The following is a 49,953-nucleotide window of genomic DNA, read 5'->3' on the forward strand; positions in this document are numbered from 1 at the left end:
CCAGCTGGGTGCCGCCCAGCCCGCGGGCCTTCAGCGAGCGCAGGAACGCCGTCCAGAACGCGCCGTCCTCGGAGTCGCCGACGGCGAAGCCGAGCACCTCGCGGTGCCCGTCGGCGGCCACGCCGGTGGCGATGACGATGGCTTGGGAGACCACCCGCCGGCCGACCCGGGCCTTGCAGTAGGTGGCATCCAGGAACACGTACGGGAAGGGCTGCTCGGCCAGGCTGCGGTCGCGGAAGGCGGCCACCTCGGCATCGAGGTCGGCGCAGATCCGGCTGACCTCGGACTTGGAGATGCCGGTGTCGGCGCCCAGCGCGCGGACCAGGTCATCGACCTTGCGGGTGGAGACGCCGTGCAGGTAGGCCTCCATCACCACCGCGAACAGCGCCTGGTCGATCCGCCGGCGGCGCTCGAGCAGCGAGGGGAAGAACGACCCGGCGCGCAGCTTGGGGATCCGCAGCTCCAGGTCGCCGGCGGTAGTCGTAAGAGTCCTGGGCCGCGAGCCGTTGCGCTGGGCGGTGCGCGCCTCGGTGCGCTGGTGCGGAGCGGCGCCGATCGTGGCGGTCAGCTCCGCCTCGATCAGCGCCTGATACAGCGTCTCGGTCGCCGCGCGGACGCGGTCATCGACGTCGGCGGCCTTCAGTGCCTCGAGCAGCTCGAGCAGGGCAGACTGGTCCAGGGCCATCGCGTGGCCTTTCTCCTGAGTGTTCCTTGGCGGGTTCACGCAGAAGATCCACGCGGTGGCCCCTCGCACGCCAGCACCTCGCCGACGAGCTCAGGACCTCCGACCAGCTACACCACTTCCTGGGACGTCACCCCCACCGCCTCCGGTCGGTGCACGGATCCCGGACAGGGCAGAGCCTCCCGGCACCGGAGCGGCAGGCAGCAGCTCCGGTGCCGGGAGGCTCAGACTCGCCCGGCCGGCCCCTACAGGGGTCCGCCGCGAGCCTGCGAGCGGGCGCTCCGCTCAGTCGCGCGTGTCCCGCGGGCGGCCGATGGCCTCCGCCCGGGACTGGCTCTGCGCACCGGCGGGCCCGGCTGCCTCCGGTGCCACGAAGTTGCCGTTGGGGCTGACCGACGGCTGGCCACCGGCCCCCGGGGACAGCCGCTCCGGCGCGGCCGCGTCGTCCGGCGCCCCCGAGCTAGGGGTCTTCTCCACGACGAGGACGAAGTCGTCGCCGTGGCGGCTGATGCCGTCGACGACGGCCTGCTCGATCGCCAGGGAGGCGTAGCTGCCGCGCAGGACGATCGGATCGCGGCGGAGGTCTTTGACCAGACTCACGGCCATCGCGACCATCACCAGCGCGAACGGCAGGGCCGCGATGATCGTCAGGTTCTGCAGCCCCGCCAGGGCCGCACCCTCCTCGCCCAGGAGCAGCATGATCGCTGCGACCGAGCCCATCACCACGCCCCAGAAGACGACGACCCAACGGCTGGGCTCCAGCGTGCCGCGCTGCGACAGCGACCCCATGACGATCGAGGCCGCGTCCGCACCGGACACGAAGAAGATCGCCACGAGAATCATCACGAGCACGGTCGCGGCGGTGGCCAGGGGATACTGCCCCAGGACGGCGAACAACTGCCCCTCCGTCGTGCCCTGGCCGGCGACGTCGGCGCCGTCGCGCTGCGCGGCGATCCCGGCCCCGCCGAACACGGCGAACCACAACAGACTGACCAGGCTGGGCACGAGCAGCACGCCCGTGACGAACTGCCGGATGGTCCGGCCGCGGCTGATCCGGGCGATGAACAACCCGACGAACGGCGTCCAGCTGATCCACCAGGCCCAGTAGAAGACCGTCCAGCCACGCAGCCAGGTGGCCATCGGGTCACCGCCGGTGGCCTCCGTGCGCGCGGCCATCTCACCGAGGTCGGAGAAGTAGCTGCCCAACGCGTCGGGCAGCAGGTTGAGGATGAAGATCGTCGGGCCGAGGACGAAGACGAACACCGCGAGCAGCAGAGCCAGGACCATGTTGGTGTTGGCCAGCCACTGGATCCCCCGCTCGATGCCGGAGACGGCCGAGGCGACGAACGCCGCGGTCAGCACCGCGATGATCGCGACCAGCAGGCCGTTGCCCAGGTCCCCGGCCCAACCGAGGATCTCGACCCCGCTGCCGATCTGCAGCGCACCGAGGCCGAGGGAGGCCGCCGACCCGAACAGCGTCGCGAAGATGGCCAGCACGTCGATGACCCGGCCGGCCGGACCGGCGGCCCGCCGCTCGCCCAGCAGCGGAACGAAGACGGAGCTGATCAGCTGACGGCGGCCCCGCCGGAAGGTGCCGTAGGCGATCGCCAGCCCGACGACGGCATACAACGCCCACGGGTGCAGCGTCCAGTGGAACAGCGTGGTCGCCATCGCCGTCTCGATGGCCTGGGACGACTCGGCCTCGACCGTCAGCGGCGGCGGGGAGACGTAGTGCGAGAGCGGCTCGGCGACCCCGAAGAACATCAGCCCGATGCCCATACCGGCGCTGAACATCATCGCGATCCACGAGATGGTGCGGAACTCCGGCCGCTCGTCGTCCCGCCCCAGCGGGATGCGCCCGTACTTGCCGGCCGCCAGCCAGATGACGAAGATCACGAACGCTGACGCCAACAGCACGAACAGCCAGCCGAGAGTGCCGGTGATCCAGCCGAGGACCGAACTACTCACGGTGCCCAGGCCCGTGGGTGTGACGAAGCCCCAGGCGACGAAACCCAGCGCCATGGCCGCGGCGACGGCGAACAGCACCCGGTCCACGGCCCAGTGCCGGTCCGCGATGCAGGCTGGCGGTTCCGCGATGGCCGGGTGGGTCCCGGTCACGGTCACGTCCGCAGCGGTGGAGGCGACGGGTCTCTCCCCTCCCCCCGGGGCCGCACCGACGGTTGTCGGATCGGCCCCGATGGCCTCCGACTGGCTGGGTTGGCGGGAGGGCGAGCCGTGCTCGCTGCGCCGTTGCTCCATGACACTCCCCTATCGTGTTGCGTCATCCGAGACGGACTTCGCATGAGGGAACCAGAGGCCCAGCTGTCAAACAAGGGTCGCACGTGACTCTTTACACAGTCTGTGCTCCGCCGGACGCTGCGTCACGCCCGCGTGACGAAGCGACGCTGGGCCGCTGCCCGGACACCAGCCGGCAGCCACGGTGGCCAGCAGGCGCGCGCAGGCAGCATCGCGTCAGCACGTCGACGTCGCCGGGGTGGTGAGCGCCGACGCGGAGCCCGACGCGGTCCGGTCACGCCGCCCGACGGCGTGCCGGTGACCAACGGGCCGCCGAGGAGCAGGATGGCGGCGTGCGAGATCGGCCGAGGGTGTCCTCGGCAGTGTCGACCCGTCACGGTGCGGCCGTGCCGGACGACCTCGCCGTCGACGGCCGGGTGACGGCCCCGACAGGCGTACCCGGAGCTCGCGGACCAGCCGTCCCGCGGTCCGCGCGACGGGCTCGACAGGAGAGGGGGAGGGATGGCGACCGACCGGCCGGACCCGGGCGAGTTCCTCGAGCTGGCACAGCGGATGCTGCGCGAGCTGTTCGGCGGCCCGGGGAGCGACGACGAGCCGTGGGCGGAGGCGACGCGTCGTCCGCGCGAGCGCTCCCAGATCGAGCAGGGCGACCGCGAACCCAGCGCCCACCGGCAGCGCGAGAACCTCACGTTCGCGCTCGCCACGCGCGCGGTCGAGGCGCTCGAGGACCTGGCGCTGAACGTCGCGGCGATCCGTCAGCGCCTGGAGCGCACCGACCCGCAGGCCTCGGCAGCCCGGCCCGACGACGCGGGCCGCGGCCCGGACGGGGCTGACGCCGCCGGGCAGTGACCCGGGCCCGTCAAGCCCGCGACCGCCGACCGTCGGCCGCGGACCTGCTGACGTCCGCCAGGCCGCGGACGTGCTCGACGACGCCCTCGACCGGCGGTCGGGTCCCGGTGGACGACCGACCCGGAGGGGGGCGCACGCTCAGCGAGGGCGCTCGCTGAAGTTGCCGTACAGGTCGTGCTCGGTGAACTCCCGGCCCAGCTGGCGGCGGAAGAACGCACTGGTCGAGTACCGGGTCGTGGAGCGGAAGAAGCGCTCCTCGTTGCGCCTGACCATGGCGAAGAAGGGATCCGCCGCGTCCGGGCCGAGGTCGAAGTTGTCGTAGTTGACGACGACGTGCACCCGCCGGTCGAGCGCGGAGAACCGGCGGTCGAGCTCCCGGGCCAGGTCGTCGGCGTCCTGCGCGGTCCCCAGCCGCAGCCCCTCGAAGTTGACGTAGACGGTGTCGGTGGCCGCGTCGAACCGGAAGCGCTCGTCCATGCCGACCGGGGGCCGGGCGCGCAGCCCCATCGGCCGGTCGCGGAAGATGACGTCCTCCATCGTGCAGAGGTCGTCGCTGACGACGGGAGCGACGTCCATGTGGGCCAGCACGTCCCGCTCCACGTCGACGCCGGGGGCGACCTCGACCAGCTCGAGGCCCCGCTCGGTCAGCCGCAGGACGCACCGCTCGGTGACGTAGTGGACGGCCTGCCCGCGCTTTGCGGCCAGGCGCCCGTTGAAGGTCACCTGCGCGACCCGGTCGCGGAACTTCGCGACCGCGCCGGTGTCGTCGACGACCAGCGCACCGTCGCGCACCGCCACCCTCGAGCGGGCGGTGAACGTACCGAGGAAGAAGACCGCCTTGGCGTTCTGGCTGATGTTGATGAAGCCGCCCGCACCGGCGAGCCTGCGACCGAACCTGCTGACGTTGACGTTCCCTTCCGCATCGGCCTCGGCCATGCCCAGGAACGCCTGGTCCAGCCCGCCGCCGTCGTAGAAGTCGAACTGGTACGGCTGGTCGATGATCGCCTGCGGGTTGGCGACGGCGCCGAAGCTCAACCCGCCGGCCGGGATGCCACCGACACCGCCGGGCTCGACGGTCAGCGTGATCAGGTCGAGGATCCGCTCCTCGGCGGCCACCGCCGCCACCCCCTCGGGGATGCCGATCCCGAGGTTCACCACCGCGTTGGTCGACAGGAACATCGCGGCGCGACGGGCGATCACCTTGCGCGCGTCGAGGGGCATCGGCGTCAGCCCGGTGCTGGGCGCCGTGATCTCCCCCGTGTAGGCGGGGTTGTGGGCCTCGGCGAACGTCTGACCGTGGTTGGCGGGCTGCGCGACCACGACCGCGTCGACCAGGATGCCGGGGACCTTGACCTCGCGCGGGCTCAGCGTCCGGTGCTCGGTCACGCGCTCGACCTGCACGATCACCACGCCGCCGGAGTTCTTGGCCGCCTGGGCCATCGACAGCACCTCGAGGGTGAGCGCCTCCCGCTCCATGGTGATGTTGCCCTCGGGGTCGGCGGTCGTCCCGCGCAGCAGGGCCACGTGCACCGGCTGCGCGGGGAAGAACAGGTGCTCCTCCCCGCGCAGCGTCACCAGCTCGACCAAGTCCTCCGTGGTGCACCGGTTCATCCGGCCGCCCCCGTGGCGCGGGTCGACGAACGTGCCGAGACCGACCGTGGTCACCACGCCCGGGCGCCCCCCGGCGATCTCCCGGAACAGGTGGCTGATCACACCCTGCGGCCAGCAGTACGCCTCGATGCGCTCGTCGAGAGCGAGCGCACCGAGGCTCGGCACGAGGCCCCAGTGCCCGCCGATGACCCGGCGCACCATGCCCTCGGCAGCGAAGTGGTTCAGCCCGCGCGTGCCGCCGTCGCCCTGGCCCGCCGCGTAGACCAGGGTGAGGTCCCGCGGCGAGCCGGTGGTCTCGAACCGCCGTTCCAGCGCGAGCGCCAGCTCCTCGGCGAACCCGACGCCGACGAATCCCCCGGTGGCGACGGTGTCGCCGTCGAGGACGATCTGCGCCGCGGCGTCGGCCGAGATGACCTTGTTGCGGTGCACCGGACGGCGGGGCTCAGCGCCGGCCGGCGCCGACCGCCGCCCGATCGGCGGCGGGGTCCCGCGTCAGGTCGCTGCGCGCGGTCTCCCGGCTGAGCACGACGGCGATCACCGTGAGCACCGCGGCACCGGCGAGGTACATCGAGATCGGCAGGGAACTGCCGTACTCGATCAACAACGCCGTGGCGATGATCGGCGCCAGGCTGCCGGCCACGATCGAGGACACCTGACCGGCCACCGACAGGCCGCTGTAGCGCACCTGGGTGGAGAACAGCTCGGAGAAGAACGACGCCTGGGGCCCATACATCGCTCCGTGGAAGACCAGGCCGATCGTGCCGGCGAGCGCCAGCAGCAGGAACGACTGCGAGTCGTACAAGGCGAAGAAGACGAAGCCCCACACCCCGACACCCACGGCCCCGACCAGGTACACCGGCCGGCGGCCGAACCGGTCGGACAACGCACCCATCGCGGGGATGGCACCGAAGTGGATCGCGGAGGCGATGAGCGCCGCGTTGAGCGCCGTGCTCTGCGAGACGCCCGCCTCACCAGTGGCGTAGGCCAGCGCGAACGCGGTGAAGATGTAGTAGCCGATGTTCTCCGCCAGGCGGGCGCCGATGGCCAGGATGATCTCCCGCGGGTACTCCTTGAGCACCTGGACAACGGGCAGCTTGGGAGCCTCCTCGGCCGTGGCGGACTGCTCCCGGGCGGCGCGGAAGACCGGCGACTCCTCGATCGAGACCCGGATCCAGAGACCCACGCCGACCAGCACCGCGCTGAGCAGGAAGGGGATGCGCCAGCCCCAGGACTCGAACTGCTGGTCGGTGGTCACCGCCGAGACGAGCGCGAGGACGGCGACGGCGAGGAGGTTGCCCGCCGGCGCGCCGGCCTGCGGCCAGGAGGCCCAGTACCCGCGTCGCTCCGGCGTGCCGTACTCGGCGGCCATCAGCACCGCGCCGCCCCACTCGCCACCGAGGGCGAAGCCCTGCACCAGCCGGAGGACGATCAGCAGGATCGGCGCCCAGATGCCGATCGTGGCGTAGGTCGGCAGCAGGCCGATCAGGAACGTCGCGCCGCCCATCAGCATGAGCGTGATGACCAGCATCTGCTTGCGGCCGATCTTGTCGCCGAAGTGCCCGAAGATCACCCCACCGATGGGGCGGGCCGCGAAGCCCACGGCGTACGTGGCGAACGCGAGCAGCGTGCCGACGAGCGGGTCGAAGTCGGGGAAGAACAGCTTGTTGAAGACCAGCGCGGCGGCCGAGCCGTAGAGGAAGAAGTCGTACCACTCCACGGTCGTCCCGACGAGGCTGGCGCCGACGACCTTGACGATGGACGTGCGGGACGCCGGCGGGACAGCGGCTTCCTGGTGAGACCTGGACAAGACTCATCCCCTCTGCGTGTGCAGGATCTGGTGAGGTTGCGGATGTCTCCGGCCGTGGGGCGGGAGCCCCCCGGCGATCGATCCGGCCGCCCGCTTCCGGGCGGCCGGATCGGCGTTGGTGACCGGTGCAGCGGCTGGGCAGTCGGCGACCCGACGACGGGCGGGTGCTCCTGCGCACGACACGGGGCACGACCCCCGCGAGGGCCGCCGTGCGGGCGGCCGTCGGCGGTCCGCGGCGCAGCGCCGCACGGGGACGAGCAGGGCCCACGGACGACGGTGCAGAGCCACGGTCACCCCCTCGCTGCCTGATCTCCGGCCACAGCATCCCGGGGTTGCGGCACATCGGCCAATTGCGGGGGTTCTCGATCCGGTGGGCGGCGCCGATCCTGGGAGCGGCGCGTCCGAGGACGAGGAACGCCCGCGCGGGACGATGCGCACCGGGAGCGATGAGTGGGCGGGCCCTGGGCGGTCCCCGCAGTGGGTCCGCGGACCGGCCGCGGAACGAGCTGAGCGAGGTCGCATGCGACGCGTTCTGGCCCAGCAGTGGGTTTCCGTCGACGGCATGGTCGCCGGCCGGAACGGCGAGACCGACGTCTTCGACGCCGTGCCCGACTTCTCCGCCTCGGACCGGCACAACACGGCGCTGCTCGACGCCGTCGACGAGGTGCTGCTGGGCAGACGCACCTACGAGGAGTTCGTCCGGTTCTGGCCCACGGCCGAGGACGAAGCGCTCGCCCCGCTCATCAACGCCCTGCCCAAGACCGTCGCGTCCAGCACGCTCGGCGCCGCGCCGTGGGGTGAGCACCCAGCGGCACGGATCGTGCCCGACGCCGTCGCGCACGTCCGGTCGCGCCGTGGGGCCGGCCCGACCGGGACCACGATCGTCTGGGGCAGCATCACCGTGATGCGCGCTCTGCTGCGCGCCGAGCTGGTGGACGAGCTCGAACTGTTCGTCGCGCCGGTGCTGCTCGGCACGGGCACGCCTTTGCTCGATCCGGCAGGGCCCACCGTGCGCCTGACGCTGCTGGACAGCGAGACCTGGCCGGGCGGCTCGCTCCGAGTGCGCTACGCGGTCCCGGCGGCCGACCCGGTGCCTCGGCCGTCGACCGGCGGCGCCGGCTGATCCAGGCGGGGGCGTCGTCGTCCGACGTCCTGTGACACGGCCGTCGCCGCCTGCACGCACCCCGCGGTCGGCCCGCCCTGCGCGATGAGCGCGACCGCCATGACCATCGGCAGCGAGACGACCGAGGCGACGGAGGTGACCATGGTCAAGGTCTTGAAGGTGCCCCGGGTCGACAGTCCCAGCAGCGACTTGTACATCCAGAAGGAGTTGCTGTTGACCTGGAGTGCGAACATCGCGCCCGAGGCGATGGCGAGGCCGATGACGATCGGTGAGACGTCGATCGACCCGTGCTGCACACCGCCATCGCCATCGCCGTCATTGTCCTGCTCATCATCAAGGTCAAGGTCGACCCGGTGATCTCGCTGATCATCGGGTCGCTCTACCTCGGCCTCGCCACCGGTGTCGGGTTCACGGCGACGCTGACGGCGATCGCCGACCATGACCTGCTCCTCCCGGTACGGGGATGGGCGAGGTCACCGCACCGTCGCCACGTCGACGCCACACCTTGGCACCGATCGGGCGCTGCGGGCGGTCCGGCTCGGGTCGACACGGTCGGTGCCCGGCCCGGTTCGCCACCGCCGGCCCGAGCCGGATGTCCACACCCGGGTCACGGAGCTCTGCGTCCAGCAAGTCCAGGTAGACGTCCCATTGCTGGCGTCCGCGCCGCAGACCCGCGGTGCGGGCACGCCCGCCCGACCTCGGTTGCTCCTCCAGGAGGGTCACCCCGGTTGCCCCGGCGAGCCGCACGGCGGGCAGCCTCGGCGCCGGCGTTCGCGCGTGATGCCCGCTCGGGCGTTGCCCTCCAGGACCCGTCGGCGACCGGCCGAGGCGCATCGAGTCGGTCCTGGCGCTGTCCGGTGGCGTCCGAAGGGATCAGGCGAAGGCGAACAGGCGGTGCGGGTCCGCGTCGCTGAGGTCCAGGACCTCGGCCAGCAGCTCGAGGGTGTCGGCATCCTGGCGGCTGATCGAGCGACCGAAGGGTCCTCGCGCCCGCGCGACGCCTTCGCCGACGGCGAGGAGAGCAGACCTCACCGCGCTCGCGACGTCAGGGCCGACCCTGGCCGACACCGTCGCGGCCGCGAGCAGGCCGGTGGTGACGGGGCGGCGGTCCCGCTCGTATGCCGCCACGATGTCGGGGTCGTCCAGCGTCGCCTGCAGCGCCTCGCTGCCCAGCGAGGTCGTCGTCGGCAGCGTGGCGCGAACGGCGTCCCAGATGGCATCCAGCTCCCAGGTCTCCAGCCGCGTCCGGCCGACCAGTGCGCTGAACACCCACAGCGGTGCCAGGCGCAGGGTCTGCTGATCCGATCGGGCGAGGGCTTCGTACAGGGCCACCGATGCCTCCTCGTGGGCGACGACGTCCGCAGTGTGCGCCCGCTGGTGTCCGCGATCAACGAGCGAACAGGCCGGACCGGTCCCGGCGAGTCCGGTGGGTCGCCGGACTCGCCGGGACCGTCCACTCAGCCGTCATCGACGGTTGCGACCACCACCGCAGCCGCGACCCGGGCCCTCACCCGCGCCCCAGCTCCTCGGTCGGTCGCATGCCGGCCGGACGTCGCTCGGATTGACCAGAGGTCATGAGCCAGGAGAGGCGAGGGTCCCGTCCGCGCCGGCCACCATGGACGTCGACGTCCGATCGGCTCACTGGAAGCGCACGGGCTGCCCGGTCGCCTCGAGCACCGACAACCACAGGTCACCCAGCGGGTCGACGTGGTTGCGACGGCTGACCGCCAGCGGCATGGGCATGTGCACGAAGCGCCGCCGCCTCCGCGCGACGATGACCTCCGTGCGTCCGGCCATCGCCGCGTGCACCGCCGCGTGCGCCAGCCGCAGGCAGTACGCGCTGTCGAAGGGGTTGGCCGGCACGCTGCGGATGGCGTAGCTGGGGTCGAAGTAGCGGACGTTGCACTCCGTGCCGTGCGCGTCGAAGTGCTCGGTGATCAGCCGGCGCAGCAGGCGACCGATGTCGCCGAAGCGGACGTTGCCTGAGGCGTCCGTGCCCGGCGCCTCGCCCTCGACGTGCTCCTGTCCGGCCCCCTCGGCCACGACCACAACCGCGTGCCCTCGCTCGGTCACCCGGCGGCGCAGGTGCTCCAGGAACCCCCGCTCGCCGTCCAGGGCGAAGGGCACCTCGGGGATGAGGACGTAGTCGGCGTCGTCCTTGGCCAGGGTGGAGTAGCAGGCGATGAAGCCGGAGTGGCGGCCCATGAGCTTGACCAGCCCGATCCCCCCGGGCGCGGAACGGGCCTCGACGCTGGCCGCGTGGATGGACTTCGTCGCTTCCGCCATCGCGGTCTGGAAGCCGAAGCTCTGGTCGATGTAGGGGATGTCGTTGTCGATCGTCTTGGGGATCCCCACCACGGCGACCTTCAGGCCCCGCTCCCCGACCACGCGGACGATCTCCATGGCCCCGCGGATGGTGCCGTCGCCGCCGATCACGAAGAGGATGTTGATGTTGAGCCGTTCGAGGGCGTCGACGACCTCCTCCGGATCCTGCTCCCCGCGAGAGGTGCCGAGGATCGTGCCGCCCTCGTCGTCGATGTGCTGGACGACCTCCGCGGTGAGGTCGACGACGTCCTCCCCGTACCGCGGGATGAACCCGCGGTAGCCGTTGCGGAACCCAACGATGCGCCGGACCCCGTAGTGCCGGGAGAGCTCGAGCACCAGCCCGCGGATGACGTCGTTGAGACCGGGACACAGGCCACCGCAGGTCACGATCCCGACCCGCGTCTTGGCCGGGTCGAAGTAGATCCGCTTCCGGGGGCCGCCGGGCTCCAGGCTGGGCAGCTGGTCGACCGGGAGGCCGCGGGCACCCGCCATGGAGATCGTGTCGTCGAAGAGGATCCGGTCCTCCTCCACGACCGAGTGCTGCGTCGTCTCCCGCTCGCCCAGCCGGGCTGCCAGAGGCGAGTCGATCCGGCAGGGTCCGAGCGTGCGCACGGCGAGGTCCTCGTGTCCGACCATGCCCGGAACGCTTTCACACGCCCCAGGAGCTCACCACGCCCGTCCCCGGACAAGGCCTCTGGCTCGGACGCCCGGACCGTCGTCGGGGACACACTGCGGACGACCGTGGACGCCGTCGTTCGGCCACCGTCGTGGCACCACGCCGAGGCTGCCCTGACGGACGCGCTGAGCCTCCCGGAGGTCCCGATCGTGCCCAGGGGGGTGTGGACGGCCGGCCGGGTCGGGACGTCCGGTGCCATGGATGCTGTCCGGGTGCCTGCCGTCGAGCGCTACCCCTCACGAGCGTTGCTGCTCACCGAGCCGCCGCGGGCGGGTCTGGACGTCGCCGCCCTGGCGGCTGCATGGCCGTTGCTCGCGGCTGCCCGCCGCGGTGACGGCCACCCGGTGCTGGTGCTGCCGGGCCTGATGACCGGCGACCCCGCCACCGTGGTGCTCCGGACCGCGCTCCGCGCCCTCGGCCACGACGTGTCCGGCTGGAGCCTGGGCATCAACCGGGGCCCGACGGGCCGCGTCGTCGACACGTTGCGCGCACGACTCGAGCGGTTGCACCGGACCTCGGGACGGCGGGTCAGCCTGGTCGGCTGGAGTCTCGGTGGGCTCTACGCGCAGGAACTGGCCCGAGCCGCGCCGGGCAGCGTCCGGGGACTGGTCACCCTCGGCACGCCGGTGGTGCGATCGGCGCCCTGGGTCCGCACGGCGTCGGGGATCGTCGACGGTGGCACCCGCCTGCTCCGCGGGGCGGCAGCGCTGCCCCGGCCCTGGGCCGAGCGCGGCTCCCTGCGCGTGCCCGCGACGTCGGTCTACACACGGGCCGACGGCATCGTGCCCTGGTCGTCGTGTCGGTACGAGGTCCGCTCCCGGCGGGAAAACGTGGAGGTACGCGGCAGCCACCTCGGCCTCGCCTGCAACCCGGCGGTGCTGTGGCTGCTGGCCGACCGGCTGGGGATGGCCGAGGGCGCCTGGACACCGTTCCGCGCTCCACTCGGACTGAGCCTGCTCTTCCCCCGCCGCCGGTGACCCAGGCAGGCCCACCTCGAGGTCGTCGCGGGGTGGGCCGTTCGCGACACCTGAGCCGGTCGAGCCGGTGCCGGCATGCGCCCGGTCACGGTCGAGGGTTCGCCACGGTTCCGGGCTGTGCGATCAGCGCAGCCAGGTGGCATCTGCCGTTCGCCGGCGTCCGGTCCGATGCGCCACTTCCCGGAGCGCGTCGCTGTACCGGTTGCTGCACTCCTCCCCCGCGCGTTCGCGGATGTCGAACACCCTGAAGGTCTGGTTCGTCGACGTGAGCCGGACACGATCATCGCGTTCCCGGCAGCGCGTTGCCGCCCGTCGGGGGCGGCTGCCGAGGTGCGCCCGGTGCCTCTGCGCCGGACAGCCCGTCGGCCACGGCCGGGTGCCACGATCCTGACGCGGCGTGGTCGACGGGCTCGTGGCGCTCACCGCTCGGCGTCCGCGGCGTCGTGACCCACCGGTCGAGTGGGACCGTGCTCGGTCATCGACGGGTTGCTGCGCCGGCGACCTCGGCACGCATCCCGTCGGCATCGACGAGGAGCCCGGAACAGGAGAGACGATGAGCCAGGACCCTGACAGCCAGGTCATCATCCGGCCCGACGAAGGCGCACGGGTGCCCCGGATGGACATGGTCCACAAGGTGGACGCACACCACCTCGGCGGTCGTCTCCTCGTCGTGGAAGGTCAGGTCGCTCCCGGTACGCTCATCCCGCCGCACACCCACACCCGTGAAGACGAGTGCTCCTACGTCATCTCCGGGCGAGTGGTGTTCCAGGTGGGTGAGGACGTCGTCACCGCCGATGCCGGCAGCTACGTGATCAAGCCTCGTGGCGTGTCACACGCCTTCTGGAACGCTGGCAGCGAGCCCGCGCGGGTGATGGAGCTGCACGTACCAGCGACCTTCGCTTCCTACTACGACGAGGTCGCCGCGATCTTCGCTGACTCCGCGATGACCGAGCCCGAGCGGCGTGAGGCACTGGAGGCGCACCACGCCCGCTACGGCGTGACCTTCCACTGGGACCGGGTTGCGGAACTCGCCGATCGCCATGGCGTCAAGCCGTGAGCCGATCCCCGCACTCCCAGGACGTCACGAGCGTGTTCAGGGCGGTGCACCGCCGTCCCCCAGGCCGCCTCCCCGGGTGGTGCGCGCGGCCGCGAACTCCCCAGCACGCCGTCGACTGCCACCACCCACAGGTCTCGTGCCGGCCCGCCAGACGCCTGGCTCCCACCCCGCCGAGGTCGTGGCCGGTTGGTCGACCGCGAGCAGCCGACCTGAGCCGCCCCGGCGCTGGTGCCAAGGTCTGGGTATGACCAGCCTCGACGACGTCGCGGCCATAGCCGCCGACGAGCACCACCTCGCGGTCATCTCCACCCTGCGGGCGGACTCGACCATCCAGGCCTCGGTGGTCAACGCGGGGATCCTCACCCACCCGGCGACCGGGCAGCCGGCGCTCGCCTTCGTCACCTACGGCCGGGTCAAGCTGGCCAACCTCCGCGCCCGCCCGCAGGTGACCGTCACCTTCCGGCACGGCTGGCAGTGGGCGACGGTGGAAGGACGCGCCCAGGTGGCCGGGCCCGACGACCCGCAGCCGTGGCTGCCCGACGCCGACCAGCTCCGCCTGCTGCTGCGCGCGGTGTTCGCCGCGGCCGGCGGCCAGCACGAGAACTGGGACGAATACGACCGCGTCATGGCCGAGCAACGGCGCACCGCCGTGCTGATCGATCCGCACCGGATCTACAGCAACGGATAGGTGACGCCGCAACCGTGCCACTGGGCCGGTGGGCCCCGGCGATCATCAGCAAGCTCCCTGCTGGCGGCCGGGACACACACCGACGTCGTCCAGGAGGACCTCGGTCACGACAGGCGGTGCCTTCGACAGGTCAAAGTCACGGTTAGGACGCGTCTACGAGCGACGGCGCGCTGCACCACTGCTTTGACGAAAGCGACCTGCGGTACCCCCCCACACGGTGCCTCCGCCGCCGCAGGCGCCGCTGGCCGACAGGGGCAGGCCGCCTTCTCAGGCGGCCCCTTTCAGCCAGCGGCCAGGCAGGACTCCAAGATCCCGAAGTCCCAGGCGACCTGCGCCACCGACGCCTCGCTCGTGCGTGCCACGGCGATCACGTCACGACGGACTCCGCGGGAGACGGCTTGGGCACGATGCTGATCCCTCCAGTGAGCCGGGCCTCACAGGCAAGGACTCAAGTGAACCGGGGGCAGTCCCTCAGCTACCGAAGCGCTCCTGGGGTCATGCGTTTGGCTGGGCTCCCGCAGCGGCAGCACGGTCTCTCTGCTCGTCGAATCGCACCACGACACCGTCGGCCATGTACTCCTGCAAGGCCTGCACGGCATCCAGGTGGTACGGGAGTCTGCGGTTGAGGTGGTGCCAGGCGCCGGGCACCGGAGAACGTGGTGTGCTGCGGCGCGAGTTCAGGCCACCGAACCAGTCCAACGAGCCCAGGAACTGATGCACGTGCTTGAACTGGTCCGGCACGTCGACGACGGCCCCGAATGTCACGACGTGCAATCTGTCATACAGCTCGTGGTCGTCTCCATCGAGCTCGCACACAAACTGCTCGAGCACGTAGTCGAGCAGGAGGCTGCCTTTGCTGTGGCCGACCAAGAGGACAAGTTCCTCGGGGCGTGCCTTGAGGATGTCGACGACGGTCTCGACATCAAAGCCGGGAGCGCCCCGGAGTTGCCGCACCGGCTCGATGTCCCGCCCCCCCAGCGCCGCCGGCAGTGCGCTCCCCAGCGCCGACCTCGAGGTCTCCACCAGCCGTTCGAAACGCATGCGGGCTCTGTCCAGAGCGCCGAAGAAGAACCAGCCGCCCAAGGCCTCCGTGATCAGGTCCGTGAACCCGTAGCCGGTCACCACGCCGGCGACATCGGAGCCGATCGCGTCGGCCACGTTACGCGCGAACGCGGCCGTGCCAATCACGGAGCTGCCGACCCCGGCGACGGCGAGGGCGCGGATCCGGTCACCTTCGGCGTTGACGTAGCGCGCGGCATTCCGATAGTGGCGCAACGGCCCCCTGCCGCTGGGCGGGACGACGACGATGGCCCCCTCGCGATCGGTCAACGGGGAGAGCTGCGCCTGCTCCTCGCCCGACAGGCTCCCGACGTCGTAGAAGAGGCTGTCCAACAGTGTGTTGCGCGCCTTGACCGGGATGAAGGGGACGTCAACTGCGAGATTGGTCAGGGAATCCTTCGTCGTCATCGTCAACTCCGTCTGTCTCGTGCGGCCATCTCGTCGCCCATGGGTAACCGCTCGATGCCGCCGCTGCTGCGCTCGCGTACCGCCGCCACTCCCCGGGCCGCCCACGGTCGGGCGACCCTGGCGTCGGCCCTCTCCTCAGCGAACGAGATGTGAGCAGTCGAGGAGCGTCGAGGAGCGCTGCTTCTGGGCTGCGGGTGGAGCAGACCGCCGAGGCCCCGCAAAGAGCGGGCGCGCACCGACCTGCCATCCCCTTCGATGGCCGGTTCCCGCGCGACGGTGGTTCCCCGTGGACGCGGTCCATGGTGGGACGTCCGTGTCACCGATCCGTCACCGCCACATATGAGGCGGCGTCATCGCCGGGCCCCGTCGACGCCGGCGCGCCAGCGGGCTCAGTGGCTCGCCACGGCCACCCGCACCCGAGAGCCACCAACATGCCCTGACCGCCTTCAGCCGACGCCGGGTGCGCCGACGCCGGAACCGGGACCCCGCCTGCGCGACCCCGGTGGTGAACACCGGCCCCTCGGCGGGTCACTGAGGTTTCTCACCAGCTTTGACGGCATGGTCGTCAAGCTGGTGGTAGCCGAGATTCAGGGGCGCTGACTTCGACGTGCACGGAATAGGTCAACCGTAGTGAACCCTTTCCAGGTTGCCGTAGCCGGCGTCGGCGGCCATCACCGGCGGGGTCAGCGTCGAATCGGTCAGCTCGGCGAGCATGTCCAGGGCCAGCGTCCACTTCGGCCGATGGCGCATGCCGTCGGGGATCGCGGCGCGGGGCCGGCGGCTCCGGATCGCCGCGGCCGCCTCGGGCGCTCACCGCTGCCTGGTCGCAGCGATGCTCAACTCGATGACCGTGAAGGCGGGTCGGGCGAAGCGCGCTCTGCCGCCGGAGCGTTCGATCTCCGCGACCGTCTGTTGCCCGGCGTCCTCGAGGATGTCGGCGACGACGTCGGCTGCCCCTTCCGAGGCCGGTGCAGCACATGCGGCACCGCCCGAAACCTCGCGCGCCGCCGGTGACGATGACGACCTTGTCCTCATCCGATCCATGGGATCTCCCTCTCATCAACCCCATTTCGATGACGATGTGCGTCGGTGCCCGTCCGGGGGGCCGGGGTGGCGCCGTGGCCGAGGCGCACGTTGACCTGCTCGGTCTGGGTGAAGCCGGTGAGCGTGCCCTCGACACCGCGTCCGCGAGGAAGGTCGACAGTCAGGAGCCGGCGGCGAGCGACGACGGCGCCCCGGGCGAGATCTCGCGGCCGGCACCCAGCACCCGATGAAAGTCGTCCGGCACGAGGAGGTGCTCCGGTCGCAGGTCGCGCACGGAGGCGACTCCCATGCCCAGCAGCGCTGAGTCGATGCCCATGCGCATGATGTCCAGCACGTTCTCCACCCCGGCCTGCCCGTTGGCGGCCAGGCCCCACAGGTACGCCCGCCCGATGAGCACTGCCCGAGCGCCCAGGCACAGCGCCTTGACCACGTCCGAGCCGCGGCGGATGCCACCGTCCATGACCACCTCGACCTGCTCACCCACGGCGTCGACGACCGGCTTGAGCATGCGGATGGCCGCCGGGGTGCCGTCGAGGTTGTTGCCACCGTGGTTGGACACCGAGATCGCAGTCACGCCGGCGTCGACGGCCCGCCGGGCGTCGTCGACGCGGCACACACCCTTGAGCATGAACGGGCCACCCCACTGCTGGCGCATCCATGCCACGTCGTCCCAGGTGGGCGGTGGCGTGTTCATCCACTCGTAGTAGGCGCCGAAGAACCCCGGCGCGGGCTGGCCCGGGCGAGCGAGGTTGGGCGCGGTCAGGTCGGGCAGGCGCCCGCTGCGGGCGAAGGTCGCCAGCCAACGCGGCTTGCGCGCGACCTCCGGCGCCATCCGCAGCATGGTGCGCAGATCCACCTTCTCCGGGATCTCGGGGCTGCCCCAGTCCCGGCCGATCGAGAAGGACCAGTCCAGCGTGGCGATGAGCCCGATGGCGCCGGCCGCCCGGGCGCGCTCCATGCGCTCAACCATCACGTCCCGGTCGCCGGTCCAGTACATCTGGAACAGCGTGCGCGGGTTCGCCGCGACGACCTCCTCGACCGGCTTGGAGGCGAAGTTGCTCAGCCCCATCAGCGTTCCCCGGGCGGCCGCGGCGCGGGCCACCGCCACCTCCCCCTGCGGATGGACGGCCTGCACCCCGGTCGGGGAGATCACCACCGGCAGCGCGATCTCCTGGCCCATGAGAGTGGTGGCCAGCTCCCGGACCGGCGGGTTGCCGGCCACGTGCGGGGCCAGGCCGAGCTCGCGGAACGCCAGTTCGTTCTCGGCCACCGTCTGGCCGCGTTCGGACCCGGCCAGCAGCGCCGCGTACACCGGCGCCGGCAGCCGCGTGCGGGCCCGCCGCTGGGCCACGGCCACCGACTCGAACCACGGGTTCTGCTTCCAGGGATTGGCCAGCCAGGTGGGCTTAGTCATCGAGAGGTGCCTCTTCGTCTCGGTCAGGGGGTCGGGGTGAAGCCGGCCAGCGGGTACTCGGCACACGCCGACACCGGGGGTGCCGCCGGGTGCTCGTCGCCGGCTCGATCTCCACAGGGCGGCGACGACATGATTGGAGTTCGGAGGCCGGGCCCCGGTCAGCGGCCCAGCACCGCTCCCATCGCCTGGGTGAGCGCGTCGGTGGCGTCCGGGACTTCTCCCATCGCGCGGTAGGCGACGTGGTTGTCGGGGCGGACGAGGATCGCGCCGCTCTCCCCGATCTCGCGGACTGTGCCCCAGGTGCCGTCCTCATCGGCCATGTCGGCGGCACCGCCGACCGCGACCACTCGAATGCGGACGCCGAACTTCTCCGCGACCGTGGCCACGGCGCCCGCCCATGCCGCGCCCGTGCTGCCCGTCAGCACGACGAAACCGTTGCGCTCGACGAGGTCATGGGTGCTCAGGCGCTGGTCCCCGCCGATGAGCCAGGCGTGCGGCAGGCGGTGGCCCGGCCGGGTCGTCGGTCGGTAGACGCCGCCCATCGGATCGGCAGGGGGCGGGCTGGTGCCATCCGGCACCAGGGCGCCGGCCGCGTAGGAGAACCCGATCTCCAGGTCGTGGGCCTGGAACTCGGTGCGTTGCGTGGCGATGACCTCCGCGGCCCGGGCGCGACGGGTTTCGCCCATCGGGGTGTCGGCGAAGAACGCCTCGAATGCGGCCCGGTTCGCCTCCGGCGGCTGACCTGGCAGCAGGCCGATGCCGGCGTCGATGACCAGGTGGTTGAGGAACGTGAACATCGCCCAGTCGACGTTCCGCATCCCGATCGCCTGTCGCTCCGGCTCGTAGGTGTCGAGCAGGGCCGGACCGGCCTGGCCACCGAGCACGGCAGCGAGCTTCCAGGCCAAGTTGTGCGCGTCCTGGATAGCGGTGTTCAACCCCAGACCGGTGGTCGGCGGGTGCCGGTGAGCGGCGTCGCCGGCCAGGAAGACCCGTCCGACCTGGTAGCGGTCGGCGAGGACGCCCTCCAGGATCCAGTGGCTGACCTTGTGCACGTGCACGTCGAGATCCGGCAGCTTGAGCAGGGCCTTAAGCCGCGGGACGATGGCCGCCTCGTCGAATCGATCCGGGTCGTCCGGGCCGAAGGTGAAGTGGACGACCCACTCCTCTGAGTGCTTCCCCCAGGTCGGGCCCATGGGGACCATCGCGCCGCTGCCCCACGAACCCGCGCCGTCCGGGTTGAAGAACCAGGTGATCAGGCAGGATTCGTCGACGTACTCGGACAGGTCTGCTGTGAAGTGCACGCTCACCATGTCGAGCAGCCCGCTGGGGCCCTGCATCGTGACACCGAGCTTCTCGCCGATCGTCTTCCCGCCGTCGGCGGCGATCACGTACTGGGCCCGGACCTCGTAGGTGGTGTCGGCGGTCCGATCCCTCACTGTCGCGGTGACCCCGTCGGCGTCCTGGACGAGGTCGACCAGCTCGTGGCCGAACCGGAGCTGGCCGGCCGTGTGCTGCTCGGCCTGCCGGCGCAGGAGGGGCTCGAGCCGGAGTTGGGGCAGGTTGCTCGACAGGCAGGGGCTGTCCTTGGCGTAGACGTCATACAGGGCGCCGCCGCCGAATCCGTCCATCTCGAAGAAGGTGCGCGCGTCCAGCGTGCCGTCGCCGCCCAGGGACGTCCGCCAGCGGACCCTGCCGAAGTTCGCCAACGGCGTGCCGACTGCGTAGACCGCGTCCGCCACACCGTGCTGGCGGAAGACCTCCATGGTGCGCTGGTTGAGGTAGTGGGCCTTCGGCAGGTGGGACGTCGATTCGTGCCGCTCGACGAGCAGGTGGTCCACGCCGAGGTTGGACAGGAAGATCGAGGAGGAGAGACCGCAGCCTCCCCCGCCGACGACGAGCACTGGGACCTGCAGGTCGGTCATCGAGTGATCCCTTCGTCCATGGGCCGACGAGCCGTCACGCGTCGTCTGTTGGAGATGTCGCGGCCATGTGGCTGTGGTGTGACCCAGACCATAGGGATCGCTATCTGATATAACAAGAAGTCCCGGCGCGAAGACAGGTCTATTGGCAGGACTGGCAACATCGGAACGGCAGTCGCTCGAGCAGGAGGTGCTCCTCCGCGCGAATCGTGGCTCGGCCTCGACGGCGCGGCCGTCCAACGGCATCGAGCGTGCCACGCCTCGCATGGCCAGAGTGCACTCGAACGGACCGCCGACGAAGTTGGAGGCCACTGACGCGCGAATCCGCGGTGCTCGGTGATGTGCAGGTAGTGCGAGGAGCGCAGGTGCCAGTCGCGGGGGACGAGACCCGTCCTGAGGCGATCCGCGGCGATCTCGCCGTCCCCGCTCCGGTCAGTGAGCCAGGGGCCGGCAGGATCCGTCGTCGAGCGGGCGGCCCAGGCGGCCCACGCCGCCACCGGGGCTGTCCCTCCACGACATCGACGTCTTCCAGCTCCACGACGCCAGCGCTTTCGCCGAGCTGGTGCAGTACGAGCAGGTTGGCATCGCCGCCAGAGGCGAAGCCATCGCCGCTGCACTCGACCGACGGACGGGCCCGAGGGGTGACAGGCCGGTCAACAGTGACGGTGGGCTACTGTCCCGCGGCCACGCTCTCGGCGCCACCGCCCTGGCACTGCTCAGCGAGTTGGTCCACCCGATGCGTGGCGAAGCCGGTGAGCGCCAGCCGCATCTGACATGTGAGAACACGGGTACCCGGCAGGCTCGACCCGATGTGTCTACATCGCCGCGATCGTGCCCCGCCGCTTGAACGGCTCGAAGACCGGCCGGCCGCCAGGACCCTGCGCCAGGCCTCCGTCTGTCAGTCGACGAAGAGTCCCCTGAGCGCTACGGCGACATCGCGGTGGTCCCGGACCGGCCGGACCCGGCCGTGGCTGAGCCGGGCGAGGTCCCGGGCCAGCTCGACGTCCTGCTCGCCGGAGGTGTCGAGCAGCACGTCCAGGCGCGGGAGCCGGGCCGCGGTCAGCCGCGGGTCAGGGCCGGCGTTGTGCACGCAGTCCGAGAGCAGCAGCACCCGCGCGTCCCGGGGCTGGACCCCGGCCAGCTGCCGAGCGGCGACCTCGAGGGCGAAGCCGACGTTGGTCAGCCCCTGGGCCGGAACCCTCAGCAGCAGGTCGAGGATGGCGAGCGGCTCCGCCGGCTCTCCCAACCGGACCAGCACCGCCGCGTCCGACCAGAAGGCCACGACGGCGAGCCGGTCACGGGCGAGCTCCCCGGCGAGCGCGCCAACCGCGGCAGCCGCCGTGCGCACGCGCTCGCCCTTCATCGACCCCGAGAGGTCGACGACGAGCACCACGGCCCGGGCCTGCCGGACCCGCTCACGGACGATCAGGTCGTCCCCCTCCGGGAACGGCTCACCGCCGATCACTTCGAGGGTGCGCTCCAGGTCCAGCTCGTCCGAGCCCCCCGTCCACGACCGGCTGGCCAACTCCCCCACACCCCGCCGCGCGCGCCGGTCCCACGGCGGCCGCGGTACCGAGAGCCGACGGGCGATCTGCCGGGCCCGCCGGCGGGTCTCGGCGTCGGCTGCGCTCTCGCGCGCAAGGTCGGCCAGCAGGATCAGGTCGGCCGGCTCCTCGGTCGTCCCCGCGGCCGTCCCGCCCGGCCGAGACGGGCCTCCCGGGCCGCGCCGCCGGTCCCCCGACGCCAGCGCCAGCCCGTTCCCGCCGCTGCTCGGCTGGTACAGCGACGGCTGCTCGGTGAGCTGCTTGGGCTTGCGCCGCAGGGGCCGCAGCCCCCGCGGCGACGTCCCGGACCGGGAGCGCCGGGTGACGGGCGAGTCGGCCTCGACCGCCCTTCAACCGGGCTCGGCCGCCGACGGCTGGAGCAGGAAGTGGTCCTGCCAGATCCCCCGGAGGACCGCCTCGGGCGTCGACTCCAGCGTCTCGACCAGGAAGATCCGCCCGGACAGCGCCAGCAAGACGGCGTCCAGCACCACCTCGGTGTACTCCGCGGGCAACCCACGCGGCGGCGCCACCGACGGCTCGTCCGGCAGCCGGACGCCGCGCATCGCGGCGAGCTGGGCGGCGACGAGGGCCACGTCGATCGCGCCGCGGACGCTGCTACCCTGCCGGACATCGTCGCACTCGCGGGTCGCCCGGGTGATCGCCACCGCGTCGGCGATCACCCGCGGCGACTCCACCCCGGTCCGCCGGCCGACGATGCCCCGCTCGGCATCGGCGTCCTGGTAGCCGATCGCCAGCCGGCACAGCCGGTCGTGCACCGAGGTCGACAGCCGAGTGGTTCCGATGTTGTCGTACGGGTTCATCGACGCCACGATCCGAAAGCTCGATGCCGCCTCGACGGTGCCCACCCGGGGCACTGTGATCCGCCGCTCGGCCATCGCGGTGAGCAGGGTGTTGAGCGTGTCCTCCGGCGCGCGGTTGAACTCCTCGACATAGAGGAAGCCGCCGGACCGCATGGCCTCGACCAGCGGGCCGGGCACGAAGTTCTCCGGGGTGTAGTCCTCGCGCAACACCCGCGCCGGGTCGTGGTGCCCGACCAACCGGGTGGGCGTGAGGTCGGCGTTGCCCTCGACGAAGACCAGCGGCACGTTCCACTCAGCGGTGATGGCGCGCAGCAGGGTGGACTTCGACGTCCCCGGCGGCCCCTCGAGCAGCACGTCCCGGCCGGCGGCGACCGCGGCCAGCAGCAAGTCGAGCTCCCGCTCGCGGCCCACCAGGTGGCGGGCCACCCGCGTCCGGACGGCGCGGACGGTGTCCCGGTCCTGACCGGTCACCCGGCTCCCTGCGGCGACCGGATCGCCCCCGAATGCCTCGTTCTCGCTCATGACACTCTCTTCGTCAGCTCGGTTTCAGGCCGGCGAGCGGGGGCTCGTCGCAGATCTTGGCAGGGATGGCCAGCATCCCCAGCAGCGTAAGCTGGCCCCGGACCGGGCCGCTGTGCGAGTCGTCGAGATGGCCATTGGGCATGACCGTCGAGCCGTCCCGCGCGACCAACGCCGCCTCCCCGAAGCCCTGCACGCACTCGGGGTCGGGCCCGTCGAGCGGCAGGCCGGTGAAGAACTTGGCCGCCATGCAGCCGCCGCGGCAGGCGTCGAAGTGGGCGCACTTCGTGCACGCGCCACCGGTCTGCGGGCTGCGCAGCTCGCTGGTCTGCCATACCCGCTGAAAGCCCGCCCTGATCACGGACGTTGCCGGCGAGGAAGCTCTCGTGGATGGCGACCGGGCAGGCGTAGACGTCGCCGACCGGGTGTTGCTCCAGCGGCCGGGTATGCCTTGCCGAACGGGGAGGCGACGCGCTTCCCCACGCCATGGAGACCCGTAATGGCCGCGCCACTCCGATCCAGGACGCGGCCATCGCGGTCTCTTCGCAGTCCACCCCGCTCCGGCTTGCCTTCTCGAGCGGGAGGTCGTCTGCGCCATGCTGACGCGCGGCGATGACCGCGGAGTATTCGGCCACGCTGGTGCCGACCACGACGGCGTCGACGGTGTCGCCGGACCACCGCCGGGTCGGTGGAGCCCTGCGGAGGACGCTGCTCACTCTCTCCTTCGGGACGGGAGCCTCGCCGCTGACCGGCATCAGATGATCTGGCGCTGGGCGGTCCAGAACGCTCGTGAGGTGGCGAAGTCGCAGAACTTGCCCTCGTCCTCGATGAGGCGTCGAGCAGCCTCCTCGCCGTCCGGTCCGGAGAAGCCGGCCCGCACGTCCTCCAACGAGTCCCACCAAGCCTCGGCGACCCCGCCCGGCGGCTCCTCGAAGGGGATCCCGCGGGCAGCGCAGAAGTCAGCGTTCAGCGGGGTGTCGAGCCTGTAGCTCTGAACGTATTGCTTGATCCGAATGGTGTCCTGCAGTTCCTTGACCAGTGGAGCGTGACGGTTGACCCAGTAGTCCTGGAACTGCTCCGGGGTGAGTTCCGGGCGTCGGCGGGCGACGAAGATCAGCTTGACCGGCACTGCCATTCCTTTCCGTGGGGATCCACAGTTCGGGCGCATTCGCGCCGCTGTCTGTCAACTACGGAGAAACACACCGAGATGGGTCATGACGCCGCGTCGGCGAGGTGCTGCCCGATGTAGGGAGTGATCCCGGGAGGCTGATTCGACATGCCGGCGTCGATCGGCAGTGCGATACCGGTGACGTACTTGGCCTCGTCCGATGCCAGGTACACCATGGCGTGCGAGACTGCCTCGGGCTCGATCCAGGGCACCGGCAACAGGTTCATGGCCTGCGCCGGGAACACGATGTCGGCGACCGTGGCATCCGGCTTGCCGCCGCTGAAGAGCGTCTGAATGGCCTGGTTGTGCAACATCGGTGTGGCGACGCAGGTGGGGCACACGGCGTTGACACGAATCCAGTACGGGGCGAGCTCTGCGGCCAACGCCTTCACCAGACCGATGAGCCCATGCTTGGCCGCTACGTAACCAGGCTGCCCCAAGAGGGGAACCAGGCCGCCGGCAGAGGCGGTGACGATGATGGCGCCACCTCGCTCCTTCATGTGCGGGATGGCCGCGCGCACCGTACGCCAGACGGCGGTCAGGTTGGTCTCGACGACGGCATCGAAGATCTCATCGGACGCCTCCTCCTCGACAGGATGGGGAAGACCGATACCGTGATTGACCACGAGGGTGTCCAGACGACCGAATTCGTTCACCGTCCGCGCGATGGCGTCGTGCATCTGCGCTGAGTCCCTCGCATCCGCGGTGATCGCGAGGCACCGGCGGTCTCGCTTCTCGACCTCGGCGAGGGTTTCGTCGAGCTCTTCTCGCGTGCCCATGGCGTACGGGACGAAGGGCAACTGTTCACACAGGTCGGTGACGACGATGTCGGCGCCTTCCTCCGCCATCCGTATCGCGTGCGCGCGCCCTTGGCCACGGGCCCCGCCCGTGATCAATGCGACCGTCCCTTCGAGACGTCCGGTCATGCTTTCCTCCTGTGTCTTCGTGCGGATTCGTGCTGGGGCGCAGCGTTCTCGCGGATCCCCGAGGGGCCCTGAGCCGGGCGATGGGCACGGGACCCATTCAGACTCAGCTGAGATGGTCGGCGCCCGTGACCTGGTAACCGTTATCGGTCGAACGCATGAGCGCCGTGGTTGCGTCAGCCATTGGGCTGCCTCGTCGCTCGGATGCTGAGGTCCAAGTGAACGAGGCGCGACACCCCCGCGATCGGAGACAGCATCGGGAAGGGGGTCCGGTCGAGCAGGAGGCGTCCGTCCACGCGCAGGACGCCCCTGGTGTACTCGACGGCGCCAATCTCGAACGCTGTGACACAGGAGACCCCACGCACGACCGCCGTGCACGGAATTGAGGCGGCCCCGACGGGGGCGTTGTCCACCGACACCCGGATGCGGGGGTGCTTCGCCGTGTGCAGATAGTGCGATGACCGCAGGTGCCAGTCGCGGGGCGCGAGACCCGTAGTGATTCGGTCGGCAGTCAACTCACCGGCTCCGCTCGCCCGGCCGTCGGCGACGCGGATCGTCCCGCCCGCAACGGGAATGGTCCCGCGGACCCATGACAGGGCGAACGCCTTCGCTCGGAACAGGAGCCGGGAGCCCTCGGGGTCGACCTCGTAGACCCCGTCCGGAGGGGTAGTGGCAATCCCGGACTCGGTCGACTCGGCGGTGTCGGGGTTGAGCATGATCAGCCTCCTGTAAGAAAGAGACACATCGGCGTTGCGCAGGGCCGGCTGCCTGGAAGAACGCCGGAGGGACGGAATGGCAGTGGCGCTGTCGACCTCAGCGCGATGCTGCTCGGACCGGACTCGGGTCCATGAAGATGAGGTACTCGGCGACCTTGCCGTCGCGCACGCGCGTCCGGGTCACGGCAGGCAGCGTGAACTCGGTGCCATTCTGCATGGTGTACGTGACCTCGACCCGGACGGCGGCGACGTCGTCCGCCGCCCACTCCTCGAGGATCACGTGTCGCATGCCGGCGACCGATCCGAGATACCGGGCAACCCAGGCCTGAATGGCGTCCCGCCCGCAGATGACCTCGCTGTTGGCCATGCGGAACCGGCAGTCGTCGGTGAAGAGGGCGAAGAACGCAGCGATGTCGGTGTCGGCAGCCGCCAGTAGCGCTCGGTTGGTGTCGAGGGCCGACGACGAGGGTGCGGTCGTGGTCACAGTGGCCTCCAGTCGAGGAATGGGTGAGGCACGAGATCGCGCCGCCAACCGCGACATCACGTGCGGGGTAGTGGCCGCGCCGGGCGCGAGTAGACATGTCAGGGGTTGAGACATGGGGCTGCACGCGACCGGGCGGGCTCGGCCCGACCATCCGCGACGTCACTCCGAGGACAGGCCCTCCTCCGGCTCCCGCGCCCGCACCCGTGCCATGCCAGGGAACGGCTGGGGCGCTGGACCGGTCGCGGGCCGACAGACGCGCCCGGCCCGCGACCGGTGAAGACCTCAGAGAGCAGCGGAGACGGACACCCGGCCAGTCACGCGCCGCAGAAGCGCACGCGGGTCGTCGGGCAGCACGTCCCCGCGCCAGGCAACGTGACCATCGGGACGCACGAGGACGAGGTCCCGCTCGTACAGCCGGCGCGCGTTCACGTCGTCCACGGCGAGAACCTCGAGCGGGACGTTCTCCGCTGCGGCAGCCGCGACCATGTCGGCGGCCGCCGCTGCGCCGGCGAAGCTCACCAGCGTGAACCCGTCCTGATAGGCGCCCAGCAGGGAGCTGCCGTCGGCCAGGCGGACGTGCGGGGCACGGGACCCGGGAATGGTCGTGGGCAGGTACACGCTGCCGTCGAACTCGGGCGCCTCCGTGCCGTCACTCACAACGACCGGTGAGCCGTCGTAGCGATACCCCATCTCCACGCCCCAGCTCCCGTGCTCTCCGGTGTTGGCGCTGAAGTACTCCGCGAGCTCGGCGCGGTGGGCGTCGGCCTCGGGGCCGTCTGCGTGCACCAGCGCCGGGTCCACAAGACCCTGCGCCTGGACATGGATACCCAGGTGACGAAAGGACCAGTCCCGACCCAGGATGGCGACCGGACGACGTTCGGCGTCGTAGCTGTCGAGGAGCTCGTCGCCGCCGTAACCCTTGATCACTGCCGCCAGCTTCCAGCCCAGGTTCACCGCGTCGGCGACACCGCTGTTGAGCCCGTACCCGCCGGTGGGGATCACTTCGTGCGCGGCATCGCCGGCGACGAACAGGCGGCCGACGCGGTACCGGTCGGCCACGAGGACGTTGGCCTTCCACACGCTGCTCTGCAGGACCTCGTCGATCTCGAGGTGACGTCCGCACACCTTGTCGAGAAGCTGCTGCTTGTCGATGTCGGCCGTGTCCACGCCGTCGGTGATGGCGCTCGTCTGCAAGGTCCAGGTGTCGACCTCGTCCTGCGCGATGATGGCGCCGACACCGCCGCCGACGAAGAAGGCGTGCCAGTACTGGCCGTGGGCATGCAGGGTCGCCAGGTCGCGGGACTTGAAGTGGACCTGGCAGAACGTGATGACGCCTCGCTCGCCTTCCATGGTCAGGCCCATCGCGCGGCGCACCACGGAGCCGGCACCGTCACACCCGACGAGATAGTCGGCGGTCAGCTCGTGGTCGGCGCCCCCGACGGGAGAGACGATCGTCGCGCGCACCCCGTCGCCGTCCTGCGCCACCGAGGTGACCTTCCACGGGCGCAGGACCTCGATGTTGGGGTCGGCGAGGCACCGCTTCATCAGCAGCTTCTCCACCTCGATCTGGGTGACGCGCTGCCACGGCTGCGCGGGCGCTGTGCCGTCGTTCGTCACCTCGATCCACTGCCGCATCTCGTCGACGCTTGGGTAGTGCCACCGGCCGACCTCGTAGCCGGCCATCGACGTGCAGAACACCACGTCGAAGGAGTGCTGGGGCGCTACCCCGACCCGACGGACCTCGTCCGCCAGGCCCAGCCGGTCCAGGAGCTCCATGCTCCGAGCGTTGGTGAGGTCCATCTTCGGGAAGGTGGTCGTCTGGGGCGCCTGCTCGACGAGGGTGCTGCGCACGCCGTGCAGGCTCAGCTCCAGGGCCAGGATCATGCCCACCGGCCCTGCGCCGGAGATGAGCACCTCACGTCGCACGGAGGGATCGAGGTGCACGCCGACATCGGCTGCGTCCGTGCCATCCGAACCCATCCCGGTCGCTGCTCGCGGATCTGTGCTCATGCCGTTCCTCTCCTGAGGTCCTGGGCGCGTGCCCGCAGCGGTGTGACACCGCTCACTCGCAGACGCTAGAGCTATATGTGATATCAGTCAACGCCGGGACCGATGTTTGCTGCACGCCAGAGACGGCGCTTCACGGTCGGCCTCATCGGACCGGGCGCCCGAATCGCAACACGCTCCCGCCCCTGACGAAGCGGCCAGGCAGACAGAGGCGGCGACGCGAGCCGCTCACTCCCTCACAGGCCGGCAGAGGAGCTGGGCCCCGCGCCATGGGGAACACGGTGGGGGCGAGTCCGCCCACCCGCGCACAGGCAACCCAGGCCACCGCCGGCGAGGAGGCCGGCGCCCGGCGAGGCGTGGTCGCCGAGGGGCTTGCTGATATCACATATAGCCCCCTAGTGTGATGGGCGCCACCAAGCCGAAGGAGCCCCCGTGACCTCGACAGCCCTTACCCCCGAGCAGATCGTCGCCCGCAACCTCGCCGCCGTGGACGCCCACTTCCACAACGAGAACCCCGAGGACATCGACAAGGCGATCGACCTCTACGGCGACTCCATCGTCTGGGAGGTGCCCGCTCGCGGGGTCCTCCTGCGGGACAAGGCGGCGGTGAAAGCCGCCTACCTGAAGATGTTCCAGAGCTACCAGATCCACTCGATGACCCCCATCCGGCGCTTCGCCGCCGACAACTACGTCGTCGACGACACGGTCGCGGACATGACCCTCGTCGGGGACGTCGAGACCAACGTGCCCGGCTGCCCACTGCCCAGCGGCACCCCGGTCAGCCTCCGGGTCGTCCACATCTTCGAGCTCGACGACGAGGGCCGGATCATCCGCGAGAACGGCTACGAGCTGTGGCGACGGGCTGACGGTCCGATCGATGACGACATCCCGGCCGACGCTCCCACGGTCACCTTCGACTGAGGGCTCTGCCGCCGTCCTCCCGTCCCACCTGGCGATGCCCGAGCCGCACGGGCCGGGTTGACCGGGCAGCTGCCGAGGTCCACGGCCCTCCGCGAGCCGTCATGTCCGCACGCCGGCGCCGGAGGCGCGCTCGGCCAGTCGCACCAGGGACACCACCGCGCCGCGGCCTGTGCACGGAGCGGGCCCCGTAGCGCAGCACCAGCGTCAACACACGAGCGGACAGGAGCCGACGTGACGAACGATCGCATGGATGGACAGTGGGACCAGGAAGTCGACGTGCTGGTCGCCGGAAGCGGGATCGGCGGGCTGGGAGCGGCCGTTGTCGCGGCCGCGAACGGCGCCGAGGTCGCCGTGGTCGAGAAGGCGGCGACCATCGGCGGCACGACGGCCAAGTCGGCGGCCTACATGTGGATCCCCAACAACAAGTACCTACGCGAGTCCGGGCGGACGGATCCGCGCCCGGACGCCCTCCGATACATGGCCAAGCTCTCCCGTCCACGGCTGTACGACCCGGCCCACCCGACCCTCGGTCTGCCCGAATGGGAGTACGCCGGGATCGCCGCCTTCTACGACCACGCCTCGGAGGCGGCCGAGACCTACGAGCGGCTCGGGGTCCTCGAGTTCGGCCACGCCGCGGACTTCCCCGACTACTACGCCCACATCCCCGAGGACGCGGCCCCGACCGGCCGGATCCTGTTCCCGGCGGAGAGCCAGGGAGCGCCGATCGGCGGGCGAATCCTCGTCGGCAAGTTCGCCGACGCCTGCCGCCGGGCCGGCGTCCCGATCACCGTGGAGGCCCGGGTCGTCGACGTCGTCCAGGACGCGGACGGGACGGTCGTCGGTGCGGTCGTCGAGCAGGGCGGCGCACGACGCCGCATCCGCACGCGACGCGGCGTGGTGTTCGCGACCGGGGGATTCACCCAGGATCCTGAGCTGCGGCTGCGTTACCTCGACCAGTCCTACGTCGGCGGCTGCGCCGCACGGACCAACACTGGCGACCTGCTGGCCATCGCGCGGGACGCCGGCGCCGACCTGGTCAACCTGAACCTCGGCATGCGGGCACCCATGGTGCTGGAGCGGCTCCAGCAGGACCCGGCCGGGGTCCGTGGGTCCTTCATGATCCCCGGCGACTCGATGATCATCGTCAACCGGTTCGGGCGGCGGGTGGTCAGCGAGAAGCTGCCCTATCACGACTTCGCCCGGGTCTTCTTCGAGTGGGACGGACAGCGGGGGACCTACCCGAACAACCCACTCATCGCGATCTGGGACGACGCGGCGATGCGCTTCGGCGGCGATGGCTTCGGCAATCCGATCCCAGCCCCCGGGGTGGACCCGTACTGGGTGGTCAGCGCGGACAGCCTGCCGGACCTCGAGAAGGGCATCGCCGCCCGACTCGAAGGGCTGCGATCCATGACGGGTCAGGCCGAGCTGGATCCCAGGTTCACCGAGACACTCGAGGCCACGATCGGCCGCTGGAACGAGATGGCTCGCGAGGGCGTCGATCACGACTTCGGCCGTGGATCCACTCCGATCGAGCAGGGTCTCAGTGCCTTCTTCGGTGTGGGCGAGGGACCGAATCCCATGATGGCGCCCCTGGCACCCGACGGCCCGTACCACGCCACGATCCTGGGACCGGCTCTCATCGACACCGCCGGCGGCCCGCGCTGCGACCCCGACGGCCGAGTCCTGCGGCCCGACGGCAGCCCCATCCCCGGCCTGCTCGCCGTCGGGAACTGCGCTGCCGCCCCGTCGGGCGAGGCCTACTGGGCGGGCGGACACACCATCGGCTTCATCCAGTGCGCCGCCTACCTGGCCGGCCACGCCGTCGCCGCGGCCTGACCGCCGCCCCCGCGTCCCCTCGCACGTCCGCTGTTCCTGTCCGCCCACCCACCCCAACGAAGGAGGGTCATCAATGACCCAGGCCACCACCAACCTCGACTCGGCCGTCCGCGCCTTCTACGCAGACCTGGACGCCAACGACCCCGACGCGTTCGACCGCCACCTCGCACCCGACGCCGTCTTCGCCTTCAACGACGTCGACCCGGTCACCGGCGTGCAGCAGATCAGCGACTTCGTCGGCGCTTGGAAGGGCAGCTTCAAATCGGTCACCCACGACCTCTCCGGCATCGCCGTCGACCCGGGACAGGAGCGGGTGGGTGTCGAGATCGTCGTCGCGTACGTCTTCCCCGACGACCGCGAGGTCAGGGTGAAGGGCTGCTCGTTCCTCGACTTCTCCGCCGACCGCATCACCGGATGGCGGGTCTACGTCGACACCACCCGGCTGAGCTGACCACCACCACCCCCACCCCCACCCCCACCCCCACCCCGAAGGAGAGAACTCATGGGACGAGTCGAGGGCAAGGTCGCCCTGATCACCGGGGCCGCCCGCGGCCAGGGACGCAGTCACGCGATCAGGCTCGCCGAAGAGGGCGCCGACATCATCGCGATCGACATCTGCGAGCACATCCCGTCCGCGCTGCACACGATGGGCACGGAAGAGGAGCTGAACGAGACGGTGCAGCAGGTCGAGAAGCTCGACCGCCGGATCGTCGCCAAGAAGGCGGACGTCCGCAACCGGGAGGCGCTGGGTGCCGCCATCGCCGAGGGCGTGCAAGAGCTGGGCCGGCTCGACATCGTCTCGGCCAACGCCGGCATCGCCTCCGTCAACCCCGTCCTCGAGGTCAGCAACGCCGAGTGGCACGACGTCATCGACGTCAACCTGACGGGCGCCTGGCACACCGCAGTCGAGGCCATCCCGCACATCCTGGCGGGTGGCCGCGGCGGATCCGTCATATTCACCAGCTCCGCAGCGGGCGTCGACGTGGTCCCGAACCTCGGTCACTACAACGCCTCCAAGCACGGGATCATCGGCCTGATGAAGACACTCGCAATCGAGCTGGGGCCGCAGAGCGTGCGGGTCAACGCCATCGCCCCGACCAACGTCGATACGCCGATGCTCGTCAACGACAAGCTGATGAAGCTGTTCATGCCCCACCTCGAGAGTCCGACGCGGGCGGACGCCGAGGCCGAGGGCTCGAACTACCGGGCGGTCAATGCCATCCCGATCCCATGGGTGGACCCGATCGACATCAGCAATGCCCTGTTGTTCCTCGCGTCTGACGAAGCGCGCTTCATCACCGGGATCGTGATGCCGGTGGATGCGGGCTTCCTCGTCAAGTAGGGCACCGAACTGGATCGCGAACCCGCGTGGGGTTGCCGGACACCCCGGTGGCCGCTCCTTGCGCGGGTTCGCGACCCCGCGGCCTTCGCGCACTCCAGCCGACTTCGGCCGTCGTCGATGGCCGTCCAGCACCAACCTGAGCCACGCGACTGACATCAACTATGAGAAACCTGTGCACGCCGTCGGCGCCCGACGGACGCCGACGCGCGGAGGAGGAGCGATGAATCCGCCGGAGCACCAGTCGGGCCCGCTGTGGTCACCGGATCCTCGTCGGGCCGGGGACAGCGCGATGGCACGATTCTGGCGCTCGACCCGAGAGACCGAAGGTCTGCAGCTGGAAAGCTACGACGATCTGTGGACTTGGTCGGTGGACCACCCCGAGCGGTTCTGGCCCCTGGTCGGCGAGTTCTTCGGGGTCCGTGCTGGTGGCGCGTGGACCCCCGTGCGGGACAGCTCAGAGCTCTCGGGGGCGGGCTGGTTCCCCGAACTCTCCGTGAACTACACCGCCCAGGTGTTCGCCGGCGCATCTCGCGACCGTCCAGCCCTGGTCATCGCCCACGAGGACACGCCACCGGTCGAGATGCCGTGGGCGGAGTTGCGCGCCCAGGTCGGGGCAGTCGCCGCCCGTCTGCGCTCCTGGGGCGTCAGGCCTGGCGACCGTGTTGCGGCTTACCTGCCCAACAGCGCGGAGGCGGTTGTGGCCCTGCTCGCGACCGCGGCCGTGGGCGCGGTCTGGTCCTGTTGCGCGCCGGACTACGGCGTCGACGCGGTCGTGGACCGCTTCGCCCAGATCGAGCCGCGGGTTCTCCTGGTGACGGCCGGCTACTCCTACGCCGGCCGACGCGCCGACCGCAGCGACCAGGCGGCGGCGATCGCCGCTCGGCTGCCTTCGGTCACGCACGTGGTGCAGGTGGGCGACGCACCGCCGAAGGGCTGGCTCAGCTGGGCCGACGTGGTCGGCACGCCCGCCGACCTGGTGACGGAGGAGGTGCCGTTCGCCCATCCGCTGTGGATCCTGTACTCCTCGGGGACCACCGGGTTACCGAAGGGCATCGTCCACTCGCACGGCGGCATCGTGCTGGAGCACCTCAAGTGGCTCGGCCTGCACAACGACATGGGTCCGGGCGATCGCCTTTTCTGGTTCAGCTCCACCGCCTGGATGGTCTGGAACGTCACCGTGTCCTCGCTGATGCTGGGCGCCACCGTGGTCGTCTACGACGGCAGCCCGACGTGGCCGGACAAGGACGCCCTCTGGCGCCTCGCCGCCCGGACCCGCGCCACCTACTTCGGCACGAGCGCCGGCTACCTGACCGCGTCCCAGCGCGGCGGGCTCGAGCCCGGCCGCGACCACGATCTCTCCGCTCTGCGGTGCGTCATGTCCTCGGGTTCCCCCCTGCCGATCCCGGCGTGGCACTGGGTGTACGAGCACGTCAAGCCGGACGTGTGGCTGGACGCGCCCAGCGGTGGCACCGACGTCTGCACCCCGTACGTGGGTGGCAGCCCGCTGGCCCCGGTACATGCCGGGGAGATGCAGTGCCGCCTTCTCGGAACACGCGTCGAGGCCTGGCGCGAGGACGGCACGCCGGTGATCGACGAGGTCGGCGAGCTCGTCGTCACCGCGGCCATGCCCTCGATGCCGGTCATGCTGTGGAACGACCCGAACGGCCGGCGCTACCAGGACACCTATTTCGACGTCTTTCCCGGCGTGTGGCGGCACGGGGACTGGCTCACCGTCACCGGCCGCGGCACCGCCATCGTGCACGGCAGGTCGGACTCGACGATCAACCGGCACGGGGTCCGGCTGGGCAGCGCGGACATCTACACGGCCGTCGAGGGGCTGCCTGAGGTGGCCGACTGCCTGGTCATCGGGGCCGAACTCACCGACGGCGGGTACTGGATGCCCCTGTTCGTCGTCCCTGCCGCCTGCGTGGCGCTCGACGACGCTCTGCGCGGCCGGATCAACGACGCGATCCGGAGGAGCTGCTCCGCGCGTCACGTGCCCGACGAGATCATCGAGGTGCCGGCCGTTCCGCACACGCTGACCGGCAAGCGCCTCGAAGTGCCGGTCAAGAGGCTCCTCCAGGGGGTGCCTCCGGCCCGTGCGGTGAACGCCGGCGTCGTCGACCGCCCCGACGTCCTGGACTTCTTCGTCCGGCTCGGTCAGGAGCGCCACGCGAACCGGGGGAACGCGTGATGACGGTCTTCGTCACCGGCGCCACCGGAAAGCTCGGTCCGCACGTCATCGCCTCGCTGGTCGCCCGCGGCGAACGGGTTCGTGCCCTGGTCCGGGACCCCGGTAAGGCGCGCCCGCTCCTCCCTGCGGATGCCGAACTGGTGCAAGGGGACTTCGCCGCCATCCCGACCGTCGAGGCCGAGCTGGCCGCGGCGGCCACAATGCTCCTTCTCACGCCGCACGGGCCGGACATGGCCGCGGTGCAGAACACGCTGATCGACCTGGCCACCCGGGCCGGCACCCGCGTGGTGAAGGTGTCCGGCACGAGTGCGGGCATCCGCCCCGACGGCCCCGACGCCTGCCGCCAGCACTTCGACGCCGAAAAGCACCTGGCCGACTCGGGCGTGCCGTGGGCGGTCGTCCGACCGAACGGGTTCATGCAGACGTTGATCGTCGCGATGGCCGCTACGGTGCGTGAGCGTGGACTGATCGCCAACCCCCTCGGCACCGCGGGCATCAGCCTGGTCGACTGCGCCGACGTCGGTGCCGCCGCCGCTGCCGTGCTCACCGATCCCCGGCACGACGGTCGCCACTACGTCCTCACCGGCCCGGCTGCACCGACCTACGCGGAGATCGCGGCGGTCATCAGCGAGGAGACCGGTGTCGATGTCAAGGTCCTGGACGTGACGCCAGAACAGGCCGGGGACGCCGCCCGGGCGCGGGGGCTGAGCGACTGGGAAGCCGGGCACCTGACCGAGATGCTCGGGATGTTCCGCACCGGCGCATCCGAGTACGTCACCACGGACGTCGAAGAGGTCACCGGACGCCAGCCCCGATCCGTACGCGACTTCGTCCGGGACCACCGTCACCTGTTCACCGGCTGACCGGCTGGGAGCGCCCCTCTGCCGCAACCGGCGCGGGCGCGCAGCACCCCCACCACAGCCCCCTGTCACGAAACGGAAGGACCTGTCGTGCGAATCCTCAATCTGGACGGTCGACTGAGCCTCGCAGTCCGCGACGGCGCAGTCGATGTCGAGACGGCCAGCGGAGGAACATTCCCCGCGGACGTCATGTCGGTGTACGAGCGCTGGGACGAGTTCGCCCAGTGGGCACGAGACTTCTCCGGCGCCCCCGACCGCAGCCTCGACGACGCCGCCGTGGGGCCGCCGGTCCCACGCCCCGCGCAGGTGTTCGCGGTCGGGTTGAACTACCGCGACCACGCGACCGAGGCCGGCCTGGGGCTACCGGACCGGCCGATGGTGTTCACCAAGTTCCCGGCCGCGGTGACCGGCCCCTACGGCGAGATCGTCCTGCCCTCGGACACCGTCGACTTCGAGGTCGAACTCGTGGCGGTCGTCGGCCGACGGGCCCGCAACGTCGTGGAGTCGGACGCCTGGGCGCACATCGCGGGCCTAACCGCCGGCCAGGACCTCTCCGACCGCGCCGAGCAACTGAGCGGACCGCCGCCACAGCAGTACAACCTGGGCAAGTCCTTCGAGGGATTCGCGCCCATCGGCCCCGCTCTCGTGACCCCCGACGAGTTCGCCGACCCCGATGACATCGCGCTGGGCTGCCAACTCTCCGGCGTGCAGATGCAGAAGGGTCGCACCCGGGACTTCGTCTTCAGCATCCCGCAGTTGGTCGCCCACCTCTCCCGGATCCTCCCCCTCCTGCCGGGCGACCTGATCTTCACCGGTACCCCCTCCGGCATCGGCTGGGTCCGTGACCCCCGCCGCACCATCGCGCCCGGGGAGGAACTCGTGACCTTTGTCGAGGGCATCGGCGAGATGCGGCACACCTTCGTCGCCCGGTGATCTCGGCCTCGGCTGACCCCCGTCCTCCCTTCCACCACGGTCCGCGGCGAGACCGCTCGACCACCCGTCACCACGCCAGGAGCCCAGACATGACCGCCTCGACCGCGACCCCCTCGGTGGACGAGCGCACCGTCGACCTCGAGGCGCTCGCCGCCGTGGAGCAGCGAGTGCTGTGGCTGGCCACCGCCATCGTCGACCACGCCAACCGCGTCAGGCCGAATCCGACCGGGCTCAAGGTCGGCGGTCACCAGGCCTCCAGCGCCTCCATGACCTCGATCATGACGTCGCTGTACTTCCAGCAGTTGAACCGCGACGACCGCGTGTCGGTCAAACCACACGCCTCCCCCGTGCTGCACGCGACCAACTACCTGCTCGGCGAGCTCGGCGAGGAGTACCTGACCACCCTGCGCTCCTTCGGAGGTCTGCAGAGCTACCCCAGCCGCAGCAAGGACCCCGATCCGGTCGACTACTCCACCGGATCGGTCGGCATCGGGGCGACCGCCACGATCTGGGGGGCGATCGCCCGCCGCCACGCCAACGGGCTGTCCGGCGCCGGCACCACCGGCCGGCAGTACGCGCTCGTCGGCGACGCGGAGCTGGACGAGGGAGCGGTCTGGGAGGCCATCCTCGACCCCGCCGTCGCCGAGCTCGGCGAGATCGTCTGGATCGTGGACCTCAACCGGCAGTCACTGGACCGCGTCGTGCCCAACATCGCGGCCACCCGGCTCGAGGGGATGTTCCGCGCCGCCGGCTGGCAGGTGATCACCGTCAAGTACGGACGAGTGCTCAGCGAGCTGTTCACCTGCCCCGGCGGGGATGCCCTACGGACCCGCATCGACGAGATGACCAACCCGGAGTACCAGCGCCTGCTGCGCCTGAGCCCCGACCACCTGCGCGAACGTCTGCCCGGCGACGGACCGCACCGACCGGCCATCTCCGACCTCATCAGCGGGCTGGACGACGCCCACCTGCACGCAGCCGTCCGCAACCTGGGCGGCCACGACCTGGGATCCCTGCTGGACGCCTACGCGCAGATCGACGACACCCGGCCCACGGTGATCTTCGCCTACACGGTCAAGGGCAACCGGCTGGCGACCGAAGGGCACCCGCAGAACCACTCCGCGCTGCTCAACGAGGACCAGATGCGGCAGCTCGCGGAGCGATGCGGTGCCGACCTCGAGCGCCCCTGGTCACGCTTCCCGCAGGGCACACCCGAGGCAGACCTGTGCGCCCGGGCCGCTCGCCGACTGCACCGGGACCACGTGGAGGCCGCGGTGCCACCCGCGGTGCCCACCGACATCGGCCGCACCCCGACCGGGACCGCGACCACCCAGGCGGCGCTCGGCCGCACGCTGCTCGACCTCAGCCGGGCCGCTCCCGACGCCGCGCGGCGCGTGGTCACCGTCAGCCCCGACGTCAGCTCGTCGACGAACCTCGGCGGCTGGGTCAACAAGATCGGTGTCTGGTCGGCGCAGGAGCGCACCAACTGGTTCGCCGACGACACCGAGACGATCCTGCACTGGCGCGAGCGCCCGAGCGGACAGCACATCGAGCTCGGCATCGCCGAGACCAACCTCGTCGGCCTCCTCGGCGAGCTGGGCGCCACCTGGAGCCGGTGGGGGGAACCCCTGCTGCCGATCGGTGTCCTGTACGACCCCTTCGTCGCCCGGGCCCTGGAACCCTGGTCCTTCGGCATGTACGCCGGAGGCCAGTCCATCCTCGTCGGGACACCGTCGGGTGTGACCCTCGCGCCCGAGGGCGGTGCGCACCAATCGATCACGACGCCGTCGATCGGGCTGGAGCAGCCCGGTTGTGTGACCTTCGAGCCGGCGTTCGCCCTGGACACCGAGTGGTGCCTGCTCGACGGGCTCTCGCGGCTGGGCCGAAAAGACGGCAGTTCCACGTACCTACGGCTGTCCACGCGCCCCGTGGACCAGTCGCTGGCCGCCGTCCCGACCGACGCCGCGGCCAGGGAGCGCCGCCGACGCCAGGTCGTGGCGGGCGCGTACGCCCTGCGGCGCTCGGCGGACCCACGCGTCACGATTGCGGCCATGGGCGCCGTGACGCCCGAAGCAGCCGCTGCGGTCGACCGGCTGGAAGCTCAGGGCGTCGGCGCCGACCTCGTCTGCGTGACCAGCCCGGGGTTGCTCTACCGGGCCTTGCGCGCCCGGCAGGGCCGCCACGAGGGACCGAGCTGGATCCTCGACCAGGTCTTCCCGGCCGCGCGAGCCCGTCCGCTGGTGACCGTGCTCGACGGGCACCCGCACACCTTGGCGTTCCTCGCAGCCATCCACGGCACGCCCGTGATCAACCTGGGAGTGGACCGGTTCGGGCAGTCCGGCGACCTGGCGGACACCTACCGCTACCACGGCCTGGACATCGACAGCATCATCGCCGCGGCGCTCGACGCGGCCGACGCGTAGGAGACGACCTCGGGCGGGTGCGCCCGGACCTCGGGAGGGGGGATGGGTCCCAGCCGACGTCGGCTGAGACCCATCCCCCAGAGCCGGCCCGGACGACGATTCGCCGGCCGATCCGCGTCGGCGGTCAGCCGGACGCCGTGCGGCCAGGTTCCGACGACGTGCCATCTCCCCCGGTCTCGTAACGCGACAGGGCAGACCGGGCGAGCTCCTCGTTTCGCTCGAGGTGCTGGCTCACCGCCTGCTCCACCGCTTGCGGATCCCGTGTGCGGAAGGCCGTGATGAGGTCCTCGTGGGCGTGCTCCCGGCGACGGTGCTCCTGCGGCTGCGGATCCAATGCGCGGAAACCGATCCGGATGTACCGCTCGGCGGCGCGCCACAGCGTGGTCAGCGTGCGGATGTCCCACTCGGTCGCCACCGGAGCGAGCAGCGCGAGATGGAAGGCCTGATGAGCCTCGTAAATCTCGTCAACGCCCAAGTCTTCCCGGCCGAACGAGGCCGCCTCCCGTTCCAGGTCGTCGAGGACATCGGAGGCGATCACCTGGCAGGAGCGACTGGCCATTTCCGGCTCGAGGCGGTGACGCAGCCGGTAGATCCCGTGCAGGTCGTCCAGGTGCACCGGCGCGACCGCGGCGCTGCGTCCAGGTCGGGCCAGCACCAGGCCCTCGGTCTCAAGACTGCGCAGAGCCTCACGCACGGGGATGAAGCTCACCCCCAGGTGACCGGCAAGCTCGCGCAGCGAGAATTCCTGCCCGGGCTCCAAGGAGCCCGAGATGATGGCCCGACGGATCTCAGCAGTCACCTGCTCGACGACGGACCGGGACTCCACCCGGCGGAGGGGCGAGCCAGGAGCTGACGCCACGAAGCCGCCTCCGATCACAAGTCACTTGCTATAAAGTATAGCTGGCTCCTCGCGCTCGGTAGGGAAGTCATTCCATATGACTGCGCCGCGTCGAGGACCACGTCGGCATCGGCCTCCGCCCCCCACGTCTCCGTCGGACGATCGCGGCACCCCGCGGGTCGTTATCGAGACACCAGTGCCCAGCTCACACAGGCTCTCGATCAACGTCCACAAGAGCCGGTCGCCGCCAGATCAATGTCGACAACCCACAGACGCTGGACGCCCGGGGGTGCCAGATCAGCAGATCCTCGCCGTCGCCAGCGGCACGCCATGCTTCGGTACGTCTCTGACTGACTGGATCGGCACAGCGCCTTCGTCCTCTCAGCTACCTGAACGGCCGCCACGTCGTTTCGGCTGCACTGGAGCCTTACAAGAGCCACGAGCCATCACACCTCGTGCACCGTCGGCTGCGAGTTTCGTCGTGATGAATACGCTGGCTGCCATGGCGAGGAAGCGGAGGGGACAGCGGGAGACCCATCACGAGCCACGAACAGCGACGTCCCCGGAGCGCGGAACCACAGCCGGCGCCGGCACCAGCGCAAGAAGCGTTGAGGCGACTTCCGCAGCGGCGAATCCGACCGATCGTCGCCGAGCGGCGACGACCTGCGGATGGTGCGGCGGACCGATTCAGCCGAAGGCCCGTGGGCGCATCCCCACCTGGTGCTCGCCGGCTTGCCGGCAACGCGCCTGGGAGCAGTCACGGGCCGCGGCCTCCGGCCGTGCGGCAGTCCAGGTCGTCGAGCGGCGCGTGGAGGTCTCGACGCGGCAGCCGCTCACCCGCCGGGACTGGCCCCAGGCGCTGCAAGAGCTGGCTCAGCAACTCGATGACGGGCGGATCTACGACCGCGACCTCTCCGGTCTGTCCGTCGCACTCGACGCCGTCCTCGAGGCCTACAACCGCCGGCCCTACGTCCGCCTCCGAGCCGCTGACGAGCGCCGCGCGATCTGGGGTCCCCGAAACACATCTCGCTGACGAGTGCTCCCGCGACAATGGGCGTACTGGAGACCCACAGGAGGCGCCGGTACGCCAGACCGCCCCTGGTCTCGCCCTGAGCGACGTTCTCCAGTTTTACTGCAGTAGGAGGCTCCGGGAACTGGAGGCGCCTCGAAGCCCGGGGGGTCTTGCCGCGTCGACAAGACCTCGCTGGTCGCAGAACAACTGGAGAAGCACCCGAGGCCGCTCCCCCATCGTCAACGGACGCACGGCATGAGCCGCCGTCCGCGCGTGGCCGCTGTCGGACGTCGGCGGGCTGAATGGAGAACTGGGGAGGACACGACATGGGCGACCCGGAGCCCCTTCAGGATGTGCTGGCCGGCAGTCCTCTGCTGTTCACTCCGGAGGAAGCAGCGACGGCCCTCCGCATCGGTCGAACGACCGTCTACGCGCTCATGAGGGCCGGCGCCTTGCGTCCAGTGCACATCGGCCGCAGCTGCCGTCTCCCCCGCGCCGAGCTCGAGCGCTACGTCCGCTGCCTGGAGACGTCGACGGACGAGGTCAACCCTGCACGGACTCCGCGACGTCGGATCGACGCCACCCCACGCCGCATGCACGCCGGATAGCCGGTCCGCATCGCGGCTGGGGACAACGCCGCGGCCATCCACCGATTTGTCGCACAGGCGTCCGCACCAGGCGCCCCCGTGGTGGGGTCGCCCGGCTGGTGCCGCGACCCGCAGGTCGACGGCAGGGAGCGGGGGCTCGGGCAGGCCTGACATCGCCGGAGGGATCGACGTGGCAAGACGCGCGAATGGTGAGGGGTCGATCTTCAGGCGCAAGGACGGCACGTGGTCGGCCGAACTCAGCTACCGGGACGACTACGGCACCTTGAAGCGGCGAACGGTCTACGGAAAGGACGCAGGCCGCGGTCCGCACGAAGCTCCGAGACGCCTGCGAGCGGATCGAGTCCGAAGCACCCGTCAAGGACGCCATCATGACCGTCGCCGCCTGGCTGGAGGACTGGATCACCAAGTCACTTGCCGCCAGCGACCGCAAGCAGGCCACCAAGGACCTCTACGCCACCCTCGCCCGCACCCATCTGATCCCCACGGTCGGGACGATCCCCCTGGCCCGGCTGCGCCCCTCCGACGTGGAGGCGGTCTTCGTCACCAAGCGGGAGGCCGGCCTCGCGCCGTCCACCGTGCGGACGATCTACACGGTCCTCCGAGGGGCCCTGGACGTCGCCGTGCGGGACGGGCTGCTCCGCAGCAATCCCGCGGCGGCGGTGAAGCGGCCCGGCGTCGAACGCAAGGACGCACCGCACCTGACCGCGGACCAGGCGCAGGCGCAGCTGAAGGCGATCCGGGGCGACCGGCTGGAGGTCCTGTTCCGCCTGATGCTGGCCACCGGGCTGCGCCGGGGCGAGGCGCTGGCCCTGCACTGGCGAGACGTCGACCTCGATGCGGCCGTCGTCCGGGTGCGCTGGACGCTGTCGCGGACGTCTGCCGGGCTTGAGCTCGGCGAGCCGAAGACTGAGAAGTCGCGGCGCACCGTGCCGTTCCCCGTCCCCGCCGTCGAGACGTTGCGGGCGCACCGCAAGCGCCAGGCCGCGGAGCAGCTCGCCGCAGGCAGCCTGTGGCAGGCCAGCGGGCTCGTGTTCGCGTCAGAGATCGGCACGCCGCTGGAACCGCGCAACGTCCTGCGTCGGTTCGAGGCACTGGCCGAGCGAGCCGGCCTGCGCGGCGTCCACCTGCACACGCTGCGTCACTCGGCGGCGAGCTTCCTGCTCGCCGCGGGCACGCACACGAAGGTGGTGCAGGAGCACCTTGGGCACAGCTCCTACGCCATCACGGCCGACATCTACAGCCACGTGGCCCCGGCGCAGCAGCGCGAGGCGGCCGACAAGCTCGGGCAGGCGATCCACTGGTGACGTTGCTGTGCAAACCGCGTTGCGGTTCCGGTTGCGGTGCGGTTGCTGTACTCATGCGAGAGGCGGGTCAGTCCGAAGGACCGACCCGCCTCTGACCTGCGGTTTCACTGTCGGGCTGACAGGATTTGAACCTGCGACCCCTTGACCCCCAGGCGTCGGCAGGGTGTGCAGCATCGTCCGCCGAAGTCCGTTTGCGCAGGTCAATCGGTATGCAGAACGCGCACGAACGAGCGAGAACGGCCCTGAACAGACCCGATGGTGGTCAAAATGGTGGTCAAGAACCGCGGTCCTGACCTGTACTAACACGGCCCTGGCGTCGCCGACCGCCCCGGTGCTGAGCGTGACGATGTCTCGAAGGGTCATGGCAGGATGGCTCGCTTGAACTGAATATCGCGGCCAACGCGGATTCGCCCCCGGCGCCTTGGGGGCGCACGTCCGCCATGGATAGAGGGGCTCCCGCCCCCTCCCCCTTCCTGCCTGCCTGCCCTGCAACTGACAGTTCCCCAGTGCGGGGTTCGTGGACGTGCGCCGTCGTACGGACACCCAGGTCAGACGGCTGATGCGGTCATCCGCGCATGGCTGCGGACAACGGTGAACGTCCCGCGGTGGCACACATGCTGGCACACAGCCTCACCCGCGAGTGAGGGAACAGCCGGTCGGCCGGTCGAAGCCGAGCCCAGCATCGATGACGACGATCTCCAGCTGGCCAAGCTGGCCATGCGGGTTCGATTCCCGTCACCCGCTCCACGCAAAGCCGCAGGTCAATTGGCCTGTCAGCCCTCCTGGAGAAGGTCTGGAGGATCCTCCGGACGGCCCGTTTGAACCCTCCCAGGACCCCTGTTTTCCGCTGCGTGGGTCATGGATGGGTCACGTCGGGCGGCTCGATACGGCCAGGTGGGAGCCCTCCTTCGGCCCTCGAGGAGGCCTATCCCGTGACCACAAGTGGTCACGGGGTGAGCTGGAGGCCGTGCCGAGCGGCGATCCGCCGAGCGACCTCCCCATCGGCAGTGTCAGCCGCTCCGCCGCGGCCCGGCTGTAGATGACGACGGCGAACACCGTGTACCGACACAGCGGGGTCTGCCACCAGCCGGCGTCGCTGGGCAGATCGCGCTACAGGCCGCCGCGCATGCAGGCGGCGGCGTACAGGGCGTACTGGCCGTTGCCGGTGCTCGACGCGACCGCGGAACGTCACCTCCGGCAGGTAGCGCTCGCGCAGCCCCTTGTAGCCCAGCGGCCCGGCGCCGGCCGGGCAGGCGAGATCGAGCGCCGTGACGGCCATGAACGAGGTCGCAACTGACGACCCGAACAAACGGCGGGACGCGGCGGACTCGAACCACCGCCCGTCGTCGCTGAGTTCAACCCTGACCCTTGGCAGCGCAACCGCTGGCCTCCCGACGGGGGCGGAGGTGATGACCCGAAGGAGCGGCAGAGCTACTCGTCCGCGGGTCGCTCATGATGTGTGGCTCATCTGGGTTACGGCACTCGGTCCCTCGCCGGCCTAGTGCTGCGGAGGTGATGGCGATCTGCCAGCCACCGTTGCGCGCGGTACCGCCCGCGCGGCCATCACCTGCTGCCTATGGCGGGGCCTGAATGCAGCGGGCGTCCTCGGCCCTGCGGTAATGGCGGGCCCGGAGTCCGTCGACGCCGCCGAGGCGTATCAGGCCGGGGGGCTCAGCGCTCCTCTCGATCGGCGGGGTTGCCTAGGGCAGGGGGAGGAAGGCGACATGCGATCCCACTCGTCGTGGAACGCATGTCACTGAGGAGGCGGTGTCCGATGGCGCGCGACAGCCTCAGCATGCCTCGCACCCGGTCCGGACGGACTCCATATCCCGGCCGATGGTCTAAGCCGTGTTCGTCGGCCCGTCGCGGGACCGACACGGAATCCCGGGCTGAACATCGAGATGCCGTGTCGTCGACCCGTGGCGGTGGAATTGGGGGCTGGGTAGTCAGTGGCGGGCAGTACGGCCGAGGTGGGACGGATCGCTGGGGGAGGACAGCATGGCCAGCAAGCCGGAAACCGCCGAGGAGCAGGAGGCGATCGCCACTGTCGACCAGGTGCGCCGCAGGCGGTGGCGCCGCGCGGGGGACGCCTCAGCTGGCGCACACCACCGCGGCTTAGGCGCGCAAGCTCCATCCGCGGGCGTGTTGTTCGGCCCTGCCTCGTGGGCAACCTCGTCACCACGGTCGCGGTTGGTGTGCCGGCGTCATGGCGTGGCACGGCCACACCGTTGCAGACATGCACCACCACGCTGTTCCTGCCATTGGCCGACCAGCCGGCACCCTCCGCCAGCGCACCGAGCCCACCTTGACCAGAAGGCCATCCCAACCTCGCTCAGGCTGGCCGACCAACCCCGCATGCTGGCGGCCAACGCCCGCCGCCACACCGGCACCAGCGGGCCTAGTGACACCCCTGTCACCAGGCTGATGGCCGTCCTCGCAGCTCAACCCAGCCCTTCGCCGCCCAGATCACCGAGACCACTGCACACGCCCGCATCGATGCTGGGGCCCTTGCACGACACAGGACCACCTGCTACTGCACACCTCAAGGATCAACGATTACGGGTCAGGACCCGCCGCTCAACCAACACGACCCAGGTCAGGGTCAGGAGTGGTTGACGACGTGCGTCAGCGGGTCAACGCTACTCGCAGCCCGAGAGGCGTTCCGCGCAGGCTGCGGCGGCAATCGGTCGAACAAGTCGGCCCTAACACTACCAAGCGAGCCGGTCGGACGGCGGACCATTGAAAGCGTACTTGTCATCAACCTTCCGGGACCTGGTGGTACACCGGGACCGCGCCTACCGAGCACTTCGCAGCCTCAACTTCGACGTCATCGCCATGGAAGACTATGTAGCCGCGGATGAGCGACCCGTTGATCGATGCCTGTCCGACGTCGCCTCTGCCGACCTTTATGTCGGCCTTTTCGCCTTTCGCTACGGCTACATCCCGGACACGAACAACCCGGAGCGTCGTTCCATAACAGAATTGGAATATCAGCAGGCTGTGAGAAGTGGTGTACCCCGGCTCATATTTATGGTTCCACAGCATGCCAAGTGGGAGGTGCAGTTCCTCGACGCTCTAACTGGAGAGGGCGACAGGGGCGAGCGCATCAACATACTGCGCATGACGGTGAGCAAGGAACGACTCGTTGGCGAGTTTGCAACTCCGGATCAGCTCGGGGCAGCCCTGGCTAGCAGCGCCTCGAACTGGCTACTCAGGCAGCAGGGAGTAGCGCCAGCCCACAGAAATGCGACGAATTTTGTGGCACCTCATCCTCGACAGCTTCGGTCTGATCTACTTTTGCTGCACGCCCCGGCTGACGGCCCTCCCGCAGCAGCCCTTACCGAGGCGCTATCCAGTGTCTGGAAGGTGCGGCCCTCAGCTACTGGCTTGAAGGCGGCTTCCGCGGACGAGTTCAAAGAATTGGATCGACTGGCCACATCAGCCCGACTCGCTGCGGTCCTTTTGACGCCCTCGTCCCTGACCCTCCTGACCGAGGATTCCATCCGATCGCGGCGGTCGCTGGGGTTGGCGCGTGACCGTACTGGTGGACTAGTCGGCATTGCTATGACAGACGTCCCCTCGGACGAGGCTAAGAGCTGGGGTCTCACCAGCGTGGTCGGTCGACCGTCGCCAAGCAATGTCCAAGACATCTCGGGTCTAGCTTCGCCTTTGCACTTGCACCTTGTAGAAAACCTTGGCTTACCGACTGCCCCAGAGATTGGCCTGCCCGTCGTGACGGTGGCAATGACGGCGATGGAGGCGGCCGACCTGCTCGCGAACCCGCCGGAACCGGTAGCCGCCCTTCTGGAACTTGTCGGCGAGTTCGGCTCGCGCTGGATAATGGACCGATACGGGCCAACGCGTTCGAAGTGGCGGCCGTTCGTCGACAGCGACGAGACGATCGAGCAGATTTTGACGGCTGGGGTTGCCGGCGTTACTCGGGGTGCTGACAGCCTTCGGGGACGAAGTGTCAGAATTCAGCCCTACCCTCTGGACGCACTCCTCCCCGACACCATCTTGACCATGTGGCCAATCTATCAAACTATTGCCCAAACTGGGTGCTTGGTAGTTGTCGACGAGTTGTCACTGTTCCACGAACAGGTGCGCCAACTTCTCATTAGCTCCCCCCTACTAACGGGCGAGCAGGTGGCCTTCGTCACACTGTCACCCCTCGACCCTTCCGCTGGCCACCCGCACTTGTTGATTCGCCAGCAGTTGGACGCATATCTGACGCAGGCAACTCGGCGCTTCAGTGAAATCCTCGACCCGCTTTGCGAGATAGGTATTCCGGAGCGCCGGAGGCTGAACCGGTGGCTCTACGGCAGTCTTCCTCGTGCTGTCGTAGCCTTCCGTGACGCGAACCGAGACCCCGATAAGATTCGCGATCTGGCCGAGGAGCTAGGTGTACAACCGAACCCGGCTCTGGGGCGGCTCATTGCCGGGGAAGCGGGTCCCGGATGATCGTGACGTTTTACTCCTATAAGGGCGGTGTGGGACGGTCTATGGCGCTGGCTAATGTCAGTGACCTAATGGCCCGCAGCGGTCTTCGCGTTCTGATCATCGACTTCGATCTGGAGGCACCTGGTCTAGAGCACTTCTTTCCAGTTGACCACGACGCAGTCGGCGGCCACGAAGGACTGCTGGACTTGCTGCTGACCTTCAAATATTCAATGTCGACCAATGCCTCCGGCTCGGAGGAGCGGAACGCCTTTAAGCAGTTGGATCGATTCCTGGTTAACGTTTACCCGTTCCGCGACGGTGCCGGTGGGATTGATCTCCTTCCGGCTGGAAAGCGGTCGTCCGATGAGCAGATCGGCCGCTATGGCGAGGAGCTGCGGCGGTTCGACTGGACCGACTTCTACTTCGCCTGGTCAGGAGAGCTATTCTTCGAATGGCTCCGTCGCGCTCTCGCTGATCACTATGACGTCGTCCTTGTGGATAGCCGCACGGGCGTTACAGAGATGGGCGGCGTCTGTGCGTACCAGCTTGCTGATGCCATCGTGGTGCTTTGTGCGGCAAATCTTCAAAATATGGCCGGTACGGAGGCGATGGTCCGACACTTCCTTTCGCCGCAAGTGCGCGCCGTTCGGGGTGATCGTCCGATTGATGTGCTGATCGTGCCTGCGCGTGTCGACCAGGAGGACAGCTCGCTCCGCAGCATCTTCGAGCAGCGATTTGAGGAGCGCTTTGGGCACTACCTGCCTGTCGCGCTTGCCAGCGAGCAGTTGCGGTTGTGGGATCTGCAGATCCCGTATGAGCCGCGATACGCCTTTGATGAACAAGTGGTGACCGACCCTAGTCGCTCTGCGGAGCGCCGAGGCCTGGCCGCAGCTTACGACAAGCTGCTTAAGGGTATCGCAATCCTTGCGTCGGACGACAGTCCGCTCGGCGCGCTGGGCCCCAGGAGGAGCGTAAACCGCTCGGAACATCTGTCGGAGCCTGTTGAGACCCGGTACGACCCCACGAAGCGCTTTGCGTCAGTTGATGTTTTTATCTCCTTCGGACTTGGCTCCGAGCAAAGTGCAACAGAGATCCGAGAGGTGCTGTCGCGCCAGGGGCTATCAGTGGCGATGTCACCCGACCCTGTAACTCGGGACGCTACTTACACGCGCGCGGCCGCGGACCTCATTCAATCGGCCAGGGTCGGGCTCTTACTAATCACTGCTGAGGGGGATCGTTCCCCGTGGCGACAACGAGAGATGGACCAACTCTTATCTTCATCTTTTAGGTTGGCCGTCCTCCCTGTGGTGCTTCCGGGTGCCAATCCTGAACAAATTCCACCGCCCCTTCGCGGTCTAGCCTTCTTGGACTTCCGAAGCAGTGGAATCGACGCAGTCAGGTTGCTGGCTTCTATCCAAGCAGCAAACGCCCGCGCCGCGTCTACCTCTGCATCCGTCCGTCACCTTGAGCGGAACCCCTACCGCGGATTAGCCCCATTCCGCGAAGAAGACCAGGACGTCTACCTCGGGCACGAGGCGGACGTAGACGTGATCCTCCATCGACTCGGTATTCAAGGCGCCTGCTCGATCGTCGGCCCGCCAGGCATTGGCAAGACCAGCCTCGTCTTCGCCGGGGTGGTACCGGCCCTGCGACGGGGCGCCCTACCTGGAAGCGAGCGCTGGCCTGTGGTGCCAGTGCGGCTTGGCAATCAACCGCGGTCGTCCGTCATTGAGGCACTGACCCGACTCGCAGCCGGAACGCCGGGGGAGATCCGCAATGAACTCGCTGATGACGCTAATGCGCTGACCGACTTGCTGCGCGAGCGTTTCGCGAGGATTGTTCTGGTCATTGATCATGTTGAGGAATTGTGGACGCGGGCAGGAACGGTCGAGCGAGGCCACTTCAGTGAGTACATCAACGATCTCTGCAGGTTGGGCGGCGGGACAATTGTGTCATTGTGGATTGTTCGGTCTGGCCATCGCGAAGGCGCGAGGCGCACGACCGGAGTTGTTGGTCAGGTTTTCACAGACCCGGTCTTGATCGGTCCGCTTGATGAGGGGCAGCTTCGGACGGCTATCGAGGTTCCAGCCCTCCGTCTTGGGCTGGCTTTTGAGCCCGGACTCATAGATAGGCTGTTAACCGACCTGTCCGATGCGCCAGGAGCGCTCAAATTGACCCTGTCGCAGCTCGTGTTGCATGAGCTGTGGGAGAACCAGCGGGACGGTTATCTCACACATGCGTCGTACGAGGCACATGGGGCCCTGCGGGCCCTCATCGATCGTGCTGACGCGACAATGGAATCTCTGCCAGCGGCCGAACGCCCCCTGGCGCTCCAAACCCTCCTCAAGTTGGTTGTGATCGATGAACAGGGCCAGCTAATCCGTAAGCAGGTGCGGCGCAACACATTGAGTGCCGAGGAGGAGGTAGCGATCTCCGCGTTCGTCGACGCGTCCCTGCTCGTCGGCGATCAAAGTCCTGCCGCTGCGGCCGAGGATGCCACCATAAGGGTGGCGCACGAGGCGCTCCTTCACCAGTGGCCACCCCTTTGCGACGCGATCGAGGACAGCTGGCTCAAGCTCCAGCTGCGCTCCGACCTGGAGCGACTGGCCGCCGACTGGCAGCAGAGTCGACGTAATGAGTCCTACCTGCTGCGTGGCAGGCGGCTGGACCAGATGAACCAATGGGCAACTCAGCACCCAGGAGAGCTTGGCCCACTCGAACAAGAATTCCTTGAGGCCAGCGGAGGACTGGCAACCCGCGAGCTGGAGGCCACCCGCCGCCGCAACCGACGCCTCCGCACGCTGGCCGGTGGCCTGGCGCTATTGCTGGTGGTCGCCCTACTGGTGAGTGTGTTGGCTGTGAACGCGAGACGGGAGGCTCAGGCGCAAAGCCGGCTGGCGCTGTCCCGGCAGGTCGCTGGAGAAGCCGAGCAACTGGTAAACACCCGACCGGACACCGCCATTCTAGCCGGTCTGCAGAGCCTCAGTCTCGCCCGCGATCATGAGGCGGCTCCATCAAGCGGCCTAATTACTGCGCTCGCCCGCGTCACGCATGCCTCCCAGCAACTGGCCGGCCACGCCGGGGCGGTGTACGGAGTGGCGTTCAGCCGCGACGGCCGGCTGCTGGCCACCGCCAGCCAGGACGGCACCCTGCGGCTGTGGA

The 49,953-nt window shown here is 69.8% G+C and carries 40 protein-coding genes and 1 tRNA gene; 21 read left to right on the top strand and 20 right to left on the bottom strand.

Translation table 11 applies throughout. From position 1 onward, the window contains the following. Positions 1–685: IS256 family transposase (locus BLW63_RS23635; protein ID WP_139263769.1), on the bottom strand; the 685-nt coding region annotated here is incomplete at its 3' end. Positions 686–967: 282 nt separating this feature from the next. Next, complete coding sequence (locus BLW63_RS23640) at positions 968–2,806, bottom strand: BCCT family transporter (RefSeq protein WP_244522765.1); 1,839 nt, start codon at positions 2,804–2,806, stop codon at positions 968–970. 633 nt (positions 2,807–3,439) lie between these two features. Between BLW63_RS23640 and BLW63_RS23645 the strand changes: the two genes are divergently transcribed. Beyond that, positions 3,440–3,787: a hypothetical protein gene (locus BLW63_RS23645; RefSeq protein WP_091161792.1), complete on the top strand. Its 348-nt coding sequence runs from the start codon at positions 3,440–3,442 to the stop codon at positions 3,785–3,787. 138 nt (positions 3,788–3,925) lie between these two features. Here the strand turns inward: BLW63_RS23645 and BLW63_RS23650 are convergent, their stop codons facing one another. Then, positions 3,926–5,827 (bottom strand): acyl CoA:acetate/3-ketoacid CoA transferase, encoded by a 1,902-nt coding sequence (locus BLW63_RS23650; protein ID WP_091161795.1) that lies wholly within the window; start codon positions 5,825–5,827, stop codon positions 3,926–3,928. 13 nt (positions 5,828–5,840) lie between these two features. Further along, a complete protein-coding gene (locus BLW63_RS23655) occupies positions 5,841–7,205 on the bottom strand; it encodes an MFS transporter (protein WP_091161797.1) in 1,365 nt (454 codons plus the stop codon). 520 nt (positions 7,206–7,725) lie between these two features. Between BLW63_RS23655 and BLW63_RS23660 the strand changes: the two genes are divergently transcribed. Next, complete coding sequence (locus tag BLW63_RS23660; protein ID WP_211517266.1) at positions 7,726–8,328, top strand: dihydrofolate reductase family protein; 603 nt, start codon at positions 7,726–7,728, stop codon at positions 8,326–8,328. Here BLW63_RS23660 and BLW63_RS28280 read toward each other — a convergent pair. Next, positions 8,271–8,768, bottom strand: coding sequence for a GntP family permease (locus BLW63_RS28280; protein WP_244522766.1), 498 nt, complete (start codon positions 8,766–8,768; stop codon positions 8,271–8,273). The genes BLW63_RS23660 and BLW63_RS28280 overlap by 58 nt on opposite strands. On the opposite strand from BLW63_RS28280, the gene BLW63_RS28285 reads away from it, so the two are divergent. Continuing rightward, positions 8,661–9,242 (top strand): hypothetical protein, encoded by a 582-nt coding sequence (locus BLW63_RS28285; RefSeq protein WP_244522772.1) that lies wholly within the window; start codon positions 8,661–8,663, stop codon positions 9,240–9,242. The genes BLW63_RS28280 and BLW63_RS28285 overlap by 108 nt on opposite strands. Here BLW63_RS28285 and BLW63_RS23675 read toward each other — a convergent pair. Both BLW63_RS23675 and BLW63_RS23680 read right to left on the bottom strand, forming a co-directional pair. Further along, positions 9,202–9,660, bottom strand: coding sequence for a hypothetical protein (locus BLW63_RS23675; RefSeq protein WP_091161807.1), 459 nt, complete (start codon positions 9,658–9,660; stop codon positions 9,202–9,204). The genes BLW63_RS28285 and BLW63_RS23675 overlap by 41 nt on opposite strands. 306 nt (positions 9,661–9,966) lie before the next feature. Then, positions 9,967–11,289 (bottom strand): ATP-dependent 6-phosphofructokinase, encoded by a 1,323-nt coding sequence (locus BLW63_RS23680; protein WP_091161810.1) that lies wholly within the window; start codon positions 11,287–11,289, stop codon positions 9,967–9,969. A gap of 252 nt (positions 11,290–11,541) precedes the next feature. Here BLW63_RS23680 and BLW63_RS23685 point away from each other — a divergent pair, with 252 nt between their 5' ends. The 3 genes from BLW63_RS23685 to BLW63_RS23695 all read left to right on the top strand — a co-directional run bounded on the left by BLW63_RS23685 (position 11,542) and on the right by BLW63_RS23695 (position 14,051). Further along, positions 11,542–12,306 (top strand): esterase/lipase family protein, encoded by a 765-nt coding sequence (locus tag BLW63_RS23685; RefSeq protein ID WP_091161883.1) that lies wholly within the window; start codon positions 11,542–11,544, stop codon positions 12,304–12,306. A 397-nt stretch (positions 12,307–12,703) separates the two neighbouring features. Next, a complete protein-coding gene (locus BLW63_RS23690; protein ID WP_139263771.1) occupies positions 12,704–13,363 on the top strand; it encodes a cupin domain-containing protein in 660 nt (219 codons plus the stop codon). 244 nt (positions 13,364–13,607) lie between these two features. After that, positions 13,608–14,051: a TIGR03618 family F420-dependent PPOX class oxidoreductase gene (locus BLW63_RS23695; protein WP_091161815.1), complete on the top strand. Its 444-nt coding sequence runs from the start codon at positions 13,608–13,610 to the stop codon at positions 14,049–14,051. A 495-nt stretch (positions 14,052–14,546) separates the two neighbouring features. Here the strand turns inward: BLW63_RS23695 and BLW63_RS23700 are convergent, their stop codons facing one another. From BLW63_RS23700 to BLW63_RS23720, 4 genes are all read right to left on the bottom strand, one after another. Next, the gene (locus BLW63_RS23700; RefSeq protein ID WP_091161817.1) at positions 14,547–15,518 is read right to left on the bottom strand and encodes a hypothetical protein; all 972 of its coding nucleotides are present in this window, start codon (positions 15,516–15,518) and stop codon (positions 14,547–14,549) included. A gap of 621 nt (positions 15,519–16,139) precedes the next feature. After that, a complete protein-coding gene (locus tag BLW63_RS23705; protein ID WP_280140572.1) occupies positions 16,140–16,307 on the bottom strand; it encodes a transposase in 168 nt (55 codons plus the stop codon). 415 nt (positions 16,308–16,722) lie between these two features. Beyond that, a complete protein-coding gene (gene mftD, locus BLW63_RS23715; protein WP_091161824.1) occupies positions 16,723–17,976 on the bottom strand; it encodes a pre-mycofactocin synthase MftD in 1,254 nt (417 codons plus the stop codon). Positions 17,977–18,134: 158 nt separating this feature from the next. Beyond that, positions 18,135–19,898 carry an FAD-dependent monooxygenase gene (locus tag BLW63_RS23720; protein ID WP_091161827.1) on the bottom strand — a complete coding sequence of 588 codons (1,764 nt, stop codon included), beginning with the start codon at positions 19,896–19,898 and terminating at the stop codon, positions 18,135–18,137. Positions 19,899–20,397: 499 nt separating this feature from the next. On the opposite strand from BLW63_RS23720, the gene BLW63_RS29105 reads away from it, so the two are divergent. Then, a complete protein-coding gene (locus BLW63_RS29105; RefSeq protein ID WP_091161830.1) occupies positions 20,398–20,742 on the top strand; it encodes a thiolase C-terminal domain-containing protein in 345 nt (114 codons plus the stop codon). A gap of 51 nt (positions 20,743–20,793) precedes the next feature. Here the strand turns inward: BLW63_RS29105 and BLW63_RS23730 are convergent, their stop codons facing one another. The 8 genes from BLW63_RS23730 to BLW63_RS23765 all read right to left on the bottom strand — a co-directional run bounded on the left by BLW63_RS23730 (position 20,794) and on the right by BLW63_RS23765 (position 28,080). Then, positions 20,794–21,420: a vWA domain-containing protein gene (locus BLW63_RS23730; RefSeq protein ID WP_244522767.1), complete on the bottom strand. Its 627-nt coding sequence runs from the start codon at positions 21,418–21,420 to the stop codon at positions 20,794–20,796. Positions 21,421–21,789: 369 nt separating this feature from the next. After that, positions 21,790–22,782 carry an AAA family ATPase gene (locus BLW63_RS23735; RefSeq protein WP_244522768.1) on the bottom strand — a complete coding sequence of 331 codons (993 nt, stop codon included), beginning with the start codon at positions 22,780–22,782 and terminating at the stop codon, positions 21,790–21,792. A gap of 13 nt (positions 22,783–22,795) precedes the next feature. Continuing rightward, positions 22,796–23,029 carry a hypothetical protein gene (locus BLW63_RS28290; protein WP_244522769.1) on the bottom strand — a complete coding sequence of 78 codons (234 nt, stop codon included), beginning with the start codon at positions 23,027–23,029 and terminating at the stop codon, positions 22,796–22,798. A gap of 504 nt (positions 23,030–23,533) precedes the next feature. After that, a complete protein-coding gene (locus BLW63_RS23745) occupies positions 23,534–23,908 on the bottom strand; it encodes an EthD domain-containing protein (RefSeq protein WP_170856946.1) in 375 nt (124 codons plus the stop codon). 83 nt (positions 23,909–23,991) lie between these two features. Beyond that, the gene (locus BLW63_RS23750; protein WP_091161837.1) at positions 23,992–24,873 is read right to left on the bottom strand and encodes a mycofactocin-coupled SDR family oxidoreductase; all 882 of its coding nucleotides are present in this window, start codon (positions 24,871–24,873) and stop codon (positions 23,992–23,994) included. A gap of 173 nt (positions 24,874–25,046) precedes the next feature. Continuing rightward, positions 25,047–25,586 carry a YceI family protein gene (locus BLW63_RS23755; protein WP_091161840.1) on the bottom strand — a complete coding sequence of 180 codons (540 nt, stop codon included), beginning with the start codon at positions 25,584–25,586 and terminating at the stop codon, positions 25,047–25,049. Positions 25,587–25,683: 97 nt separating this feature from the next. Next, entirely contained in the window at positions 25,684–26,070 is a 387-nt protein-coding gene (locus BLW63_RS23760; protein ID WP_211517267.1) for a nuclear transport factor 2 family protein, read from the bottom strand. Between the two features lie 282 nt (positions 26,071–26,352). After that, the gene (locus BLW63_RS23765) at positions 26,353–28,080 is read right to left on the bottom strand and encodes an FAD-dependent monooxygenase (protein ID WP_211517268.1); all 1,728 of its coding nucleotides are present in this window, start codon (positions 28,078–28,080) and stop codon (positions 26,353–26,355) included. Between the two features lie 429 nt (positions 28,081–28,509). Between BLW63_RS23765 and BLW63_RS23770 the strand changes: the two genes are divergently transcribed. The 8 genes from BLW63_RS23770 to BLW63_RS23805 all read left to right on the top strand — a co-directional run bounded on the left by BLW63_RS23770 (position 28,510) and on the right by BLW63_RS23805 (position 38,589). Further along, positions 28,510–28,998, top strand: coding sequence for a nuclear transport factor 2 family protein (locus tag BLW63_RS23770; RefSeq protein WP_091161845.1), 489 nt, complete (start codon positions 28,510–28,512; stop codon positions 28,996–28,998). Positions 28,999–29,229: 231 nt separating this feature from the next. Further along, entirely contained in the window at positions 29,230–30,837 is a 1,608-nt protein-coding gene (locus tag BLW63_RS23775) for an FAD-dependent oxidoreductase (RefSeq protein ID WP_091161848.1), read from the top strand. 73 nt (positions 30,838–30,910) lie between these two features. Beyond that, entirely contained in the window at positions 30,911–31,288 is a 378-nt protein-coding gene (locus BLW63_RS23780; RefSeq protein ID WP_091161851.1) for a nuclear transport factor 2 family protein, read from the top strand. Between the two features lie 51 nt (positions 31,289–31,339). Next, positions 31,340–32,179 (top strand): mycofactocin-coupled SDR family oxidoreductase, encoded by an 840-nt coding sequence (locus BLW63_RS23785; RefSeq protein WP_091161853.1) that lies wholly within the window; start codon positions 31,340–31,342, stop codon positions 32,177–32,179. A gap of 220 nt (positions 32,180–32,399) precedes the next feature. Then, positions 32,400–34,373: an acetoacetate--CoA ligase gene (locus tag BLW63_RS23790; RefSeq protein WP_091161857.1), complete on the top strand. Its 1,974-nt coding sequence runs from the start codon at positions 32,400–32,402 to the stop codon at positions 34,371–34,373. After that, complete coding sequence (locus tag BLW63_RS23795) at positions 34,373–35,236, top strand: NmrA family NAD(P)-binding protein (RefSeq protein ID WP_091161860.1); 864 nt, start codon at positions 34,373–34,375, stop codon at positions 35,234–35,236. Before BLW63_RS23790 ends, BLW63_RS23795 begins: the two co-directional genes overlap by 1 nt. An 87-nt stretch (positions 35,237–35,323) precedes the next feature. Then, a complete protein-coding gene (locus BLW63_RS23800; RefSeq protein ID WP_170856947.1) occupies positions 35,324–36,166 on the top strand; it encodes a fumarylacetoacetate hydrolase family protein in 843 nt (280 codons plus the stop codon). An 89-nt stretch (positions 36,167–36,255) separates the two neighbouring features. Next, positions 36,256–38,589 (top strand): transketolase-like TK C-terminal-containing protein, encoded by a 2,334-nt coding sequence (locus tag BLW63_RS23805; RefSeq protein WP_091161870.1) that lies wholly within the window; start codon positions 36,256–36,258, stop codon positions 38,587–38,589. A gap of 124 nt (positions 38,590–38,713) precedes the next feature. Here BLW63_RS23805 and BLW63_RS23810 read toward each other — a convergent pair whose 3' ends face one another. Continuing rightward, positions 38,714–39,388 carry a GntR family transcriptional regulator gene (locus BLW63_RS23810; RefSeq protein WP_211517269.1) on the bottom strand — a complete coding sequence of 225 codons (675 nt, stop codon included), beginning with the start codon at positions 39,386–39,388 and terminating at the stop codon, positions 38,714–38,716. 847 nt (positions 39,389–40,235) lie between these two features. Between BLW63_RS23810 and BLW63_RS23815 the strand changes: the two genes are divergently transcribed. The 6 genes from BLW63_RS23815 to BLW63_RS23835 all read left to right on the top strand — a co-directional run. Next, complete coding sequence (locus tag BLW63_RS23815; RefSeq protein ID WP_091161873.1) at positions 40,236–40,460, top strand: hypothetical protein; 225 nt, start codon at positions 40,236–40,238, stop codon at positions 40,458–40,460. Between the two features lie 305 nt (positions 40,461–40,765). Beyond that, the gene (locus BLW63_RS29110) at positions 40,766–41,047 is read left to right on the top strand and encodes a helix-turn-helix domain-containing protein (protein ID WP_091161877.1); all 282 of its coding nucleotides are present in this window, start codon (positions 40,766–40,768) and stop codon (positions 41,045–41,047) included. Positions 41,048–41,415: 368 nt separating this feature from the next. Further along, positions 41,416–42,351: a tyrosine-type recombinase/integrase gene (locus BLW63_RS23825; RefSeq protein ID WP_211517270.1), complete on the top strand. Its 936-nt coding sequence runs from the start codon at positions 41,416–41,418 to the stop codon at positions 42,349–42,351. Positions 42,352–42,987: 636 nt separating this feature from the next. Next, positions 42,988–43,098: transfer RNA gene (locus tag BLW63_RS27140), tRNA-Gly, on the top strand. A 2,004-nt stretch (positions 43,099–45,102) separates the two neighbouring features. Beyond that, positions 45,103–46,812: a DUF4062 domain-containing protein gene (locus tag BLW63_RS23830; RefSeq protein ID WP_280140571.1), complete on the top strand. Its 1,710-nt coding sequence runs from the start codon at positions 45,103–45,105 to the stop codon at positions 46,810–46,812. A gap of 2 nt (positions 46,813–46,814) precedes the next feature. After that, on the top strand, positions 46,815–49,953 hold a 3,139-nt coding region (locus BLW63_RS23835), incomplete at its 3' end, for an nSTAND1 domain-containing NTPase (RefSeq protein ID WP_211517271.1).

The sequence above is a fragment of the Geodermatophilus africanus genome (genome assembly GCF_900107105.1).
Taxonomy (GTDB): Bacteria; Actinomycetota; Actinomycetes; order Mycobacteriales; family Geodermatophilaceae; genus Geodermatophilus; species Geodermatophilus africanus.

Excerpts from the sequence above, each read along its gene's own strand:
- BLW63_RS23645 (WP_091161792.1), top strand. The coding sequence starts at position 3,440 with ATGGCGACCGACCGGCCGGACCCGGGCGAGTTCCTCGAGCTGGCACAG.
- BLW63_RS23660 (WP_211517266.1), top strand. The coding sequence starts at position 7,726 with ATGCGACGCGTTCTGGCCCAGCAGTGGGTTTCCGTCGACGGCATGGTC.
- BLW63_RS28280 (WP_244522766.1), bottom strand. The coding sequence starts at position 8,768 with ATGGTCGGCGATCGCCGTCAGCGTCGCCGTGAACCCGACACCGGTGGC.
- BLW63_RS23680 (WP_091161810.1), bottom strand. The coding sequence starts at position 11,289 with ATGGTCGGACACGAGGACCTCGCCGTGCGCACGCTCGGACCCTGCCGG.
- BLW63_RS23695 (WP_091161815.1), top strand. The coding sequence starts at position 13,608 with ATGACCAGCCTCGACGACGTCGCGGCCATAGCCGCCGACGAGCACCAC.
- BLW63_RS23700 (WP_091161817.1), bottom strand. The coding sequence starts at position 15,518 with ATGACGACGAAGGATTCCCTGACCAATCTCGCAGTTGACGTCCCCTTC.
- mftD (WP_091161824.1), bottom strand. The coding sequence starts at position 17,976 with ATGACTAAGCCCACCTGGCTGGCCAATCCCTGGAAGCAGAACCCGTGG.
- BLW63_RS23720 (WP_091161827.1), bottom strand. The coding sequence starts at position 19,898 with ATGACCGACCTGCAGGTCCCAGTGCTCGTCGTCGGCGGGGGAGGCTGC.
- BLW63_RS23735 (WP_244522768.1), bottom strand. The coding sequence starts at position 22,782 with ATGAGCGAGAACGAGGCATTCGGGGGCGATCCGGTCGCCGCAGGGAGC.
- BLW63_RS28290 (WP_244522769.1), bottom strand. The coding sequence starts at position 23,029 with ATGGCGGCCAAGTTCTTCACCGGCCTGCCGCTCGACGGGCCCGACCCC.
- BLW63_RS23750 (WP_091161837.1), bottom strand. The coding sequence starts at position 24,873 with ATGACCGGACGTCTCGAAGGGACGGTCGCATTGATCACGGGCGGGGCC.
- BLW63_RS23755 (WP_091161840.1), bottom strand. The coding sequence starts at position 25,586 with ATGCTCAACCCCGACACCGCCGAGTCGACCGAGTCCGGGATTGCCACT.
- BLW63_RS23765 (WP_211517268.1), bottom strand. The coding sequence starts at position 28,080 with ATGAGCACAGATCCGCGAGCAGCGACCGGGATGGGTTCGGATGGCACG.
- BLW63_RS23780 (WP_091161851.1), top strand. The coding sequence starts at position 30,911 with ATGACCCAGGCCACCACCAACCTCGACTCGGCCGTCCGCGCCTTCTAC.
- BLW63_RS23785 (WP_091161853.1), top strand. The coding sequence starts at position 31,340 with ATGGGACGAGTCGAGGGCAAGGTCGCCCTGATCACCGGGGCCGCCCGC.
- BLW63_RS23790 (WP_091161857.1), top strand. The coding sequence starts at position 32,400 with ATGAATCCGCCGGAGCACCAGTCGGGCCCGCTGTGGTCACCGGATCCT.
- BLW63_RS23795 (WP_091161860.1), top strand. The coding sequence starts at position 34,373 with ATGACGGTCTTCGTCACCGGCGCCACCGGAAAGCTCGGTCCGCACGTC.
- BLW63_RS23805 (WP_091161870.1), top strand. The coding sequence starts at position 36,256 with ATGACCGCCTCGACCGCGACCCCCTCGGTGGACGAGCGCACCGTCGAC.
- BLW63_RS29110 (WP_091161877.1), top strand. The coding sequence starts at position 40,766 with ATGGGCGACCCGGAGCCCCTTCAGGATGTGCTGGCCGGCAGTCCTCTG.
- BLW63_RS23825 (WP_211517270.1), top strand. The coding sequence starts at position 41,416 with ATGACCGTCGCCGCCTGGCTGGAGGACTGGATCACCAAGTCACTTGCC.